Source organism: Raskinella chloraquaticus (SeqCode), from assembly GCF_021731865.1.
Lineage (GTDB): Bacteria > Pseudomonadota > Alphaproteobacteria > Rhizobiales > UBA4765 > Raskinella > Raskinella chloraquaticus.
In genome coordinates this window covers 112,267-169,937 of the sequence record NZ_JAKFWN010000006.1, presented here as the reverse complement: position 1 = coordinate 169,937, position 57,671 = coordinate 112,267, and the positions used below count along the sequence as shown (strand labels likewise).

The 57,671-nt window shown below is 59.9% G+C and carries 54 protein-coding genes, 1 tRNA gene and 2 pseudogenes (2 of these 57 only partly in view); 7 read left to right on the top strand and 50 right to left on the bottom strand.

Annotated features, from left to right (window positions below):
• Positions 1-979, top strand: the 3' portion of a protein-coding gene (gltA, locus tag ACINK1_RS03655) for a citrate synthase (RefSeq protein WP_376803760.1). Its footprint begins 314 nt before the window's first position; the window shows 979 of its 1,293 coding nt (coding positions 315-1,293); the start codon falls outside the window, past its left edge; its stop codon occupies positions 977-979.
• On the opposite strand, the gene lpxB is transcribed toward gltA, so the two are convergent.
• From lpxB to ACINK1_RS03460, 39 genes and pseudogenes are all read right to left on the bottom strand, one after another.
• Positions 952-2,166: a lipid-A-disaccharide synthase gene (gene lpxB / locus ACINK1_RS03650; protein ID WP_376803131.1), complete on the bottom strand. Its 1,215-nt coding sequence runs from the start codon at positions 2,164-2,166 to the stop codon at positions 952-954. The two genes, gltA and lpxB, sit on opposite strands and share 28 nt — an antisense overlap.
• Complete coding sequence (locus tag ACINK1_RS03645; protein WP_376802504.1) at positions 2,133-3,002, bottom strand: LpxI family protein; 870 nt, start codon at positions 3,000-3,002, stop codon at positions 2,133-2,135. The genes lpxB and ACINK1_RS03645 overlap by 34 nt, the downstream gene beginning before the upstream one ends.
• Entirely contained in the window at positions 2,995-3,810 is an 816-nt protein-coding gene (gene lpxA, locus ACINK1_RS03640) for an acyl-ACP--UDP-N-acetylglucosamine O-acyltransferase (RefSeq protein ID WP_395759971.1), read from the bottom strand. The genes ACINK1_RS03645 and lpxA overlap by 8 nt, the downstream gene beginning before the upstream one ends.
• The gene (gene fabZ / locus ACINK1_RS03635; protein ID WP_395759970.1) at positions 3,807-4,271 is read right to left on the bottom strand and encodes a 3-hydroxyacyl-ACP dehydratase FabZ; all 465 of its coding nucleotides are present in this window, start codon (positions 4,269-4,271) and stop codon (positions 3,807-3,809) included. Before fabZ ends, lpxA begins: the two co-directional genes overlap by 4 nt.
• Positions 4,261-5,328: a UDP-3-O-(3-hydroxymyristoyl)glucosamine N-acyltransferase gene (lpxD, locus tag ACINK1_RS03630; protein WP_376802501.1), complete on the bottom strand. Its 1,068-nt coding sequence runs from the start codon at positions 5,326-5,328 to the stop codon at positions 4,261-4,263. The genes fabZ and lpxD overlap by 11 nt, the downstream gene beginning before the upstream one ends.
• A gap of 74 nt (positions 5,329-5,402) precedes the next feature.
• Positions 5,403-7,826 (bottom strand): outer membrane protein assembly factor BamA, encoded by a 2,424-nt coding sequence (gene bamA / locus ACINK1_RS03625; RefSeq protein WP_376803813.1) that lies wholly within the window; start codon positions 7,824-7,826, stop codon positions 5,403-5,405.
• 148 nt (positions 7,827-7,974) lie between these two features.
• Positions 7,975-9,123 (bottom strand): RIP metalloprotease RseP, encoded by a 1,149-nt coding sequence (gene rseP, locus ACINK1_RS03620; RefSeq protein ID WP_376802499.1) that lies wholly within the window; start codon positions 9,121-9,123, stop codon positions 7,975-7,977.
• A 33-nt stretch (positions 9,124-9,156) separates the two neighbouring features.
• Positions 9,157-10,362: a 1-deoxy-D-xylulose-5-phosphate reductoisomerase gene (dxr, locus tag ACINK1_RS03615; RefSeq protein WP_376802498.1), complete on the bottom strand. Its 1,206-nt coding sequence runs from the start codon at positions 10,360-10,362 to the stop codon at positions 9,157-9,159.
• A gap of 14 nt (positions 10,363-10,376) precedes the next feature.
• Complete coding sequence (locus ACINK1_RS03610) at positions 10,377-11,240, bottom strand: phosphatidate cytidylyltransferase (RefSeq protein ID WP_376802497.1); 864 nt, start codon at positions 11,238-11,240, stop codon at positions 10,377-10,379.
• Between the two features lie 3 nt (positions 11,241-11,243).
• Positions 11,244-12,008, bottom strand: a complete 765-nt coding sequence (locus tag ACINK1_RS03605) for an isoprenyl transferase (protein ID WP_376802496.1) — start codon at positions 12,006-12,008, stop codon at positions 11,244-11,246.
• Positions 12,009-12,030: 22 nt separating this feature from the next.
• Positions 12,031-12,594 (bottom strand): ribosome recycling factor, encoded by a 564-nt coding sequence (gene frr / locus ACINK1_RS03600; protein ID WP_376802495.1) that lies wholly within the window; start codon positions 12,592-12,594, stop codon positions 12,031-12,033.
• A 93-nt stretch (positions 12,595-12,687) separates the two neighbouring features.
• Entirely contained in the window at positions 12,688-13,398 is a 711-nt protein-coding gene (gene pyrH / locus ACINK1_RS03595) for a UMP kinase (protein ID WP_376802494.1), read from the bottom strand.
• 66 nt (positions 13,399-13,464) lie between these two features.
• On the bottom strand, positions 13,465-14,391 hold the full coding sequence (gene tsf, locus ACINK1_RS03590; protein ID WP_376802493.1) for a translation elongation factor Ts: 927 nt from the start codon (positions 14,389-14,391) through the stop codon (positions 13,465-13,467).
• Positions 14,392-14,488: 97 nt separating this feature from the next.
• Positions 14,489-15,247: pseudogene (gene rpsB, locus ACINK1_RS03585) on the bottom strand (30S ribosomal protein S2); the annotation flags it as partial.
• A 171-nt stretch (positions 15,248-15,418) separates the two neighbouring features.
• Complete coding sequence (gene dnaE / locus ACINK1_RS03580) at positions 15,419-18,889, bottom strand: DNA polymerase III subunit alpha (protein WP_376802492.1); 3,471 nt, start codon at positions 18,887-18,889, stop codon at positions 15,419-15,421.
• A gap of 264 nt (positions 18,890-19,153) precedes the next feature.
• The gene (locus ACINK1_RS03575) at positions 19,154-19,837 is read right to left on the bottom strand and encodes an ABC transporter ATP-binding protein (protein ID WP_376802491.1); all 684 of its coding nucleotides are present in this window, start codon (positions 19,835-19,837) and stop codon (positions 19,154-19,156) included.
• Positions 19,834-21,144: a lipoprotein-releasing ABC transporter permease subunit gene (locus ACINK1_RS03570; protein WP_376802490.1), complete on the bottom strand. Its 1,311-nt coding sequence runs from the start codon at positions 21,142-21,144 to the stop codon at positions 19,834-19,836. The genes ACINK1_RS03575 and ACINK1_RS03570 overlap by 4 nt, the downstream gene beginning before the upstream one ends.
• On the bottom strand, positions 21,141-22,463 hold the full coding sequence (gene proS / locus ACINK1_RS03565) for a proline--tRNA ligase (protein WP_376802511.1): 1,323 nt from the start codon (positions 22,461-22,463) through the stop codon (positions 21,141-21,143). The genes ACINK1_RS03570 and proS overlap by 4 nt, the downstream gene beginning before the upstream one ends.
• 372 nt (positions 22,464-22,835) lie before the next feature.
• Positions 22,836-23,072, bottom strand: coding sequence for a DUF1467 family protein (locus ACINK1_RS03560; RefSeq protein ID WP_376802489.1), 237 nt, complete (start codon positions 23,070-23,072; stop codon positions 22,836-22,838).
• Between the two features lie 4 nt (positions 23,073-23,076).
• Positions 23,077-23,481 carry a methylmalonyl-CoA epimerase gene (gene mce, locus ACINK1_RS03555; protein WP_376802488.1) on the bottom strand — a complete coding sequence of 135 codons (405 nt, stop codon included), beginning with the start codon at positions 23,479-23,481 and terminating at the stop codon, positions 23,077-23,079.
• Positions 23,482-23,514: 33 nt separating this feature from the next.
• Positions 23,515-25,131, bottom strand: a complete 1,617-nt coding sequence (locus ACINK1_RS03550) for a ribonuclease J (RefSeq protein ID WP_376802510.1) — start codon at positions 25,129-25,131, stop codon at positions 23,515-23,517.
• Between the two features lie 82 nt (positions 25,132-25,213).
• A complete protein-coding gene (nuoN, locus tag ACINK1_RS03545) occupies positions 25,214-26,659 on the bottom strand; it encodes an NADH-quinone oxidoreductase subunit NuoN (RefSeq protein WP_376802487.1) in 1,446 nt (481 codons plus the stop codon).
• A gap of 16 nt (positions 26,660-26,675) precedes the next feature.
• On the bottom strand, positions 26,676-28,196 hold the full coding sequence (locus ACINK1_RS03540) for an NADH-quinone oxidoreductase subunit M (RefSeq protein WP_376802486.1): 1,521 nt from the start codon (positions 28,194-28,196) through the stop codon (positions 26,676-26,678).
• Positions 28,193-30,274 carry an NADH-quinone oxidoreductase subunit L gene (gene nuoL / locus ACINK1_RS03535; protein WP_376802485.1) on the bottom strand — a complete coding sequence of 694 codons (2,082 nt, stop codon included), beginning with the start codon at positions 30,272-30,274 and terminating at the stop codon, positions 28,193-28,195. Before nuoL ends, ACINK1_RS03540 begins: the two co-directional genes overlap by 4 nt.
• A 5-nt stretch (positions 30,275-30,279) precedes the next feature.
• Positions 30,280-30,588: an NADH-quinone oxidoreductase subunit NuoK gene (nuoK, locus tag ACINK1_RS03530; RefSeq protein ID WP_376802484.1), complete on the bottom strand. Its 309-nt coding sequence runs from the start codon at positions 30,586-30,588 to the stop codon at positions 30,280-30,282.
• A gap of 9 nt (positions 30,589-30,597) precedes the next feature.
• Positions 30,598-31,212, bottom strand: coding sequence for an NADH-quinone oxidoreductase subunit J (locus ACINK1_RS03525; protein WP_376802483.1), 615 nt, complete (start codon positions 31,210-31,212; stop codon positions 30,598-30,600).
• Between the two features lie 50 nt (positions 31,213-31,262).
• Entirely contained in the window at positions 31,263-31,751 is a 489-nt protein-coding gene (nuoI, locus tag ACINK1_RS03520; protein WP_376802482.1) for an NADH-quinone oxidoreductase subunit NuoI, read from the bottom strand.
• An 11-nt stretch (positions 31,752-31,762) separates the two neighbouring features.
• Entirely contained in the window at positions 31,763-32,797 is a 1,035-nt protein-coding gene (gene nuoH / locus ACINK1_RS03515; protein ID WP_376802481.1) for an NADH-quinone oxidoreductase subunit NuoH, read from the bottom strand.
• Positions 32,798-32,802: 5 nt separating this feature from the next.
• Positions 32,803-34,893 carry an NADH-quinone oxidoreductase subunit NuoG gene (gene nuoG, locus ACINK1_RS03510; RefSeq protein ID WP_376802480.1) on the bottom strand — a complete coding sequence of 697 codons (2,091 nt, stop codon included), beginning with the start codon at positions 34,891-34,893 and terminating at the stop codon, positions 32,803-32,805.
• On the bottom strand, positions 34,890-35,204 hold the full coding sequence (locus tag ACINK1_RS03505) for a pentapeptide repeat-containing protein (protein ID WP_376802479.1): 315 nt from the start codon (positions 35,202-35,204) through the stop codon (positions 34,890-34,892). Before ACINK1_RS03505 ends, nuoG begins: the two co-directional genes overlap by 4 nt.
• A gap of 7 nt (positions 35,205-35,211) precedes the next feature.
• Positions 35,212-35,685: a hypothetical protein gene (locus tag ACINK1_RS03500; RefSeq protein WP_376802478.1), complete on the bottom strand. Its 474-nt coding sequence runs from the start codon at positions 35,683-35,685 to the stop codon at positions 35,212-35,214.
• Between the two features lie 25 nt (positions 35,686-35,710).
• A complete protein-coding gene (gene nuoF, locus ACINK1_RS03495) occupies positions 35,711-37,012 on the bottom strand; it encodes an NADH-quinone oxidoreductase subunit NuoF (protein ID WP_376802477.1) in 1,302 nt (433 codons plus the stop codon).
• A 4-nt stretch (positions 37,013-37,016) separates the two neighbouring features.
• A complete protein-coding gene (locus tag ACINK1_RS03490; protein WP_395759969.1) occupies positions 37,017-37,547 on the bottom strand; it encodes a hypothetical protein in 531 nt (176 codons plus the stop codon).
• Between the two features lie 4 nt (positions 37,548-37,551).
• Positions 37,552-38,622 (bottom strand): NADH-quinone oxidoreductase subunit NuoE, encoded by a 1,071-nt coding sequence (nuoE, locus tag ACINK1_RS03485; protein WP_376802475.1) that lies wholly within the window; start codon positions 38,620-38,622, stop codon positions 37,552-37,554.
• Between the two features lie 148 nt (positions 38,623-38,770).
• On the bottom strand, positions 38,771-39,961 hold the full coding sequence (locus ACINK1_RS03480; RefSeq protein WP_376802474.1) for an NADH-quinone oxidoreductase subunit D: 1,191 nt from the start codon (positions 39,959-39,961) through the stop codon (positions 38,771-38,773).
• 72 nt (positions 39,962-40,033) lie between these two features.
• Positions 40,034-40,357, bottom strand: a complete 324-nt coding sequence (locus ACINK1_RS03475) for a four helix bundle protein (protein WP_376802473.1) — start codon at positions 40,355-40,357, stop codon at positions 40,034-40,036.
• Positions 40,358-40,436: 79 nt separating this feature from the next.
• Entirely contained in the window at positions 40,437-41,057 is a 621-nt protein-coding gene (locus tag ACINK1_RS03470) for an NADH-quinone oxidoreductase subunit C (RefSeq protein WP_376802472.1), read from the bottom strand.
• A 3-nt stretch (positions 41,058-41,060) separates the two neighbouring features.
• Positions 41,061-41,567 (bottom strand): annotated as a pseudogene (locus ACINK1_RS03465) (NuoB/complex I 20 kDa subunit family protein); the annotation flags it as partial.
• A 14-nt stretch (positions 41,568-41,581) separates the two neighbouring features.
• Complete coding sequence (locus ACINK1_RS03460) at positions 41,582-41,950, bottom strand: NADH-quinone oxidoreductase subunit A (RefSeq protein WP_376802471.1); 369 nt, start codon at positions 41,948-41,950, stop codon at positions 41,582-41,584.
• Positions 41,951-42,322: 372 nt separating this feature from the next.
• Here ACINK1_RS03460 and ACINK1_RS03455 point away from each other — a divergent pair.
• Positions 42,323-42,399: transfer RNA gene (locus tag ACINK1_RS03455), tRNA-Asp, on the top strand.
• A gap of 51 nt (positions 42,400-42,450) precedes the next feature.
• On the opposite strand, the gene ACINK1_RS03450 is transcribed toward ACINK1_RS03455, so the two are convergent.
• The gene (locus tag ACINK1_RS03450; protein WP_376802470.1) at positions 42,451-43,806 is read right to left on the bottom strand and encodes a methyl-accepting chemotaxis protein; all 1,356 of its coding nucleotides are present in this window, start codon (positions 43,804-43,806) and stop codon (positions 42,451-42,453) included.
• A 230-nt stretch (positions 43,807-44,036) separates the two neighbouring features.
• Here ACINK1_RS03450 and ACINK1_RS03445 point away from each other — a divergent pair, with 230 nt between their 5' ends.
• The 3 genes from ACINK1_RS03445 (at position 44,037) to ACINK1_RS03435 (ending at position 46,312) form a co-directional block, all read left to right on the top strand.
• The gene (locus ACINK1_RS03445; protein WP_376802469.1) at positions 44,037-45,233 is read left to right on the top strand and encodes a GNAT family N-acetyltransferase; all 1,197 of its coding nucleotides are present in this window, start codon (positions 44,037-44,039) and stop codon (positions 45,231-45,233) included.
• A 139-nt stretch (positions 45,234-45,372) separates the two neighbouring features.
• Positions 45,373-45,726 (top strand): hypothetical protein, encoded by a 354-nt coding sequence (locus ACINK1_RS03440; RefSeq protein WP_376803815.1) that lies wholly within the window; start codon positions 45,373-45,375, stop codon positions 45,724-45,726.
• A gap of 157 nt (positions 45,727-45,883) precedes the next feature.
• Entirely contained in the window at positions 45,884-46,312 is a 429-nt protein-coding gene (locus ACINK1_RS03435) for an HIT family protein (protein WP_376802509.1), read from the top strand.
• A gap of 4 nt (positions 46,313-46,316) precedes the next feature.
• On the opposite strand, the gene ACINK1_RS03430 is transcribed toward ACINK1_RS03435, so the two are convergent.
• From ACINK1_RS03430 to ACINK1_RS03410, 5 genes are all read right to left on the bottom strand, one after another.
• Positions 46,317-46,664: an AzlD domain-containing protein gene (locus tag ACINK1_RS03430; protein ID WP_376802467.1), complete on the bottom strand. Its 348-nt coding sequence runs from the start codon at positions 46,662-46,664 to the stop codon at positions 46,317-46,319.
• On the bottom strand, positions 46,661-47,407 hold the full coding sequence (locus ACINK1_RS03425; RefSeq protein WP_376802466.1) for an AzlC family ABC transporter permease: 747 nt from the start codon (positions 47,405-47,407) through the stop codon (positions 46,661-46,663). Before ACINK1_RS03425 ends, ACINK1_RS03430 begins: the two co-directional genes overlap by 4 nt.
• A 69-nt stretch (positions 47,408-47,476) precedes the next feature.
• Entirely contained in the window at positions 47,477-49,930 is a 2,454-nt protein-coding gene (clpA, locus tag ACINK1_RS03420; RefSeq protein ID WP_376802465.1) for an ATP-dependent Clp protease ATP-binding subunit ClpA, read from the bottom strand.
• Between the two features lie 39 nt (positions 49,931-49,969).
• Positions 49,970-50,293, bottom strand: a complete 324-nt coding sequence (gene clpS / locus ACINK1_RS03415; RefSeq protein WP_395759976.1) for an ATP-dependent Clp protease adapter ClpS — start codon at positions 50,291-50,293, stop codon at positions 49,970-49,972.
• 362 nt (positions 50,294-50,655) lie between these two features.
• The gene (locus ACINK1_RS03410; RefSeq protein ID WP_376802464.1) at positions 50,656-50,982 is read right to left on the bottom strand and encodes a phasin family protein; all 327 of its coding nucleotides are present in this window, start codon (positions 50,980-50,982) and stop codon (positions 50,656-50,658) included.
• Between the two features lie 237 nt (positions 50,983-51,219).
• Between ACINK1_RS03410 and ACINK1_RS03405 the strand changes: the two genes are divergently transcribed.
• Both ACINK1_RS03405 and ACINK1_RS03400 read left to right on the top strand, forming a co-directional pair.
• A complete protein-coding gene (locus ACINK1_RS03405; RefSeq protein ID WP_376802463.1) occupies positions 51,220-51,357 on the top strand; it encodes a hypothetical protein in 138 nt (45 codons plus the stop codon).
• An 11-nt stretch (positions 51,358-51,368) separates the two neighbouring features.
• Positions 51,369-52,880, top strand: a complete 1,512-nt coding sequence (locus ACINK1_RS03400) for a serine hydrolase (RefSeq protein ID WP_376802462.1) — start codon at positions 51,369-51,371, stop codon at positions 52,878-52,880.
• 3 nt (positions 52,881-52,883) lie between these two features.
• On the opposite strand, the gene ACINK1_RS03395 is transcribed toward ACINK1_RS03400, so the two are convergent.
• The 5 genes from ACINK1_RS03395 to ACINK1_RS03375 all read right to left on the bottom strand — a co-directional run.
• A complete protein-coding gene (locus ACINK1_RS03395; protein WP_376802461.1) occupies positions 52,884-53,594 on the bottom strand; it encodes a DnaJ domain-containing protein in 711 nt (236 codons plus the stop codon).
• Between the two features lie 216 nt (positions 53,595-53,810).
• Entirely contained in the window at positions 53,811-54,692 is an 882-nt protein-coding gene (locus tag ACINK1_RS03390) for a division plane positioning ATPase MipZ (protein WP_376802460.1), read from the bottom strand.
• A 194-nt stretch (positions 54,693-54,886) separates the two neighbouring features.
• Positions 54,887-55,324, bottom strand: coding sequence for a DUF1489 family protein (locus ACINK1_RS03385; protein ID WP_376802459.1), 438 nt, complete (start codon positions 55,322-55,324; stop codon positions 54,887-54,889).
• Positions 55,325-55,358: 34 nt separating this feature from the next.
• Positions 55,359-57,383: a biotin carboxylase N-terminal domain-containing protein gene (locus ACINK1_RS03380; protein WP_376802458.1), complete on the bottom strand. Its 2,025-nt coding sequence runs from the start codon at positions 57,381-57,383 to the stop codon at positions 55,359-55,361.
• Positions 57,384-57,465: 82 nt separating this feature from the next.
• Positions 57,466-57,671: the 3' portion of a carboxyl transferase domain-containing protein gene (locus tag ACINK1_RS03375; RefSeq protein ID WP_376802457.1), read on the bottom strand. Its footprint extends 1,402 nt past the window's final position; 206 of the gene's 1,608 nt are visible here — the last part of the coding sequence; its start codon lies off the right edge, out of view; it ends in the stop codon at positions 57,466-57,468.

Here is a 57,671-nt window from a genome sequence, read left to right as displayed (position 1 = left end):
CTACCGCATTACCCGCCACACCATGGTTCATGAGCAGATGAGCCGCTTCTTCCAGGGCTTCCGGCGTGACGCCCACCCGATGGCGGTCATGGTCGGCAGTGTCGGTGCCCTTTCAGCCTTCTATCACGACAGCCTCGACATATCGGACCCCTACCAGCGCATGGTGGCGTCCATCCGCATGATCGCCAAGATGCCGACACTGGCCGCCATGGCGTATAAATACACGATTGGCCAGCCCTTCATTTATCCGCGTAATGAGCTGGATTATACCTCGAACTTCCTGCACATGTGCTTTGCCGTGCCGTGCGAGGAATACAAGGTCAATCCGGTACTCTCGCGCGCGCTTGACCGCATCTTCATGCTTCACGCCGATCATGAGCAGAACGCCTCGACATCGACCGTTCGTCTTGCCGGCTCGTCGGGCGCCAACCCCTTTGCCTGTATCGCCGCCGGCATTGCCTGCCTGTGGGGACCAGCCCATGGAGGGGCGAACGAAGCAGCCCTCAAGATGCTGGAGGAGATCGGTTCGGTTGATCGCATTCCCCAATATGTGGCACGCGCCAAGGACAAGAATGACCCGTTCCGCCTCATGGGTTTTGGCCACCGCGTCTACAAAAATTACGACCCGCGGGCCAAGATCATGCAGCGCACCACGCATGAGGTCCTGAAAGAGCTTGGCATCAAGGACGACCCGCTGCTTGATGTCGCCATCGAACTCGAGCGCATCGCGCTTCATGATGACTATTTCATCGAAAAGAAACTCTATCCCAACATCGATTTCTATTCGGGCATCACGCTGAAGGCGCTGGGTTTCCCGACATCAATGTTCACCGTGCTGTTTGCCCTGGCAAGAACCGTCGGCTGGATCGCCCAATGGGCGGAAATGATCCAGGACCCGGCACAGAAGATCGGCCGTCCGCGCCAGCTCTATACCGGTGCGCCGGAACGCGATTACGTACCCGTTTCAACCCGGCGCTGATAGGCCTCGATCACCACACGGGCCGCCCGTTCCGATGGGCTGCCCGTGCCGATCCCCATGAGGTGATCAAGCCCGGTGAACGCTTCAATCTGCACATCGCGAGCCGGCCCGCCTGAAATCAGTTGCGATAAAGCTGCGGCCATCAGATCGGGCCGGGCACGCTCCTGCAGAAATTCCGGAACGGCGTTGCGCCCGATCACCAGATTGGCGAGCACCACGGTCGACGTTTTGATCAGACGACGCATGATAATGGCGGACCAGGGCTCAACCTTGTAGGCGATGACCATCGGCACGCGGGCAAGCGCCAGCTCCAGCGATACCGTACCGGACGCCGCGAGCGCTGCCCTTGCCCGGCGAAAGCCTTGCCACTTCTCGTCTTCACCACGCAGGATCGTCACTGGCACCGGCCACGCGGCGGCGCGGCGCGTGATGTCGGCTTCGAGATGGGGGACGGCTGGAATCAAGACCTCCAATGGCCCCAGCTTATCGCTGACCTGCTTTACGGTTTGAGCAAAAACCGCCATCAGATGGTCGATCTCGCTGCGCCGGCTGCCTGGCAGGACAAGCAAGACCGGGCGAGCACTGTCCGGCAAGGTATTGCCACCTTCAGGAGCGCGCATCAGCCCCACCTTCTCGATCATCGGATGACCGACATACGTCGTCTCCGGTCCGTTGAGGCGCGCATAAAATTCCGGCTCGAACGGCAGGAACGCCATGATGTGATCAAGATGGGCCCGCATGCGTGGAACCCGCCCGGCCCGCCACGCCCATGCTTGCGGCGCCACATATTTGATGATCATGATGTCAGGCCGTACCCGCCTAACCCGTCTGGCGATCCGCTGGGTGAATTCCGGGCAATCGATCAGCACCAGCACGTCGGGCGGATTATCGAGAATGAACCGCACGCTTTGCTTCAGGCGCCGCCACAGATGCGGCAACCGCGGCACGACGGCCGTTGGCCCGATAATCGCCAGCTCCGAGCTGGGAAACAGGGAGTGGAGCCCCTCGCTCTCCATCAAGGGCCCGCCAATACCGGTAAAGAGAACGTCACCGGTTGCCTGCTGTCGCAGATGACGCATCAGACCGGCACCAAGCCCATCGCCAGAGCTTTCGCCAGATGCAAGAAAAACCCGGAAAGGATCAGGAAGCGGCCTCAAGCGGATACCCAATTGCCAGATGGGTCGCATCCGACCAGAAAAATACCAGCCTCGTCGGCAAGGCGCGCCAGCTCGGCGCAATCAGCCAGAGCAACGCCGCCGGCCGCGACCGCAACACCTTCCAGACCCGCATCGCGCGCCGCCTCGATCGTAAGACTTCCAATCACCGGCATGTCGTTGCGCAATTCCTGCGATGCTTTCGGCATCTTGACCAGGATGCCGGACGGTGACTTCACCGGAAAGCGGTTATTCCGGCGCAGATCACCGATCCGCGCGATCATCGCATTAGTGCCTTCAGCGCCTTCAACCGCCAGCACGCGACGCCCGTGAACCACGGCCGCCTGTCCGACGTCGAAAGGCGACATGGCCTTGAGAAGGGAAAAACCGCGCGCAATGACCTCGGTTGCTTGGCGGGAGGGCGCATAACGGCCAATGAGACCCAAGGGCGCAGCAAGGCCTGGCGCGACGTCCCGCAGGCTCACAACCCTGAAGCCTGCGTCTTCAAACGTATCGGTCAGCAAGCGCATGGCGGCGTCATCACCGCTGTGACGCGCCTTGAACACCAGTGCCAGCCGCCTGATGCCGCCCCAATCGAGGCGCAAATCGCGCAGTCGCGGGCGCTTCACTTCTCCAACCATCACCACATCGCGGCAGCCATGCGCGCGCAGGATGGAAAACAGCTTGCCGAACTGCCCCCCGTAAATCGTCACGACCTCATGCGGGCCGGGGTCGCTGTCAAAGAAGCCTTGCAAGGCGATCATCAACGGCTTGCGCCCGTCTGCTGCCACGACATCAGCGAGCAGACGCGGCAGGCGCCCGCTGCCGGAAATGATGGCAAGGCGACCCGATGTCGCTGCGTCAACCATCACGAGTGCCGCGGCCGCTACCAGGAGTGAGAATTGCCCGTTCGCCACCTTCGCGAATGAACTGGATGACTTTTTGCACCAGCATGTCGTCAGGAAACAGCGCGGCGACATCATCGACGCGTTCGCGCAGGGTCCCTTCATCATTGGCAAACAGCAAGCGGTAGGCACGGCGAAGCGCGTGGATGCTCTCGCGTTCGAAACCGCGGCGCTTCAAGCCTACCAGATTGAGACCGTTGAGCATGCTGCGGTTGCCGATCGCCATGCCGAAAGGAATGAGATCATCGGTAAGACCGGTCATCGCCGCGACAAACGAATATTCGCCGATGCGGACAAATTGATGCAGCCCGCAATGGGCCGAAACAATCGCGAAATTACCGATAACGCAATGACCTGCCAGCGTCGAATAGGCAACGAGTGTCACCGAATTGCCAACCTTGCAGTCATGGCCGACATGCGCGCCCTGCATCAGCATGCAGTCATCGCCGATTTCAGTCTTGCCGTCACCCTTGTCGGAGCCGGTCGAAATCGTCACATATTCGCGTAATTCACAGCGCGCGCCGATGACCAGATCGCCCGGCGTCCCCCGATAGGAATGGATGAGGGCCGGCTGGCCGATGGAAGCCATGGGATAGATGATGGTTCCTTCACCGATATGCGTGCGCCCGGATATGACCGCATGCGACAGCAGCTTCACGCCATCAGCCAGCCGCACCTCGGGGCCGACGACGCAATAGGGACCGATTTCGACACCATCGCCAAGAACGGCACCATTTGCGACACGTGCCGAGGGATCAACAGAAACCGTCATTCTTCCCGCACCAATTTGGCGCTGACGATACCTTCAGCCACCAGCACACCATCGACCTTCGCCTCTCCCTGAAACCAGTGCATGTCACGCCGCGTCTTGATCCGCGTCATATGCAATTCCATGCGATCACCAGGCACGACCGGACGGCGGAATTTTGCCTCGTCGACCGTCATCAGAAACACCGATTTCGGCTTCGCTCCCTCACTCTTGTAAATAATCACGCACCCCGCCGTTTGCGCCATGGCTTCAACGATGAGGACGCCCGGAAAGACCGGCTGTCCGGGGAAGTGTCCTTGAAATTGCGGCTCATTGATGCTGACATTCTTGATGCCGATGCAGCTGTCGATACCGTTGATGGCGACGATACGATCGATCAGCAGAAACGGATAACGATGCGGCAGGCTTTTCAGGACTGCGTAGATATCGGCGCTTTCGAGTTTATCGGTCGAGTCAGTCGTCATTCTTTTCCCCTTCGCCGCCGCGAGCTTTACCTCCTTTGCCGTCCGCTGCAAGTTTGGAGAGTACGGCAACTTCCCGGAAAAACATTTTCATCGGCTTTGCCGGCGCACCGAGCCAGGTTTCACCCGCCGGCACGTCGTGCATGACCCCCGCAGCTGCACCAATCCGCGCCCCTGCCCCGATCGTCAAGTGATCCGCCAGGCCCGCGCCACCGCCAACCGCGACGAAATCGCCAAGCCGGCACGATCCCGAGATCCCCACCTTGGCAACAATGATACAGTGACGCCCAATCACCACATTATGGCCGATCTGGACCTGATTATCGATCTTGGTGCCCTCGCCGATGATGGTGTCGTCAAGCGCACCGCGATCAATGGTCGTCCCCGCTCCGATTTCCACCTTGTCTTGAATAATCACGCGACCGATTTGTGGAATTTTGGTATGCCCCTGACGGCCCATGACATAACCAAAACCATCCTGCCCGACATAACAACCGCCGTGAATAATGACGTGATTGCCAACCAATGCATGCTGAATGACGCTGTTCGGACCGATATAGCAATTGCGGCCAATCCGGACACCCGGCCCGATGAGCGCGCCCGGCGCGATGATGGAATCACCGCCGATCTGCGCACCGGGACCAATGATTGCCCCACGTTCAACAACAACGCCCGGTTCGAGCTGCGCTGAAGGGTCAACCTGGCCGCGGACGGCACCCTCTCCCGCGAGCCGGCCGGGCGAAAGAGCGTACGGATAAAACAGACCGGTAATCACCGCGCGCGCGCGTGCTGGCTCATCAACGACAAGAGCCGCCATGCCGGCGGGCACACTGTCCCGCTCGCCTGTCTTGACCAGACAGGCACCCGCCTTCGACTGGGCAAGTGTGGCGCGCCGCTTGCGATCTTCCAGGAAGATGATGTCCCCGGCCTGCGCGAACGCGATAGAGGCGATGCCGTAAATCAGACGTCCATCATCGCCTGAAAGCTGTGCGTTGACGGCTTCCGCCAGATAGATAAGCGAAAATGGACCAGAACGCCTGAAAAATTCCGGCTCATCCATCTTGCGCCCTGCTTATTGAACTGGACCGGCAGCAGTATCGGAACCTACTGCCGCGCCATCATCACCCGACCCGCTTAGAACGACGAACCACCCGAGAAGCGGAATGTCTGGATACGGTCATACGTCTCTCTCTTGAGCGGCAGCGCAAAGTCAAAGCGCAACGGACCAAGCGGCGACTGCCAGACGAGCGATGCGCCCACCGAGGCACGAACCGAATAGGCATCGTCAAAGTAATTACAACCAATAAACGATCTCGTCAGACAACGAACATAGCCATTGCCTGCGCCCAGATCACCCGTTCCGAACAGGGTTCCCGCATCAGCAAAGAAGGCGCCGCGCAGACCGAATTCGTCAGGGAGATAGGGAATGGGAAACTGAATTTCACCAGTAACGCCAAGAAAGGTGGTGCCACCAAGAGAATCCGCGCGGATATTCGAAATGTCACGAGGTCCAAGACCTGATGTCTGGAAGCCACGAACCAGATCGCCACCCTTGAAGAAGGTATCGATGACACGCAGGGGCTTGTTTCCCCATCCGCTGATATGGCCACCCTGCAGCTTCACATAGGCGACCAGATCCTCGTAGAAATTGTAATAACCGCGAACCTCACCGGTGAAACGGGCATAATTGACATCGCCACCGACGCCAGCCAGATCAAAACCAAGCTCACCATAAACGCCGTTACGCGGGTTTTTCTGTTGATCAAGCCGATTATAGGCAAGCGTGAAGCCAATCTGCGAGACAAACACCCGCCCGTTTGCCGAAATGATCGCGCGCGTCGCCTCGCCATCGTTGAGGCAGGATGCAACACCGTTTGCATCAATCGTATCGCCAGCCGACACGCGGCCGGGAACAATACAATTGCGGAACTGCAGCGGAATATCGATCAGCTGAGAGAAGCCGCGATAGCGCGCCTGGCCGCTCAGCTCTTCCGAGAACTGGACGCCGGCACGCAGACCACCGCCTAAAATCTGTTGATTAAACGCGTTGGTGTTTGAAATCAGATTCTCGCGATAGAAGAAATCAACACCAAACGAAAGGCGGCGATCAAGAAAATAGGGCTCGGTAAACGACAGATCGACGTTACGTGTCCGCTGCCCGGCCCCAACGGTCGCTTTCACAAACTGTCCACGGCCAAGGAAATTTCGCTCCGAGATCGACACGTCACCCAAAATACCATCATTGGTTGCATAACCGACACCAAACGACACTTCGCCAGTCGACTGTTCCTCAATGTTCACATTGAGCGCCACACGGTCAGGATCACTTCCCGGCTCGCGTGTGATCTTGACTGATTTGAAGTAACCCAGCTGGTTCAGCCGGCGCTCGGCCCTGTCCACCAGAACGCGATTGAGGGCGTCACCCTCGGCGAGATCGAACTCACGACGGATGACGGAATCAAGCGTGCGTGTATTGCCGCGGATATTGATGCGATCGACATAAAGACGCGGCGCGTCCTCGATCACATACGTCACACCCACCGTGCGCGTCTTGGCATCTCGGTCGCCGCGCGGGCGCACCTGCGCGAACGGGAAGCCGCGCTGCGAGATTTCCACCGACAAATCTTCAAGCGATTTGTCGATCAGGTCGGCATTGTACACCGCTCCTGGCTTGCTGCGCACAAAATCGCGCAATGTTGCCGCGTCCACCTGGGGAACATTTGATTCAATTTCAACGACGCCGAAATTGTAACGCTCGCCCTCGTCGAGCGTGAAGGTAATGAAGAAGGCATTGCGATCACGGTCAAAATCAGCGACCGCCGAGACGACGCGAAAATCCGCATAGCCGTTTTTCAGATAAAAACGCCGCAGCAATTCCTGATCGACATTCACGCGATCAGGATCGTACACATCCGACGTTTTCAGGAAAGACAGGAAATTCGACTCAGTCGTCGTGACGATGTCACGCAAGCGCCTTGTCGTGAAAGAATGATTGCCGATGAACGTAATACGCTCGACCTTCGTCTTGTCGCCTTCATTGACCTCGAAGACCAGGTCGACGCGGCCGCGCTCAAGCTCGATGACTTTAGGCTCGACGGTTGCATCAAAGCGACCCTGGCGGCGGTAGACATCGACGATGCGTTGGACATCCGCCTGCACACGGGCGCGCGTGAAAATGCCCCGTGGCTTGCTTTCAACTTCCTTCGTCAACGTTGCGGAATCAACCTTGCGATTGCCTTCGAAGGCGATGCGGTTGACGACCGGGTTCTCAACCACGGTGACAATGATCGTGCTCCCCTGGCTCGAAATATTGACGTCCTGGAACAGGCCCGTTGCAAACAACGCCTTGATCGCGTCGTTCTGGCGCGTTTCGTCGAAAGCCTGCCCTTGCGTCAGATTCAGATAGGATTTGACCGTGCTCTCTTCCACACGCTGGTTACCTCTGACGACAACCTGCTGCGCAAAAGCCACCGAGCTGCCGGCAAAGCACACCACAAGCGCCAACACAAAGGCGGCTGCCCGAACTTGTCGCGAGGAGAAAAGAGACATCAAAATCATATGTTCCCAAAATCCATCTTTATGTCGCGATTTCAATCTCATATGAACCACGACGCATGAGTCTCACGATGCTTCTACAGGGTAATTTCCGCGCTGCAAACCTTTTCCTGCCGCTGACAAGCATTTCTTTACCGCCGTGGCAAACCAGTCACGATGACCAAAGCCGCGCCAGGTCATTCCACGTCGCCATCACCATCAGCATCAAAACCAGCGCAAATCCGATGCGAAGTCCGATTTCCTGCGCCCGTTCCGAGAGCGGACGCCCCAGGATAGCCTCGATACCATAAAACACGAGGTGCCCTCCATCCAACATCGGAATGGGAAAAAGGTTAAGAAGTCCGATAGAAACCGACAAAACGGCGGTGAGCGAAATGAGGGCAGCGAACGAAACGGTCGCCGCGTCGCCGGACGCTTCGGCGATACGGATCGGCCCGCCAAGGTCTTGCGTCGAGGCATAGCCGGCAAACAGGTCGCCGATATAGGAGAACGTACGGTCGATGACAAACCACGTCTCGCGCGTGCCAAGCCACAAAGCCGTCAGTGGATCGCTGCGCTCGATCTGAACGTTTTCCGCAGCAGGCTGCGTGCGCAGGCCGAGGACAAAACTGCGATGCTTGCGACCCGAGCGATCGACATTTTCCTGTTCGCGGGCCGCCGCCCGCAACGATTGCGGCAGGCCGCCACGACGCACCATGATCTCAAGCTCGCGGCCATTGGAGGTTGCAATCAGGCGTTGCATTTCGCCAAACGTGGATACGTCGCGACCATCCACACTGATGACAACATCGCCGATCCTGAAACCGGCGGCTTCGGCCGGGCTGCCGGCAACGATGGCGTCAATACGCGCTTCGGATGTCGTCCGTCCGATTGTCGCAAACAAGGTGGCAAAAATCACAATCGACAGCATGAAATTGGCGAGCGGCCCCGCCGCCGCAATCAGGCTGCGCTGCCAGACCGACTTCGCCTGAAACGTCCTGGCGCGCATTTCGGCAGGAATACGCTCCAGCTCAGCCTGGCTCACACCGGCGCTGGCGACGTTATCATCGCCCAGAAACTTCACGTAGCCGCCGAGCGGGATCCAGGCGATTTTCCAACGCGTGCCATGACGGTCGGTCCAGCCAACGATTTCGCTGCCAAAGCCGATCGAAAAACTTTCGATCGCAACCCCACACCATCGTGCCACCAGAAAATGGCCAAGCTCATGAACAAATACAACGATGATGAGGACAAAAATGAACGGCAGAAAGTAGGTCGCAACGAAGCTGAAGGGCGAAAGCAGGGTGGACAAGATGTCCATTGAGCAACCTCGGCTGGTTCGAGATAAAGACGACTACCAGCTTCTCGCTGCAATATGCGGCAAGAGCTGGGCGGCAAGACGGCGCGCTTCGACGTCAAGCGTCAGAACCGCGTGAACATCGGCCGGTGGCGCAGTCATGCCCCGCCCGGTGCACAGATCCAGTGTTTCGGCGATGAGATCGGGAATGCCCATGAAACCAAGGCGCCCCTCGAGAAACGCTTCCACGGCGATTTCGTTAGCCGCGTTGAGCACACAGGGCGCCCCCCCGCCAGCGATCATGGCGTCCTGGGTCAGTTTAAGCCCGGCAAAACGCTGCAGATCGGGAGCCTCGAAGGTTAACGTCGCGACCTCGCTCAGATCAAGGCGCCGGGCGCCGCTGTCAATGCGCTGTGGCCAGGCCAGGCACGAGGCAATCGGCACCCGCATATCGGCTGGTCCGAGATGGGCCAGAACCGATCCATCGGCAAAGCGCACGAGCCCATGGATAATCGATTGGGGATGCACGAGAACGCTGAGTTTGTCAGGTGCCACGCCGAACAGATGATGGGCCTCGATCAGTTCCAGCCCTTTGTTGACCAGGGTGGCGGAATCAATCGTGATCTTGGCGCCCATGGTCCATGTCGGATGTTTGAGCGCATCCTGAGGTTTGACAAGGCGCATCTGCGCCGGCGAGGTAGCGCGAAACGGGCCGCCTGAGGCCGTCAGGATGATTTCCTCGGCGTGCCTGGCATCAAGCCCGTTCAAGATCTGGAAAATCGCGTTATGCTCGGAATCGGTCGGCAGCATGATACCGCCCGACGCGCGCACAGCCTGGTTGAGCAGTTCGCCCGAACAAACAAGCGATTCCTTGTTGGCCAGCGCCAACGCTTTCGCAGCCCCTGCGGCGGCAAATGTTGCTTTGAGGCCAGCCGAGCCGACGATGGCCGCAACGCAGATGTCAACAGGCCTGGCCGCCGCCTCGACGACCGCCTCATCGCCGGCCGCAGCCTCGATGCCCGACCCGCTCAGCGCTGCCTTAAGCGCGCCATAAGCCGTCGCATCGGCGACAACCGCGACCTTGGCCTTCAGTTTTCGTGCAATCGCCGCAAGCTCGTCGGCGCGACGGTGAGCGGTGACGGCTTCGACGCTGTAGGCGCCGGCATGGCGCAACAGCAGATCAACCGTGCTCGCGCCGATTGACCCGGTGGCGCCAAGCAACGACACGCTGCGTGCTTGTGCCAGCCCTGAGGGTGCAGCCATCGCGAACGGAGCGCTCACCATGACAACAGGCCGCCGGCACAATCATGGAGCCCGCCCCGCGCCACGCCAATCACCATGGCAAGCACGAACGCCGCAAGCAGCCCGTCCATGCGGTCCATGATCCCTCCATGTCCAGGAATGAGCTGGCCGGAATCCTTTTTGTCGAAATGACGCTTCACCCAGGATTCGTACAGATCGCCGCCATGCCCGGCAAGCGACAACGCGAAAGCCAGTAACGCCAGCGGCAGCGACCAGACCAGGCCGAGAATAAGGCTCATGACGCCACCCGCTATCACGCCGCCAGTCAATCCGGCGATAAACCCCGCCCACGTCTTCTTGGGGCTGATCGCTGGCCACAGCTTCGGGCCACCAATTCCCTTGCCGGCGAAATAGGCAAACACATCTGTCGTCCAGATCACGAAGCAGATGAAAACGGCTGCCTCAAACCCCCATCGCGCACTGTTGAGCAAGATGACGATCGATAATGGCAGCGACAGCGCATAGATGAGCCCACCGGTTGCCCAGGCGGCGTTCGACCCACGCAGCGCCAGAAATACCGTCAGACAGGCGACAGCGACCAGACCGAGCAACGCCACCCATTCCCATCTGGCGATCAGGGCGATGGCCGTAAAGGCAGCAACGGCAATCTCGAAGGCAAACCAGCCCCGCGCGCGCCCGTCGCTGGTGACATCGTTCCATTCGCTCAAGATCAGCATGGCCACGAACGTGGTGATCACAACCGCAAACCAGCCGCCGAAAAAAGCCACCGAGAAACCCAACGGAGCAAGCAAGAGAGCGGAGATCACCCGCTTCTTCAACTCGTCGGTCAGCGGCGGAAAGCGCGGTATTTTCTGCGCGGCCGGGCCGGTTTCAAACATTGGTCACATCCCCGCCTTTGACGACACGCCACCAAAGCGGCGCTCGCGACTGGCATATTCAGCCAGCGCCGTCTCAAACCATGTCTGATCGAAATCAGGCCACAAGACCGGCAGGAACACAAACTCAGAATAGGCGGATTGCCACAGCAGAAAATTGGAGAGGCGTTGTTCGCCTGAGGTGCGGATCACCATGTCCGGATCGCCGATATCATGGGTGTGCAGCCCCTCGGCGAGCATATCTGCCGTGATCGCTGCCGGATCAAGCGTGCCAGCCGCCACGCGACGCGCCAGAATGCGTGCGGCCTCGACCAATTCCTGCCGCCCGCCATAGTTGAAGGCAACCACCAGCTTGAGACGGGAATTGTTGCGGGTCAGCGTTTCCGCCTCATCGAGCAACGCGGCAATATCTGGATCAAGTGACAGGCGTTCGCCAATGATGCGGATCTGCACGCCACTGGCATGAAGCTCCTGCAAATCGCTGCGAATGAAGCGCTTCAGGAGCGACATCAGCTCTGATACTTCGTCGATTGGCCGCGACCAGTTTTCAGCTGAAAACGAGTAGATCGTCAGGATTTCCACCCCGAGCGCGCTCGCCGCCTTGACGGCGCGACGAACGGCCTCAACGCCGCGCTGATGACCGACCACACGCGGCAGATTGCGCTGGCGCGCCCACCGTCCATTGCCGTCCATGATGATGGCAACATGGCGCGGCAGGCATGCCTGTGCCGGTGCAGCGACATGTTGGCGGCGCGGCGCATCGACCGTCATGGGTGTGATCCACCAGCCCGTGTCATACCTGCATGACGTCCTTTTCCTTGGTGGCCAGCGATTTATCGATCTCGGCAATGGCCTCATCCGTTGCCTTTTGCACCTGGTCCGAGAGGCGCGCGATATCATCCTCGCTCTTGTGCCCGTCCTTCTCCAGCTTCTTCAGATGGTCCATGCCATCGCGCCGCACGTGGCGCACCGCCACCCGCGCTGCTTCCGCGTAGCGATTGGCAGCCTTCACCAGCTCCTGCCGGCGATCCTTGCTCAGTTCAGGGATAGGGATGCGCAGCACCGCCCCTTCCAGCATCGGATTAAGGCCGAGATTGGATTCGCGGATCGCCTTGTCGACCGCTGGCGCCAATCCCTTGTCCCAGACCTGCACCGACAGCATGCGTGATTCAGGGACGCTGACGGTTGCCACTTCCTTGAGCGCCATCTTTGACCCGTAGGCGTCGACCATGATCGGGTCGAGCAATCCCGGCGATGCCCTGCCCGTGCGAAGGCCGGCGAACTCGCCCTTGAGCACATTGAGCGAGTTCTGCATCTTGCGCTTGACCTCGGCGATGTTGAATTCCTGAACCGCCATATTTTCTCTCCCCGGTTCGGCATCCGCGACACGATACGCGGTGAACCCTGTTGCATTCTACAGCCGCTGCTTACCGCAGCGATCAATCAGTCCTCACGGCGTCACAAGAGTGAACCGCCCCTCCCCTTTGAGTGCAGCCGCAATCGCGCCCGGCTCATGGATGGAAAAGACGATAATAGGCAGACCGTTTTCACGCGCCAACGCAAACGCTGCCGTATCCATCACCTGCAAACGTCGATCAAGCGCCTCCTGCGCCGAAATAGTGTCAAAGCGTTTCGCTCCGGCAATTTTTTTCGGATCGGCATCATAGATGCCATCGACATTGGTTGCCTTGAGGATGACGCTACACGAGGCTTCGGCCGCGCGCAAAACCGCCGTCGTATCGGTTGTGAAGAACGGATTGCCAGTGCCGCCGGCAAGGATGGCGATACGGCCGTTTTCAAGATGATGAACCGCTTTTTGCCGGGCATAATCCTCGCACATCGTCGGCACCGAAATCGCCGACAACACGCGGCTCTCCACCCCGATCGCGGTCAGCGCGCCTTGCAGGGCCAGTGCGTTCATGACGGTTGCGAGCATCCCCATGTGATCACCGACGACACGATCAATGCCCTTTTCGGCGATCTTGACGCCGCGCACCAGATTACCACCGCCCACCACCACGCCGATCTCGACGCCCGTCGAATGCGCATCCGCCAGGTCGCGGGCGATACGCGCCATCGTCTCGGGGTGAAAACCGAATGCATCCGGCCCCATCAACGCTTCGCCGGAGACTTTGACCAATGCGCGTTTCCAGCCTGCCATGTTGTCTCCCAGCCCTTATGAAAAAGGCGGCCTTGCGGCCGCCTTGCAACGTTGCTGCATCCGCGCTCAGCGCGTGCCTGCCGCCGCGGCCACTTCAGCGGCAAAATCGTTTGACTGTTTCTCGATGCCCTCGCCGAGCGCGTAACGCCGGAAGGCGGTCAGCTTGACTGGCGCGCCAACCCGTCCTTCGCATTCCTTGAGCGCCTGTCCGACACTCTTGGAAGGGTCAACGACGAAAGGTTGATCGAGCAGACAAACTTCCTTGTAATAGCTCTTCAGCCCCGATTCGACGATCTTGTCGATCACATTTGCGGGTTTTCCCTGCGCGGTGGCTTTTTCAGCGAGGATTGCGCGCTCACGAGCAACCGTGTCAGCGTCAATGCCGGCGGGATCCACTGCCAGCGGATTGGCAGCGGCGATATGCATGGCAATCTGGCGACCAAGCGTCAGCAATTCATCGCTCTTGCCGCTTGACTGAAGCGCCACCACCACGCCGATCTTGCCCAGCCCGTCGGCAACCATGTTGTGTATATAGCTCGCCACCGCTCCCTCATCGACGCTCAGCACGCCGGCGCGGCGCAACGTGATGTTCTCGCCAATCGTCGCGATGGCACTGGCGATCGCATCGGAAATCGTCCCGCCAGCAGGTGCTGCGGCAGCAAGAATAGCTGCGACATCTTCCCCCACCTGCTCCGCAACGCCGGCAATCACCCGCACCAATTCCTGGAATTGCTGGTTGCGGGCAACGAAATCCGTTTCCGAATTCACTTCCACCACTGCCGCCCGCTTGCCGGCAACCTTCAGGCCGACAGCCCCTTCGGCGGCAATCCGGCCCGATTTCTTGGCAGCCTTCGACAGACCCTTCTTGCGCAGCCAGTCGACCGCCGCCTCGATATCGCCGGCATTTTCGACAAGTGCTGCCTTGCAATCCATCATCCCCGCGCCGGTCTTCTCGCGCAAATCCTTGACTGCCGCAGCCGTGATCTCAGCCATTGCTGTTCCCCGTTTCGTTCATGCCATGAGGGCGGGCACCTTGCCCGCCTGTCGGAAGTACACCACGCCCAGTATCGCCGTTGATGACGGCGTGTCAGGCGCCGGCTGCCATCGCCTCTTCGCCGGCTGGTTCAGCCATGGCGCCGATATCAACGCCTGAATCGCCCTGCCCGCGGCGAATGCCATCCACCACGGCGCGGCTGACGATGTCGCAATAATAGGCAAGCGCCCGCCCGGCATCGTCATTGCCTGGAACCGCGTACTGGATGCCGTCAGGATCGGAATTGGAATCGATGATCGCCACCACCGGAATGCCAAGACGCGTCGCCTCCTTGATGGCAATATCTTCCTTGTTGGTATCGATAACGAAAATGATTTCCGGCACGCCACCGAGGTTCTTGATGCCGCCCAGCGACGAATCAAGCTTTTCCATTTCGCGCTGCAGCGTCAGGCGCTCTTTCTTGGTGAAACCCTGGGCCTCGCCCGCGAGCATTTCTTCAAGCTTCTTCAGGCGCGAGATCGAATTCGACACCGTTTTCCAGTTGGTCAGCGTCCCGCCGAGCCAGCGGCGGTTGACGTAGAACTGACCACAGCGCTTGGCAGCTTCCGCCACCACGTCCTGCGCCTGGCGTTTCGTACCCACGAACAACACACGCCCGCCACCCGACACCACGTCCGAGATCGCCTGGAGCGCGCGATGCAGCATCGGCACCGTCTGCGACAGGTCGATGATGTGCACCCCGTTGCGCACCCCATAGAGAAAGGGCGACATCTTGGGATTCCAGCGATGCGATTGATGGCCGAAATGAACACCTGCTTCCAGCAGGTTACGCATAGAAATTTCCGGCAGAGCCATGGCTCATTCTCCTGTAATTCCGGTTGGACCGCCGCGACGCCAGCCGACATGATCGGCACCGGTGGAGTTGGTAACGGGTAACCCGTCACCATCCCCGTCGCGTGTGAGATGGCGCGCTCCTAGCCTGATTACCCGCAAAGCGCAAGGTCCGACATGACATTGCCTGCCCGATCACGCCTGCTCGACGCTGACCACGCCGGGAACCGCCTTGATGGCGCTCGCGATCTGCGGCGAGACGTCAAAGCCGCCGGGCAGCTTGATCTCGACCTCGCGCGCGCCATCAAGCAGCAGGACGAACGACACCTGCGCCCTGCCACGCCCCGCCAGCCGGCGCGCGACCCCGTCGAGAGGGCGCTCGTCGCGACAGAAAATACGCAGAGACTGACTGCTGGCTGCCTGGCTTGCGACATCATCAAGCCGCTCCACACTGCGCAGGCGCAACCTCACCTCATCGCCGCTTGCCTCCGCACCAACCATGAGTTGCAACCGGTTGCCGCTCTCGAACATATCGCGCGCACTGTTGAGAAGATCCTGAAAACACACCACTTCATAGCTGCCGGAGGCATCCGATAACGTCAGAATGGCGATTTTATTGCCAGTTTTGGTTCGCCGTTCCTGCTTTGCCAACACCACGCCCGCCAGCTTGCCAACGCTCGCCCCGGCCCGCGCCGCCTTCTGGAAATCCGCGATATTCTGCACCCGCAGCCGTTGCAATATCGGGCGATAATCATCGAGCGGATGGCCGGACAGAAAAAAGCCGATCGCGTCATATTCCTTCTGCAGACGCTCGCTGGGCAGCCATGGTTCGGCTGCAGGCAGACGCAGGCGTCGCCGCGCGCTGTCATCGCTGAACAGGCCGCCCTGCCCGCTCTGCCCGTCATCCTGCGACTGGATAAGGGTCAAAATGCGCTCCGCCCCGGCAAAGGCCGCAGCGCGATCAACATCAAAACAGTCAAATGCCCCGGCCGCCGCCAGCGTCTCCACCATCCGCTTGTTGACGGTACGCGGGGGGATGCGGCTGGTGAAATCATCCATGTCGCGAAACGGCCCGCCGCTGGCGCGGACTGCCATCACCTGCTCGACGGCCGCCTTGCCCACCCCCTTGAGCGCTGCCAGCGCATAAATGATCTCGCCTTGCGCCACGTCGAAAACCGCCCCCCCTTCATTGATATTTGGCGGGCGGATCCGAATTCCCAGCCGGCGCGCTTCTTCGCGAAATTCCGACAGCTTGTCCGTGTCGCTGCTTTCATGCGTCATGGACGCTGCAAGAAATTCAACCGGGAAATTGGCCTTGAGATAGGCTGTCTGGTAGCTGATCAACGCATAAGGCGCCGAATGGCCCTTGTTGAAGCCATATTCGGCAAATTTCGAGCAGGCATCGAAAATTGCCTCGGCATCGCCGCGCGGCACATTGCGCTCCACCGCGCCGCTGACAAAGCGCCCGCGCTGGGCGTTCATTTCCGCCTGGATCTTTTTACCCATGGCACGCCTGAGAAGATCGGCTTCTCCAAGGCTGTAGCCGGCCAGATCACGGGCAATCTGCTGCACCTGCTCCTGATAGGTGATGACGCCAAAGGTCTCGTTGAGGATCGGCGCCAGCACGGGGTGAATATATTCGATCGGCTCCTCGCCATGCTTGCGCATACAGTAGATAGGGATGTTCGCCATTGGTCCTGGACGGTAGAGGGCAACGAGCGCGATGAGGTCCTCGAAGCGATCAGGCCGCATGTCGAGCACGGCACGGCGCATGCCCGAACTTTCAAGCTGGAAGACGCCAACCGTATCGCCAGCCGACAGCATGGCAAATGTCGGGGCGTCATCAAGCGGTATGGCCGAAAGATCAATGGCCACACCACGCTTGCTCAGCAATTCAACCGCCGATTGCAAGACCGTCAGCGTTTTCAACCCCAGAAAATCGAATTTGACGAGCCCCGCCTGCTCCACCCATTTCATGTTGAACTGGGTCACCGGCATGCTGGATTTGGGGTCGCGGTAAAGCGGTACCAGCTGTTCGAGCGGCCGATCGGCAATCACCAGCCCGGCGGCATGGGTGGAGGCATGGCGATTGAGGCCCTCAAGCTTGCCGGCGATGTCGAGCATGCGCCGCACCACCGGATTGTCGGCAGCCTCCTGCGACAATTTAGGCTCGCCTGCAATCGCCTGCTGCAGGCGGACCGGGGCCGCCGGGTTCTGCGGCACCAGCTTGGTCAGCTTGTCGACCTGGCCATAGGGCATTTCGAGAACACGCCCCACATCGCGCATGACGCCGCGCGCCTGCAACGTACCGAAGGTGATGATCTGCGCCACCCGGTCGCGCCCATAGCGCTCCTGCACATAGCCAATCACCTCATCACGCCGCTCCTGGCAGAAATCGATGTCGAAATCCGGCATCGACACGCGCTCGGGGTTGAGGAAGCGCTCGAAGAAAAGCCCGAAGCGCAACGGGTCAAGATCAGTAATTGTCAGCGCATAGGCAACGAGCGATCCCGCGCCGGACCCACGCCCCGGGCCGACGGGAATGCCGCGCGCCTTCGCCCATTTGATGAAATCAGCGACGATCAGGAAATAGCCGGGATATTTCATCCGCTCGATCACTTCGAGTTCGAAATCAAGACGCCGGTGATAATCGGCCACGGCAAGACCAGACGCTGGTCCATGCCCGGCCAGCCGCCGCGCCAGTCCATCCTCCGCCTGCCGACGACATTCGCTGGCCTCACTCGCCAGCCCGTCGCCCTCCCCTGCGCTGGTGAAGCGCGGCAGGATCGGCGGGCGCACCAGCGGGCGCACATGACATCGCCGGGCGATCTCGACGCTGTTGGCGAGCGCCTCCGGCAAATCGCTGAACAGGGCCACCATCTCAGCCCGGCTCTTCAGATAATGCTCCGGCGTCAATTGCCGGCGATCCGTTTCGGCCAGATGCCGGCCTTCGGCAATGCACAACAGCGCATCATGCGCCTCGTAATCCTCGCGGCGGGCAAAATGGCAATCATTCGTCGCGACAAGCGGCAGGCCCGCGGCGTCAGCAAGCTCGACCAGTGGCCCCTCGACCCGCCGCTGGAGCGCCAGGCCATGGCGCTGGATTTCCACATAGAGCCGCCGTTCGAAAAGTGCCGCAAGACGCGCAAGCCGCGCGCGCGCCTCTTCATGGCGCCCCTCTTTCAACACCTCGTCAATCGGCCCGCCAGCCCCGCCAGTGAGGGCGATCAATCCGCTCGCATGGGCTTCAAGCACCGCCCAGCCAACGTGAATGTCGCCCCCGGCGGGCGAATCAAGATGGGCGCGGCTCGAAAGGACCATGAGATTGCGATACCCTACCTCGTCCTGAGCCAGCACAACGATATGTCCCAAACCCGGCAATCGCCCGTCGCGCGCAGGTTCACGATCAGCAAAATCAACGCATAGCCGCATGCCGATGATGGGCTGGACGCCGGAACCCGACGCCTTTTCGGAGAATTCAAGAGCACCGAAGAGGTTATTGCCGTCGGCAACGGCGATTGCCGGCTGATGATCCGCTTTGGCAAGGTCAACCAGCACACCGACCGGCAAGGCGCCTTCCAGAAGCGAATAGGCAGAACTCACCCGTAAATGAACAAAGCCCGGTCCTGATCTGGTCTTGCCTGCTGGCTGGGCCTGCCGTGCCAATCTGCGCTCCTCTTGCCGTGAGCAGCCAAACTGACGTCCTGATCGGCTAAAGGCAAGACATGCATCCGCAGCACGTCGTCATCATCCCCCGGCAAAGGTCGCCAGCCACAGCCAGGTCGAGGCGGTGAACAACCCGACACACACCAATGCTGCCGCTTCATCGAAAATCGCTTGCATCATTTTTCTCTCCCTTGGTAGATGACATCTTATTGTTCTTGTTTTGTTCTTTTGTCAAGTGACAGAGAAAAACAGTAGATAACGCCTTCATTCAGAACGTATTTTTCCATCCAGCAAGGAGACGCGGCGGTCCATTTGCGCGGCGATATCCATGTTATGGGTGGCAATCAGCGCCGCCAGAGAACTGTTGCGCACCACGTCACGCAGCGTGTGGAACACGTCCTGCGCAGTTTTCGGATCAAGATTGCCGGTCGGCTCATCGGCAAGCAGGATTGCCGGTCGGTTGGCGATGGCCCGCGCAATGGCGACGCGCTGCTGTTCGCCGCCTGAAAGCTCGCCGGGGCGATGGTGGAGGCGCTTGGCCAGCCCCAGCATCGCCAGCAATTCATCGGCCCGCAGCCGCGCCCGGCCAATCTCTTCGCCGGCAATCTGCTGGGCGAGAACCACATTTTCGCGCGCCGAGAATTCCGGCAGGAGATGATGGAACTGATAGACAAATCCAATGCGATTGCGCCTGAGCCGCGTCCGTTCGCCGTCGGCCAGTCGCGCGGTTGCGACGCCATCAATCAGAACATCCCCGCTATCGGGGCGCTCCAGCAATCCGGCCATATGCAGCAGCGTCGATTTACCCGCGCCTGATGGCGCCACCAGCGCCACGATCTCACCTGCCGCAAGGCGCAGGCTGGCGCCATCAAGAACGGTGAGCGCGCCAGACCCTTGCGCGTAGCGGCGCACCACATCGGTGATGATCAGGGGGGCGATCGCCGTCATTCGTAGCGCAGCGCGTCAATCGGATCGAGCGCTGCTGCCCGCCATGACGGGTAGAGCGTCGCCAGCAGAGACAGGGTGAGCGCCATGCAGATAACGGCAACCGTCTCACCGCGGTCGATATCGGCGGGAATCTGGGTCAGAAAGCGCACCGTCGGGTCCCACAGATTGGTGCCCGACGCCCAGGAGACCGCATCCTGGATGGACTGGATGTTGGCGCAGACGAGAAGGCCAAGCGCCAGACCGCCAAGCGTGCCGACCACACCAATCGAGGCGCCGACAATCAGGAACACGCGCAGGATCGTCCCGCGCGTTGCGCCCATGGTGCGCAGGATGGCGATGTCATGGGCCTTGTCCTTCACCAGCATGATGAGGCCGGAGATGATGTTGAGCGCTGCCACCAGAACGATCAGCGTGAGGATAAGGAACATCACGTTGCGCTCGACCTGCAGCGCATTGAACAGCGCCCCGTTGCGCTGGCGCCAGTCACCGACATAAATCGCGCGCTCGACCGCGTTGTTAAGCCCCTCGCGGACCTCGTTGAGCCGGTCGGGATTGCTGGTATAAACCTCGATCGCCGTCACCCGTTCCGGTTGATTGTAGAACGCCTGCGCTTCGCCAAGCGGCATGAAGACGAGCACCGTATCAAGGTCCGACATGCCGATTTCGAAGATCGCCTCGACGGGATAGGTTTTGCGCCGAGGTGTCGCACCAAACGCCGTGCGCGGGCCGTCAGGTCCAAGCAAGGTCACATTATCCCCGACCTGCACCCCCAGCGCATTGGCCAGCCGCCGGCCGATGACGATGCCGCCGCGCTCCTCGAAGCCTTCCAGCGTACCCGCCCGCACATTGCCGCTGATGCCGGGAAGCTGCCTGAGTTCAGCCTCGCCAACCCCGCGCACCAGCACGCCCGAGCCAAGCCCGGCAGCCTGCCCGCTGGCAAACCCCTGCCCTTCGACAAACGGCACGACCTGGGTCACGCCCTTGACCTTCCTGAACTGCTGAACAATCTCGTCGTAATCCGTAAAGGGCTTGTCGATGGGCTGCACCAGCAAATGGCCATTGACGCCAAGAATTTTCGACGTCAGCTCCTTGCGAAAACCATTCATCACCGCCAGCACGATGATGAGGGCCGCCACGCCCAGCAGGATACCGACAAAAGAAAATCCGGCGATCACCGAGAAGGCACCTTCCTTGCGCCGTGCCCGCAGGTAACGCCAGGCAAGCAACCACTCGAATGCCGCGAAAGGTGAGGTCTTGCGGCCATCCGCCTCGCGCGCCGGCACCATTGTGGCAGCGGCCATCGTCATTGCGTCAACCTGGCAAGCGCGCTCTCGACGCTCAGAGTGTGGCGCTGGCCGCTGCGCCGCTCCTTCAGTTCGACCTCGCCACTGGCAAGCCCCTTGGGGCCAACGATCACCTGCCAGGGAATGCCGATGAGATCAGCGGTCGCGAATTTTCCGCCCGGCCGCTCCGCGCTATCGTCGACGAGGCTCTGCTTGCCCGCTGCGCCGATCGCCTTTTCGACGGTGGCACAGGCTGTGTCGGTTGCCACATCACCCGCCTTCAGATTGAGGATCATGACATCAAAGGGCGCGACCGCATGCGGCCAGATGATGCCGTCCTTGTCATGATTGGCCTCGATGAGGGCGGCAACCAGACGCGTCGGCCCGATGCCATAAGACCCCATATGGAGCGGTGATTTGCTGCCATCTCCCGCCGTGACGCTCAGTCCCATCGGCGCGGAATATTTGGTGCCGAAGTAGAAAATATGGCCGACTTCGATGCCGCGCGCCGACACGCGGTCCACCACGCCGATCTGCTCGTAGGCTTCCTTGTCATGCATTTCCGACGTCGCCGCATAGGCGCTGGTGAAGCGCCCGACGATTGCCTGCAGGCCGGCAACGTCCTTGTAATCGACCGTGTCAGGCGGGGTGGCGAGATCGAGATAGCTGCGATGGCAGAATACCTCCGACTCACCCGTTTCCGCCAGAATGATGAATTCATGGCTGAGATCGCCGCCGATCGGTCCGGTATCAGCCCGCATCGGGATGGCGGTTAAGCCCATTCGCGCGAAAGTGCGCAGATACGACACGAACATGCGGTTGTAAGAATGGCGCGCGCCTGCCTCATCGACATCAAAGGAATAGGCGTCTTTCATCAGAAATTCGCGGCTGCGCATGACCCCGAAACGCGGGCGCACCTCGTCGCGGAACTTCCACTGGATGTGATAGAGAATTTTCGGCACATCGCGATAGGACTGGGCGGAGGCGCGGAAGATCGCCGTGATCATCTCCTCATTCGTCGGCCCATAAAGCATGTCCCGGCCATGACGATCAGCAATGCGCAGCATTTCCTGCCCGTAATCATCATAGCGCCCCGATTCCTTCCACAGCTCGGCCGATTGCAAGGTCGGCATTTTGAGCTCGATGGCGCCCGCGCGATCCTGTTCCTCGCGCACGATCTGCTCAACCCGCGCCAGAACCCGCAAACCGAGCGGCAGCCAGGTATAGCTGCCCGCCGCTTCCTGTCGGATCATGCCCGCACGCAGCATCAGCCGGTGCGAGACGATTTCGGCTTCCTTCGGTGTATCTCGCAGGATCGGGAGATAGAATTCGCTCAGGCGCATGCGCGGGATCTCTTTCATGAATCGATACAGCGTTTGTCGATCAAGCGCACCCGTGGGCGAAACGCAAGCCTGACCGGCTATTCTTTGCTCTTGACGTCATGCAATCGACATAGTGACAAGCGGTCAGGAATGCGCTAAGTTTCGGTCACTCGAAAGGGGGCAATGCCGCGCTCGTGAGCGCAGCGTCCCATCAAGTCGAGGGAGGAAACCGGGCCGACGCACGTCAGTGCATAAGAGCTTGGATAAAGGTTGGGCGTGAAAGAAGAGCGTAGAGTGCGTTAGCCCCTCGGGCATGGCGCGTAAAGCGACGAAATTGCGTAACTTTGCAAGGCCGAGAGGCCTTGTTTTGTTTTGTGGACACACGTTCGACCCTTAGCTGGCAAAAATCCGAAAATGGATCGCCAGCCACACGACAAAAAGAATAATCGCCGCCAGGACGCTGGTGATCATCGCCTTGCGCAGCAGAAGTGGCCTGATGGGCGCTGCAGCCTCGCTGCCGGGCACCACCGCCCCGTCCTCGGCCTGCGAGCGAACGCCGAAGGGCAGAACAGCAAACAGAATCGTCCACCAGATGACGAGATAAAGACCAAGAGCGATGCGCCAGCTCATCGTCTCATACCTGTTCAAGCTCGACGAGGGTTCCGCAGAAATCTTTTGGATGCAGAAACAGCACCGGCTTGCCATGAGCGCCGATTTTTGGCGTTCCATCCCCCAGCACCCGCGCGCCCTGCCCTTTCAGCTGATCGCGCGCCGCAAGAATGTCATCAACTTCATAGCACACGTGATGAATGCCGCCTTCGCCGTTGCGCTCCAGAAATTTCGCAATCGGGGAATTCTCGCCGAGCGGTTCAAGAAGCTCGATCTTGGTGTTCGGCAATTCGATGAAAACGACCGTCACCCCGTGTTCGGGCTGGGCAAGCGGCGCGCTCATCTTGGCGCCGAGTGTATGACCGTAAACAGCCATCGCCTCCGCCAGACGAGGAACCGCAATCGCCACATGATTAAGCCTGCCGATCATACCGCCTGACCTCACCTCTCCAGAAGATGCTGATTATACGATGACCACCAGCACGTGGCACACCGGCTTTTTGCCCCATTCCTCGTTGACCGCCGAGCGTACCGCACGCGCAATCGCGTCCTCGACTGCCGCTGCATCCTTACGACGACTTTTGGGCAGCCGCGTCACCGCCTCGACTGCGGCTTCCGCAACGACATCTTCCATGTCTTCATCCGAAAGACCGGCCTCCGGCACTCCGGTCAGCGCAATTTCCGGATCTCCCATCATCTCGCCCTTGGACGACATGGCAATGGCAATCGACACCACGCCGGAAAACGCCAGACGGCGACGCTCGGCAACCACCGGGCTGTCGCTTTCGGAAATGAGCAACTGGCCGTCTTTCAGCAGCCTGCCGCTTGGCACCTTGTCGATGATCGCCACGGGACCGGGCGCGAGGTTGAGCATCAGCCCGTTGCGGGCCCGATCAAAACTGTCATAGCCCCATTCGCGCGCGAGCCTTGCGTGCTCGCCCAGATGCAGCGCCTCGCCGTGAACCGGAACGACCGTTTTCGGCTTGATCGCCTCATAAAGCTCGCGCATTTCATCCGTGCGCGGATGACCCGACACATGCACCATATGGGTGCGGTCGGTGATGAGTTCGACCCCCTGGTTGACCAGCCCGTTCTGCAGCGCGCCAACGCCGCGCTCATTGCCGGGAATGGTACGCGAGGAAAAGATCACGCGGTCACCCTTCGACAGCGCGACATGCGGGTGCTCGCCGCGCGCCACGCGCGCCAGCGCCGAGCGCTCCTCGCCCTGACTGCCCGTCATCAGCGCCAGGCAGTTTTCGCGGGGCAGATAACCGAAGGCATCCATGCCTTGAAAGGGTGGCAGATCGGCAAGATAGCCAAGCCCGCGCGCAACGCGAATATTGCGCTCAAGCGCCCGGCCAATGACAACAATGCTGCGCCGCGCCGCAATACCCGCCCGGGCGATCTGGTCGATACGTCCGATATTCGAGGCAAACAAAGTGACCGCCACGCGCGCCGGCGCCTCGCGAACCAATGTTTCCAGCACCTTGCCGACATCAGCTTCCGATGGCGAGCGCCCCTGGCGCACCGCATTGGTTGAATCGCCAATAAGCACGTCGACGCCGTCGCGCGCCACGGCTTCAAAGCGCTCGATCTCGGTGCGCTCGCCCAGGGGCGGCGTCTGATCAATCTTCCAGTCGCCCGTATGGATGACATTGCCGGCCTTGGTGCGGATCGCCAGCGCGTGACTTTCGGGAATCGAATGGGCAACCGGCAGGAATTCAACATCGAACCCTGCGATTTTCACCCGCCCGCCAGCCGCAATCACCTTGAGCGGCAGATCAGGCGCGCCGCGCTCTTCCTCGGCCTTTGCCGTCAGCAGGCCGGCGGTGAACGGCGTGCAGTAGATATCACATCCCAGCCGCGGCCACAGATCGAGCAGCGCACCGATATGGTCTTCATGACCATGGGTCAGGACAATGGCGGTAAGCTGGCGTTTGCGCTCTTCGATGAAGCGCGTGTCGGCCATCAGAACGTCGATGCCTGGAAGGCCCGCCCCCTCGCCGAAGGTGACACCGCAATCTACCATCAGCCAAGAAGTCTTATTTCCCTCCTTCAGACCGTAAAGCGCCAGATTCATCCCGATTTCGCCGACACCGCCGAGCGGGACGAACAACAATTGCGCATTAGACAAAGACAGGAACTCCTGGCAAATCGATTATTTAAAAAAGGGATTTTGCGGCCGCCGATGCGGCGGAATAAAGGGGCCCGGGATAGAGGGCAAAGAGCACAACGAAGGCACCACTGACGCCCAACACCAGCTTGACCTCGGAGGGAACCGGGCCAAGCGACTGTTTTACCTCATCAAAATACATGATTTTGATAATGCGCAAATAGTAGTAGGCACCCACAGCGCTGGATAGAACGCCAATGATCGACAAAGCGTAAAGCTTCGCCTCGATGGCTGCAAGGAAAACCAGATACTTGCCAAAAAACCCGGCGAGTGGCGGCACGCCGATAAGCGAGAACATCATCATGGCCAGGATAAACGCCATCATCGGGTTGGTCTTCGACAAGCCAGCCAGATCCTCGACGTTTTCGATCATGCCCTGCGGGCCACGCATCGCCAGCACGCAGGCAAAGACCCCGAGCGTCATGAACAGATAGATGAGCATGTAGACGAGGACACCCTCGATCCCAGCCGACGTGGCGCTCGCCAGGCCAACGAGTGCAAAGCCCATATTGGCGATGGATGAATAGGCAAGCAGGCGCTTGATGTTGGATTGGCCGATTGCCGCAAAGGCGCCAAGCAACATGGAAGCGATGGCAATGAAGACCACCACCTGCTGCCAGGCGGCGATCGCCTGGGGGAAAGCGCCGATCATGACGCGGGTAAAGAGCGCCATGGCGGCAAACTTCGGTGCGGCCGAGAAGAATGCCGCAACCGGTGTCGGCGCGCCCTGATAAACATCCGGCGTCCACATGTGGAACGGCACAGCCGATACCTTGAAGGCAAAGCCGGCGATAAGGAAAACCAGTCCGAAAACCAGCCCGAGCGGTGGCCGCGCCCCTTGCGTGACGGCGGCGGCAATGCCTTCGAACGCCGTCGTGCCGGTGAACCCGTAAACGAGCGAGGCGCCATAAAGCAGAAGCCCGGACGAAAGCGCTCCCAGTACGAAATATTTGAGCCCCGCTTCGCTGGAGCGCGCATTGTCGCGATCAATGGCGGCGATGACGTAAAGCGACAGCGACATCAGTTCCAGCCCGACATAGACCGCCAGCAGGTCATTGGCCGAAATCATCATTCCCATGCCAACGGAAGCGAGCACGACGAGGATCGGATATTCGAAATGGACGACCTTGATCTCGCGAAAGTAGGTGCGGCCAAGAATGATCGCCACTGCACTGGCAATAAAGCTTGCCGATTTGACGAAGCGGGCAAAGCCATCGAAGACAAAACCGCCTGAAAAGATGATGATACGCTCATCGGGCAGGCTTTCGACGATCAGTGCCGCCAGGACCAGCAGCCCGACCGACAGCGCGGTGATCAGGTCGCCCGCGCGCTCGCCACGCACCGCCCCCAGCATCAGCAGCAGCAAGGCCCCCAGGGCCAAAACACCTTCCGGCAGAGCCGGCCACAGGCTGGAAAATTCACCCAGGCTTTGCATGGTTCACGGCACTCCGTCAGTAGGCCGCAAGAAGCGGCAGGCCGGTTTTGACGGCAAGATGGGTGTTGAGCAACAGCGCCTTCACCGACGCAGCGGTGATATCAAACACCGCGCTTGGATAAATGCCAAAGCCGATCACCAGAACAACCAGCGGCGCCAGCACCAGGATTTCCCGCGCTGTCACGTCGTTCAACGCGGCAAGGGACGGCTTTTCGAGCGGTCCGAAGATCACGCGCCGATAAAGCCACAGCGCGTAGCAGGCCGAGAGAATAACCCCGGTGGTCGCAAACACGGCGACCCAGCTATTGGCAATGAAAGCACCCGTCAGCGACAACACCTCGCCAACAAAGCCTGACGTGCCCGGCAGGCCGACATTGGCAAGGGTGAACACCATGAAGAAGACGGCATAGACCGGCATGCGATGGACAAGCCCGCCATAGGCGTTGATCTCGCGGGTGTGCATGCGGTCATAGACAATGCCAACGCACAGGAAAAGCGCGCCCGATACCAGCCCGTGCGACAGCATCTGGAAGAGGGCGCCCTGCAAACCCTGTTCAGTGAAGGTGAAAATGCCGATCGTCACGAAGCCCATATGAGCGACGGAGGAATAGGCAATCAGCTTCTTGATGTCATCCTGCATCATTGCCACCAGCGAGGTGTAGATGATGGCAACGCAGGACAGCGCAAACACCAGCGGCGCGAAATTGGCGGATGCATCCGGCAGCATCGACAGCGAGAAGCGGATGAAGCCATAGCCTCCAAGCTTCAGCAAGATACCCGCCAGGATGACCGAACCCGCGGTCGGCGCCTCGACATGCGCATCGGGCAGCCAGGTATGGACCGGCCACATCGGCATCTTGACGGCAAAGGAGGCGAAAAACGCCAGCCACAACCAGGTTTGCAGATTGAGCGGGAAATCATATTTCAGCAGCTCGACAATGTTCGTTGTCTGCGCCGTCCAGTACATCGCCATGATCGCAAGCAGCACCAGGACGGAGCCTAGAAACGTGAAGAGGAAGAATTTGAAGCTCGCATAGACGCGCCGCGCGCCCCCCCACACACCGATGATGATGAACATCGGGATGAGCGTTCCCTCGAAGAAGAGGTAGAAGAGGACAAGATCGAGAGCGACGAAAACGCCGATCATCATCGTCTCGAGCACGAGGAAGGCCACCATGTATTCAGCCACGCGCTTGTCGACCGATTGCCAGCTCGCCAGAATACAAAACGGCATGAGAAACGTTGTCAGCACCACAAACAGCATCGAAATGCCGTCAACACCGACGCGATACGACATCAGCCCGCCAAACCACGGCTTCGTCTCAAGAAACTGGAAGCCGGCTGATTTGGTATCAAACCCGGTCCACAGGGTGAGCGAGACAAGGAAGGTGATGAGCGTCGTCCACAAGGCGATGTAGCGCGCATCGCGTCCCAGCGCCGCCTGGTCATTGCCGCCGCGCAGCAGCCAGCTCGCCACGATCAGTGCGCTCCCGATCAGAGGCAGCACAAGCAGAAGGGTAATGACCGGCCAGTTCATCGTGCGCCCCCGGCGAACATGTACCAGGTGAGCAGAGCGGTGATGCCCATCAACATGGCAAATGCATAATGATAGAGAAATCCTGACTGCAGGCGCACCACGCCCCGTGTCACATCCATGACGCGCGCTGCCACGCCATCGGGGCCAAAACCGTCAATGAGCCAGCCATCCCCCTTCTTCCACAGGAAGCGGCCAAGCCAGCGTGCCGGCTGCACCAGCAGGAAGTTGTAGATCTCGTCGAAATACCATTTGTTGAGGATGAAACGGTAGGCAACCGGCTGGGCTGCCGCGAGTTTTGCCGGCAGATCAGTCCGCGACATGTAAAACAGCCAGGCAAGCCCGAAGCCGGCTATCATCATGACCGTCGGCGCCAGCTCCACCCACAGCGGCGCGCCATGAATGTCGTGCAGCGTGTGGTTATGATCGGACAGGAACAGGCTCTTGCGGAAGAAATCAGCCACGCCGTGATCATCGCCGAACTGGCGCATGAACACCATGCCGGCAACAACCGCGCCCACCGCCAGCACCATCAGCGGCACTGTCATCGTCAGCGGGCTTTCATGGACATGACTTTCGACATCAGCCGTCATGCGCGACTTGCCGTGGAAGACCAGGAAAACCAGTCGCCACGAATAGAATGACGTCATGAAGGCGGCGATGACCAGGAGCGCGAACGCATAGCCTGCCGCAGGCCCATGTCCGACGAATGTGGCGCCGATGATCGCATCCTTCGAGATGAAGCCGGCAAAGCCGATGCCCGATAATGGCAGGCCGAAGCCGGTGAGCGCCAGCGTGCCAATCGTCATCATCCAGTAGGTCAGAGGGATGCGCTTGGCGAGACCGCCCATATGGCGGATGTCCTGCTCGCCCGACACGGCGTGAATGACACTGCCTGATCCAAGGAAGAGCAATGCCTTGAAGAAGGCATGCGTAAACAAATGGAAGATCGCCAGCGAATAGGCACCAACGCCTGCGGCCGCAAACATGTAGCCAAGCTGCGAACAGGTCGAATAGGCGATCACCCGCTTGATGTCGTTTTGCACCAGGCCGACGGTCGCGGCGAAAAACGCCGTCGACGCGCCCACAATCGTGATGATCGACAGGGCGGCCGGCGCCTGCTCCATCAGCGGCGACAGGCGGGCCACCATGAAAACACCGGCCGTCACCATGGTTGCGGCATGGATGAGGGCTGACACCGGGGTTGGCCCTTCCATGGCATCAGGCAGCCAGGTGTGGAGGAAAAGCTGGGCTGATTTGCCCATGGCGCCGACGAAGAGCAGGAGGCAACAGCAAGTGAGCGCATCGACGTGCAGCCCGATGAAGACGAAGGGCTTGCCGGCAAGCGCCGGCGCATTGGCAAACACCGTATCGAAGGCGACCGAGCCAAAGAGGACGAAGACGGCGAAAATACCAAGAGCGAAGCCGAAATCGCCAACGCGGTTGACGATGAAAGCCTTCATCGAGGCGTCATTGGCGCTTCTCTTGTTGAACCAGAACCCGATCAGCAGATAGCTCGCCAGCCCCACCCCTTCCCAGCCAAAGAAAAGCTGGATGAAATTGTCGGACGTCACCAGCATCAGCATGGCGAAGGTGAAGAGCGACAGATAGGCAAAGAAGCGCGGCCGGTGCTCGTCATGCGCCATGTAGCCGATGGAATAAAGGTGGACGAGTGCCGAGACGGTGTTGACCACCACCAGCATCACGGCAGTCATCGTATCAACCCACAACGCCCAGTCGGCAACGAAATTGCCGACATGAATGAAGCGCAGCAGGCGCACGTGATAACCCTGCCCGCCAAAGCCTACCTGAAAGAAAACAATCCACGACAGCAGGGCTGACACCATCAGAAAACCGGTGGTCACCAGTTCGGCAAAGCGCGCGCCCGGCGCCGCCGCATGATGAGCGTCATGGCCGTGATCATTGGCAGCACTCATCGGCGCTGCACCATGGTCGTCGTGATCAGACCCGTGACCTCCATGGCCGGCCCCGGCGGGAATGCTCATGCGCCGCCCGATCAGCGTCACCGCGCCGGCAATGATGAAACCCAGCAATGGCAGGAAGACGATGGCCGAAATCATCAGGCTCAACCCTTCATCTGGCTGACATCCTCAACCGCGATCGAGCCGCGGTTGCGGAAGAAGGTGACGAGAATGGCAAGGCCGATGGCCGCTTCCGCGGCTGCGACCGTCAACACCAGCAGCGCGAAAACCTGGCCGACCAGATCGCCAAGAAATGCCGAAAACGCGACAAAATTGATATTGACCGCAAGCAGCATCAGCTCGACCGACATGAGAATGATGATGATGTTCTTGCGGTTGAGGAAAATGCCGAAGACGCCGAGCGTGAACAGCACAGCGGCAACCGACAGAAAATGACTCAGTCCGATCTCCATGTCCGCCCCTCAGATCCCTGCCCGGCTTGGCACTTTGCGCACCTCGATGGCGGTTGCCGGATCGCGCGCGATCTGTGCCGCGACGTCCTGGCGCTTGACGCCTTCCTTGTGGCGCAACGTCAGCACGATGGCGCCAACCATCGCCACCAGCAGCACAAGGCCGGCTGCCTGAAAGTAGTAGATGTACGTCGTGTAAAGGATACGCCCGAGTGCGGCCGTGTTATCGGCAATCGCCAGCGTCGGCGTTGGTGTCGTGCGCAGCGCCGCGACTTCCGGCGCAACCACCCATGAGCCGACAACCAGCAGGATTTCAACCAGCAGAACAAGACCGATCAGAGCCCCAATCGGCAGATACTGCAAAATGCCCTGCCTGAGTTCGGTAAAATCGACGTCAAGCATCATCACGACGAAGAGGAACAGCACCGCCACCGCACCGACATAGACGACGATCAGGATCATCGCCAGAAACTCGGCCCCGAGCAGCACAAAAAGCCCCGCCGCATTGACGAAGGCGAGGATCAGAAACAGCACCGAATGCACCGGGTTACGCGATGATATCACCATCATCGCCGATGCAACCAGCACCGCGGACAGCAGGTAGAAAAAGAAAATTGCCAGCGTCATTTATCGCTGCCCCTGCTCATGTGTCGCGCCCCTCATCAATTCCTGCCCACTTACCGGTAAGGCGCATCGAGCGCGATGTTCTGCGCGATCTCACGCTCCCAGCGGTCACCATTCGCCAGCAGGCGCTCCTTGTTGTAATAGAGTTCTTCGCGGGTTTCGGTCGCAAATTCGTAATTCGGCCCCTCGACAATCGCATCGACCGGGCATGCTTCCTGGCAAAAGCCGCAATAAATGCATTTGACCATGTCAATGTCATAGCGCGTCGTGCGCCGCGTCCCGTCATTGCGCCGCGGTCCCGCTTCGATGGTGATCGCCTGCGCCGGGCAGATCGCCTCGCACAGCTTGCAGGCAATGCAGCGCTCCTCGCCATTGGGATAGCGGCGCAGCGCATGTTCACCGCGAAAGCGCGGCGACAGATGCCCCTTCTGGAAAGGATAGTCGATGGTGAATTTGGGCCGGAAATAATAACGCATCGCCAGTCCGAAGGCCTGCACGAACTCCCACAGGAAGAGCGAACGCGCGGCGCGATCAAGGGTCATCCTCGCCTCCTTCAGCCTTTGGCCGCCAGATTGGTCGCCTGCAGGAACGCGGCGCTGGCAACAAGAAACAACAGGGACGCCGGCAGAAACACTTTCCAGCCAAGGCGCATCAACTGGTCGTAGCGGTAGCGCGGAACGATCGCCTTGACCATGGCGAACATGAAGAACACGAACCAAATCTTGAGAACGAACCAGACGACACCGGGAATCCACGTAAACGGCGCAAAGGGAAGCGGCGACAGCCAGCCGCCGAGAAACAGGATCGCGGTCATGGCGCACATCAGGGTGATGGCGACATATTCGCCCAGCATGAACAGAAGATAGGGCGTGGAGGAATATTCAACCATGAACCCGGCAACGAGTTCGGATTCGGCCTCGGGCAGATCGAAGGGCGGTCGATTGGTCTCAGCCAACGCTGAAATGAAGAAGATGACAAACATCGGAAACAGAAGCGGATTGGCGAAATGCCAGCCGAGAAGCCCGTAGGCACTGCGCTGCGATTCGACGATCTGGCTGAGATTGAGCGAGCCAACCCACAGCAGGACAGTCACGATGACAAAGCCGATGGAGACTTCGTAGGACACCATCTGTGCCGCCGAGCGCAAGGCGCCGAGAAAGGGATATTTCGAGTTCGACGCCCACCCCCCCATGATGATGCCGTAAACGCCCAATGACGAGATGGCGAAGATATAGAGGATACCGACATTGATGTCGGCGATCACCCAGCCCGGCCCGATCGGCACCACCGCCCAGGCTGCAAGTGCCAGGATGACGGTGACCAGCGGTGCCAGCAGAAACACCGGGCGGTCGGCTCCAGCCGGGATGATCGGTTCTTTCAGCACGAATTTCAGCAGGTCGGCAAAGGATTGCAGCAGACCGAACGCGCCGACCACATTAGGCCCTTTGCGCATTTGCACGGCTGCCCACACCTTGCGGTCAAACAGCAGCAGGAAGGCAATCATCACCAGCAGCGCCACCAGCAATACAACGCTCTGCAGAGCAATCAGCCCGCCCTGCAACAACGCTTTCCACACGACTTCGCTCATCGCCTTTACTCCGCCGCTGTCGTCATGCGCATGGTCGATAAGCGCGCACATTCCGCCATCACCGCCGAGGCGCGGGCGATCGGATTGGTCAAATAGAAATCATCGATCGCCTCATTGAATGGCGCCTTATCGGCAGACATTCCCATGTCGGCGATTTTGGAAAGCGTCGCCGGATCGGCAATCAGCCGGCTGCCGGTTTTCGCCAGATCAGGGAAGGTGGAAAAAAGCGCCTGCCGCAACTGCGCCAGAGAATCGAACGGGAGTTTTGCTTCAAGCGTCTGCGACAGGGCACGCAGGATCGCCCAGTCCTCACGCGCATTGCCAGGCGGGAAGACAGCACGTTCGGTTTGCTGCACCCGCCCTTCGGTATTGACGTAGATACCGCTCTTTTCCGTGTAGGCAGCGCCTGGGAGAACGACATCGGCGGCCTGCGCGCCATCATCACCATGCGAGCCGATATAGACGGCAAACGTCCCGGGCGACAGCGCCACCTCGTCCGCTCCCAGGAGGAACAGCACGTCAAGCGCACCCTGACGGATCATCGCGCGCCCATCGAGCCCGTCCTTGCCGGGAACAAAACCGATCTCAAGCCCGCCCACGCGTGAGGCTGCGGTGTGCAGAACGGCAAAGCCGTTCCAGCCCGCATCATCGCTGCGCCCGATGACGCCGAGCGCCAGCGCCGCTTTGGCCGCAAGCGAGAGAACTGCAGCGCCATCCACCCGCGACAACGCCCCCTGCCCGATGATGATCATCGGATGCTTGGCTGCTTTCATCGTCTGGACGAACGGATGATTGCCGGCAACCATCTCACCAAGCGTCTCCGGGCCAGCACCCAGATAAGCATAGTCCCAGGCGGTATCAGCTTTCGTCCCGATGAAACCGATCGGGAAGCCGCCTGCCCGCCAACGTTTGCGGATACGCGCATTGAGAACCGCCGCCTCGCGGCGCGGATTGGAACCGATGACGAGCAGCGCATCGGCCTTGTCGATGCCCGCAATGCCGGAACCGAACAAGTAGGAAGCCCGCCCGCCACTGGGATGCAGCTTCGTGCCATCCGGTCGACAATCGATGTTGGGGCTGTTGAGCGCGTTCATCAGTTCTTTCAGCGCGTACATCTCCTCAACGCTTGCCAGATCGCCCGCAATCGCCCCGATGCGCTTGCCCTGGGTGGCCTTGATCTTGCTCGCGATGAGCGTGAAGGCTTCCGCGAAGCTTGCCGGGCGCAGCCGGCCATTATCGCGGATATAAGGCCGATCAAGACGCTGCGATTTGAGCCCGTCCCAGATGAAGCGGGTCTTGTCGGAAATCCATTCCTCGTTCACCGCATCATTGGTGCGCGGCATGATGCGCATCACCTCATTGCCGCGCGCATCCACGCGAATGGCAGACCCCACCGCATCCATGACGTCGATGGTCTCGGTCTTGGTGAGTTCCCAGGGTCGCGCCTGGAAGGCGAATGGCTTCGAGGTCAGCGCACCGACCGGACACAGATCGATGATGTTGCCCTGCAGCTCCGACCCCATCGCCGCTTCGAGATAGGTCGTGATCTCCATATCCTCGCCGCGACCGATGGCGCCAAGATCGCCGACGCCGGCCACTTCCGCCGTGAACCGGACGCAGCGCGTGCAATGGATGCAGCGCGTCATCACCGTCTTCACCAGCGGCCCGATATTCTTGTCCTCAACCGCCCGCTTGTTCTCGTGATAGCGCGTCTTCGACACACCATAGGCCATCGCCTGATCCTGGAGGTCGCATTCGCCGCCCTGGTCGCAGATCGGGCAGTCGAGCGGATGATTGATCAACAGGAATTCCATCACCCCCTCGCGCGCTTTTTTCACCATCGGTGTGCGCGTGTTGACGACGGGCGGGGCGTTGTCTTTGCCGGGTCGCAAATCGCGCACCGAGCGGGCGCAGGAGGCAACGGGCTTGGGTTCGCCGACCACTTCCACCAGACACATGCGGCAATTGCCGGCAATCGACAGCCGCTCATGGAAGCAGAAGCGCGGAATTTCCGCCCCCGCCGCCTCGCATGCCTGCAGCAGCGTCGCGCCCGCCGGAACATCCACTTCCCTGCCGTCGACGATCAGTTTCGTCATGTCGTGCCCTTCGCCGATGAAGCCGCCGCATGGGCCGCCAGAAGTTCGCTTACCGCGATCCCGTTTATGGTGAAGCCGTCGAGCCGGCAATCGCTGATCGCCGCCCCGGCAAGATTAGCGTTGGAAATGCGCGCGCCGGACACATTGGCGTTGTTGACCCTCAGTCCTGACAGATTGACGTCGTTCAGCGACCAGCCCGACAGATTGGCATTGTGGACATGGGTGCCTGACAGATTGACGTCGTCAAAGAGCGAACCCGAGAGGTCGCTCACCGTTACATCGAGCCTGTCCTTGACCTTGTCGAGCTTCATCACATCCTCACTGCAACGCCGCGTGAGCGCTGATACGCCGCTGGATTTCCTCCGCAGTCGCCTTGATACGATTGAGCGCATTACGCGATTGGGCTGCATCCTCCGGCGACAGGCGCAGATAACAGGTCTGGGCACCGTCGACGATATAACGATCCTCGCTGAGGAGCGTCCCGCCACCCGCCGGCACCGTTGTCAGGACGACACGCGTCTTGCGCCCGGGGCGATGCGGCCCGCATGTCTCTTCGACCTCGACGCGCGTCTCCGCAAGCGGAGCTTCGAGAATAAGTCCATCACCAACAAGTGTGATCGCCGTGCCGCGACGGCGTGCACTGTCAGTGATGACGTCTCGTACAATCCGCACCGGTGCGTTTACCACCGTTCCCGGCGTCGCCACCTGCAGGCGCTGACCAAACTGCGGACGACTGGCACAGCCAGCGACCATCAACACGCTCAACACCAGCACCATCGTCGTCGGCCTCATGAGATGATCCTTCTCCGACATCCCGTCATTCCGCCGCAACCGCAATCGGCTCGCCGTGCGGGTTGGCCGCATACTGGTCGATCCGCTTTTCGATCTCGCCACGGAAATGGCGGATCAGCCCCTGCACCGGCCACGCCGCCGCGTCGCCCAGGGCACAAATCGTATGACCTTCAACCTGAGTCGTCACTTCCAGCAGCATATCGATCTCGCGCCGGCTGGACCGCCCCTCCGCCATGCGCTCCAGAACCCGCCACATCCACCCCGTGCCCTCACGGCAGGGTGTGCATTGGCCGCATGATTCATGCTTGTAGAAATAGGAGATGCGGGCAATGGCGCGAACCACATCAGTGGATTTATCCATGACGATGACGGCAGCCGTGCCGAGCCCTGATTTCAGATCGCGCAGCGCATCGAAATCCATCGGCGTGTCCATGATCTGCGCTGCCGGCACCATCGGCACCGACGAACCGCCGGGGATGACGGCCAGCAGATTGTCCCAGCCGCCGCGCACACCCCCGCAATGCTTGTCGATAAGCTCGCGGAAGGGCACCGACATCGCTTCTTCGAACGTCGCCGGCTTGTTCACATGGCCAGAGACGCAGAAGAGCTTGGTGCCGACATTGTTCGGGCGCCCGAAACTCGAAAACCATGAGGCACCGCGGCGCAAAATGGTCGGCGCGACCGCGATCGATTCGACATTGTTGACCGTCGTCGGGCAGCCATAAAGCCCGACATTGGCGGGAAAGGGAGGTTTGAGGCGCGGCTGGCCCTTCTTGCCCTCAAGGCTTTCGAGCAGCGCCGTTTCTTCGCCGCAGATATAGGCGCCGGCGCCATGGTGGACATAGAGATCGAAATCCCAGCCATGGATATTGCCCTTGCCGATGAGTTTCGCCTCATAGGCTTCATCAATTGCGCGCTGCAACGCCTCGCGCTCACGGATGAATTCGCCGCGCACATAGATGTAAGCGGCATGCGCACCCATGGCGAAGCTCGCAATCAGGCAGCCCTCGACCAGATGATGCGGGTCATGGCGCAGGATTTCACGGTCCTTGCAGGTACCAGGCTCGGACTCGTCCGCATTCACTACCAGATAGCTCGGTCGCCCGTCCGATTGCTTGGGCATGAACGACCATTTGAGCCCGGTGGGGAAGCCTGCCCCGCCGCGCCCGCGCAGGCCAGACGCCTTCATTTCATTCACGATCCAGTCGCGGCCCAGATCGATCAGCACCTTGGTGCCGTCCCACGAGCCCCGCTTGCGCGCGCCAGCGAGCGAACGGTCGTGGAAACCGTAGATATTGGTGAAGATACGGTCCTTGTCCTGTAGCATGCACCTAGATCCGGTTGGGGTTGGAGAGGATCGCCTTCGACACCTCCCCCGGTTTGGTTTCGATCTCGGCAAGGAGCGACGACTGGTCGCGCCACGCCTCTCCCTCATAGCTGATACGCAGCGCCACATGCCATTTGCCAGCCGGCAATTCCTCAAAATAAAAGCGCCCGTTCATATTGCACTGTGTCTGGCGCGCGCCTTTGGCAAACGCTTCGCGCCCCGCCGGATCGTTCTCGACATAGACGCCCGATTTGCGGATGCGCAGGAACTCGCGAAAATAGGTCGTATCCGGCAGCAGATAGACGATACCGCCCGAGCAACGGGCAAGAAAAGCGTTGGGGCGGCGTAAAAACCCTTCGCCATCAATGCGCGCCGTGCCCTTGGCCTGCCATGGCGCGTGCTCGGCTGCGTCAAAAGCAACCGTCACCGCTTCCTTGCGCACCAGACAGCCGCCAAGCGTCAGCAGGGCCAGCGCCAGCCCTGCCGCTTTGGCGGCAACCGGAACAGCAAAGACGGGTGACGCAGCAGCCATCATCACCTCATGATGCCGGCTTGTCGCCGACAGGATTGGCAGGCCGCCACCCCGAGGCAAGCTTCTTTGACTGGCCAATCCAGTCATCGCGCACCGCCCGGCCATGGAAGCCCTGGAGATTGTCGTCCACCCATTGCAAATTTTTGTCTGACCACACCGCAATCTGGTCGAAATGGAACACGCCCATCTCGTTCAGCATCGTTTCAAGCTTCGGCCCAACACCCCAGATGAGCTTCAGATCATCCGGGCCGCCCGCGCGTGCTGCACTTAGCATCACCGGCTTATCTTCGGGCTTCGATGTCATCGCCGGTATTACGGACGCAGGGGCTGCTGATGGCGCAGGCGCCGCAGGTACCGGTGCGGCGGCAGGAGGTGCTGGTGGAGGGGCAGCAACAGCCTTTGCAGCGGCAGCTGCCTGACGCTCACCGAATGATTTTCTCCAGCTGCCAACCGCGCTGCCATCATAGAGCGCCGGCTCCAGCAGCGTCGTCTGGCCGCCTTCCTGTTCCGACATCCGCCGCTTGCCGCTCTGCACACCGGGCATGACGGATTTACCGGCAACAAAATTGTCGAGAAGCGCGTTGAAGGTTTGAGGCGTCAGGTCTTCATAAGTGTCGGAGAACACCTGGATCATCGGCGCATTCACGCAGGCGCCCGCGCATTCAACCTCTTCCCATGACAGCTTGCCATCACCCGAGAGACGGAACTGGTCGTGATGGATGCGATGCTGGCAGATATCGATCAGCTCACCAGCGCCACGCAGGCGGCAGGGCGTCGTGCCGCACACCTGCACATGGGCAGCGCTGCCAACCGGCTGCAGCTGGAACATGGTGTAGAAGGTTGCAACCTCAAGCACGCGGATCTTGGCAAGGCCAACCATCTCGGCCACCACTTCGATGGCCTTCTCGCTCACCCAGCCTTCCTGCTCCTGCGCCCGCCACAGAATGGGAATGACAGCGGACGCCTTGCGGCCTGCCGGATATTTGGCGAATTGCGCTTGCGCCCATGCCTGATTTTCGCTCGAGAAGGCGAAGGATTTTGGCTGAACGTCGGCTGGGGCAAGACGACGGACGGACATCAGTTGACACTCCCGCTACGGTCCAAAAGGCAATGACGAGGGAGAAGAGGGAACGAGCGATATCCGGTCGCCCTCCACCACCCGGACGTTGCGCGCCCGACCTCCCCCTTGCCGGGGGAGGTTGAAGTGCGAATGTCGCGTTGCTGGTTCACCGATCGACCTCGCCAAACACGATATCAAGCGAGCCAAGGATGGCCGAGACGTCGGCCAGCATATGGCCGCGGCACATGAAATCCATCGCTTGCAAATGGGCAAAGCCCGGCGCGCGGATGCGACAGCGATAGGGCTTGTTGGAACCATCAGAGACGAGATAGACGCCAAACTCCCCCTTCGGCGCTTCAACCGCTGCATATACCTCGCCTGCAGGCACATGATAGCCTTCAGTATAGAGCTTGAAATGGTGGATGAGCGCTTCCATCGAGCGCTTCATGTCGCCGCGCTTCGGCGGCACGATCTTGCCCTGCAGCGAGGACACCTGCCCGCCGCGCTCGCTCCCCATCAGCATCTCGACGCATTGCTTCATGATCTTGGTCGACTGGCGCATCTCCTCCATGCGCAGGAGGTAGCGGTCATAGCAATCGCCATTCTTGCCAATCGGAATGTCGAAATCGAGTTCTTCATAGCATTCATAGGGCTGGCTCTTGCGCAGATCCCAGGGCGCGCCGGAACCGCGCACCATGACGCCGGAAAAGCCCCAGGCAAGCCCGGTTTCCAGCGACACCACGCCGATATCGACATTGCGCTGCTTGAAGATGCGGTTTTCGGTGAGCAGCGTCTCAAGGTCATCGCACACTTTAAGGAACGGATCGCACCAATTGCCGATATCTTCGACGAGCTTCTCGGTGAGATCCTGATGCACCCCACCCGGGCGCACGAAGGCGGCATGCATGCGGCTGCCCGAGGCCCGCTCATAGAAGATCATCAGCTTCTCGCGCTCTTCAAAGCCCCACAGCGGCGGGGTGAGCGCACCGACATCCATCGCCTGCGTGGTGACGTTGAGGATATGCGAGAGGATACGCCCGATCTCGGAATAGAGCACGCGGATAAGCTGGCCGCGCTTGGGCACCTGGACCTTCAGCAATTTCTCGACTGCCAGAGCATAGGCATGCTCCTGGTTCATCGGCGCCACATAGTCGAGTCGGTCGAAATAGGGGACGGCCTGCAGATAGGTCTTGGCCTCGATCAGCTTTTCCGTGCCGCGATGGAGAAGCCCGATATGCGGATCGACGCGCGTCACCACCTCGCCGTCAAGCTCCAGCACAAGGCGCAGCACGCCGTGGGCAGCTGGATGCTGCGGCCCGAAATTGATCGAGAAATTGCGGATCGATTGTTCGGTCATGATTTATTACCCGCTGATAGCGAATAGCACATAGCGAATAGCGAGTAGTCAGATGCAAACAGCGCGCGCTGCTCAGCCATCGGCACGGTCCTTTTGCAGTGAGCGGATCAGCGCGCGAAGCATCATCCCGATCACGCTCGCTTGCTCAAGTATCTGTTCGATATTTGCGGCCAACCTGACACGCCCGGCCAAAATCACATGCGTTTCCAGCTCTTTAAGCGATCCTTGGGCGATACGCAAAAACTGGACAAATGACGCTGTGCTTTCGCGACCATGCCCCTCGGCAATATTCGCCGCCACAGACGCCGCCGCACGACGTATCTGCGCTGTCACTCCGTACGCCTCATCGCGCGGAAATGTCTTGGTCAGATCGTAACAGGCGACAGCCAATTCCATTGCTCCTTGCCACACTTTCAGGTCACGACAGGAGTTGATTGTCACATCATTCAACTCGCTATTCGCCACTCGCTATTTGCTACTTCGCCTTCTCATCTCCCGGCAGCACATACTCCGTGCCCTCCCATGGCGAGAGGAAATCGAAATTGCGGAATTCCTGCGCCAGCCGCACCTTTTCGTAGACGACGCGCTTCTGCTCATCGTCATAGCGCACTTCGACAAAGCCGGTGAGCGGGAAATCCTTGCGTAAGGGGTGCCCCTCGAAGCCGTAATCGGTCAGAATGCGCCGCAGATCAGGATGCTCGGAAAAATAGATGCCGTAGAGGTCATAGGCCTCGCGCTCGAACCAGTTGGCGGCCGGGAACACCGCAATGACGGACGGCACCGCATTCATCTCGTCGGTCTCGACCGTTACCCGCACACGGTGGTTCAATTTCAGCGACAGCAGATGATAGACGACATCGAAGCGCTTCTCGCGCGCGGGATAATCAGCACCCGCCAGATCGATGAAACAGTGAAAGAGGCAGGCCGCATCATCGCGCAGCCTCATCAACACGCCAACGATGTCGGTGGCCTTTACCCTGAGATTAAGCTCGCCATAGGCAATGTCCGCGCTCTCAAGCGAGGTGCCCAGCAGACTGGTGACATGGCCTTTCAGCGCTTCCACACCGGCGATCTCGGCAGCTGACTGCATAAGCATCCCCTAGCGTTCGATGGTGCCGGTACGGCGGATTTTCTTCTGCAGCAGCAGAATGCCGTAAAGCAGCGCTTCAGCGGTCGGAGGACAGCCGGGCACGTAGATATCAACCGGAACGATGCGGTCGCAGCCGCGCACCACGCTGTAGCTGTAGTGATAATAGCCGCCGCCATTGGCACACGAGCCCATGGAAATCACATAGCGCGGCTCGGGCATCTGGTCATAGACCTTGCGCAGTGCAGGCGCCATCTTGTTGGTGAGCGTGCCGGCAACGATCATCACATCCGACTGGCGTGGGCTGGCGCGCGGGGCAAAGCCGAACCGCTCGACGTCATAACGCGGCATGGAAAGCTGCATCATTTCAACCGCACAGCACGCCAACCCAAACGTCATCCACATGAGCGAGCCGGTGCGGGCCCAGTTGATGAGGTCATCCGTCGAGGTGACAAGAAAACCCTTGTCGGCAAGCTCGGCGTTGACGTCGCTGAAAAAGGCGTCGCGCGGGGTTGCCGGCGTCTGCTCCATGGTCAATCCCATTCGAGCGCTCCCTTGTTCCACTCATAGATGAAGCCGATGGTGAGCACACCGAGGAAGACCATCATCGACCAGAAGCCAAGCCAGCCAAGTTCCCCGAAGGTGACAGCCCAGGGAAACAGAAACGCCACCTCAAGATCGAAAATGATGAACAGGATCGACACCAGATAAAAGCGCACATCGAATTTCATCCGCGCATCATCGAAGGCGTTGAAACCGCACTCATAGGCCGAGAGCTTTTCACTGTCAGGCTTCGAATAGGCGACCACGAAGGGCGCAACCATCAGCGCCAGCCCAATGACGGATGAAATGGCGATGAAGATGATGATCGGCAGGTAATCCGACAGCAATTCTGTTGCCACGATCTGCTCCCTCCGCTGGCGCTGCCAGGGTCGTGAAAGTGTGCAGGGCGCACCTGCGAACTGCAAGATGGTACAAACACAATAATTCTCGACCGGCATCCGGCTGCAAGCCAGGCGCCAATAACCATGCGCCCTGCCGATCAAAAAGCCAATGCGCGTACCCGTTTGCCCCTGTCGCGGCTTAGCCGAGCCAACGGGCGATGGCAAGACGTTCACCGCAGATTAAACGCCTGTCAGCGCAGGCATGCCCTGACATGCCAGGATGAGGCGATATTTAGCGCCGGGCCGGCTTGACAGCGCAGCGTCGCTTGCCCTAACTGCGGCCTCCTCGAAATGGTGTCCGCGTCAGACGCTGACGGCCAGATCGTTCGCGCGGGCGTAGCTCAGTCGGTTAGAGTGCCGGCCTGTCACGCCGGAGGTCGCGGGTTCGAGCCCCGTCGCCCGCGCCATTATTGGCTCATGCACCACCAGGTGGACGAGTTCGGATCGAGCCGGCGACGTCAGCCTGTTGTGACCGCCTTGATGAATTGCTGCACATGATTGGACAGCGTTTCCGAGCGTTGATTGAGATTCTGGGCAGCGCCTGTCACCGCACCCGCCGCTGTTCCCGTCTGCTGTACGGCTTGCGTGACCTTGCTGATGCTGGCCATCGCCTGCCCCGAACTTTCTGACGCCTTTTGCGCATCAGCCGCAATCGAGCTTGTCGTACCGCTCTGGCGATTGCACGCAGAGGCAATTGCTTTTGCTGATTCCGTGATGGCAGCAACGGCACCCGTCACCGTACTGATCTGATTGGCGCATGCCCGGGTCGCGGCCTGAATATCGCCAATCTGCTTCGAGATGTCATCGATGGCATTGGCCGTCTGACTTGCCAGCTGCTTGACCTCGGTTGCGACCACAGCGAATCCTTTTCCCGATTCGCCTGCCCGCGCCGCTTCGATGGTGGCGTTGAGCGCCAGCAGATTGGTCTGATTGGCGATGCTGGCAATCAACGACACGATGCCACCGATCTTCTGCGTCGTCTCGACGAGACTCTGGATCGAGTGATGCATGGTATCGGTATCCCCGGTCGCCTTGTTGGCAATCTCGAGGCTTCGTTCCGATTGCACGGCGATTTCACTGACCGCTGCAGCAAGTTCATCGGCGGCCGCCGATGTGTTGTCCGTACTCTCCCGCACGTCATGCGAGGCACGCTCCACCTGCCGCATGTCGCTTTCGACCTGCTCCACCGCGCTCGTGACATTATCGGCGGCGCCGGCAAGTTGCCCGGCTTCGTTTTTCAACGACGCGCACATATCGGCCATGGCGTTGCTGAATTGGCCGGTCGCCTCGCTCATCGATTTCTGCCGTTCGGCCGCCGTGCGCTTTGCTTCGCGCTGATCAATCGCAATCGCGCTCACGATATCAAACAGAAAGAGATCGACAACATGCGCACATTGCGCCACCGCCCGTTTGGCCGACATGCGGTTGGTTCTGGCGATTTCTGCGAAAAGCGGCGCGATGAGGCGGTGCGCGACCGACAGCCTGACGCGCGCGCCTAGATTGGCGGTGATTTCGGCCTCGCTCGCCTGACGGCTGGAGTGAACGAACTGGTCGCCGAATTCCGCCTTGAACAATTGCGTAAAATGAGCACCTTCCGCTCGTGCCAGCGGTTCGGCGTTTCCCTCGAACTGCTCTTTAAATGCCGGATAGCGTTGGGCCGCACTGAGACAGTATTCTCGTGTGATGGACGCGGTACGCTCTGCAACGATTGATTGAAGCGTACGAACAAATGCTTTGGCATTTTCATCAATATTATAAATAGCAAGACGATTACGCACTTCTTCAACGCTGGACACTTCCAGTGGCTTCGACATGACGCTTCCTCATCTGCTATGCCGATTAACGTAGGAAGAAAAAATTACCAATAAATTAACTATAATTGACCGCGCGCGAAAATTTACTCCCAAATACAAGTATGTGTGATGATGTAATTATTTTTTGGCGATTTTTGTTCAAATATTGGGCATATTTCCACCATCTGGCGGAAGCGTCAGCATGCAAGTGAGATGATAGTCATCGCGCCATTCTTTGTCTAAAACGCCGTATGAGCGAAGCGCCGGCCAGCCTGACCATCCGCACCTATGCCAGCTTGACGGATATTCCAGCCACGGCCTGGAATGCCTGTGCACGACCTGCGGCCGCCTCACCGTCATGTGAGGATAACCCCAGCCTCAGCCACCAATTCCTCGCCGCTCTGGAACAATCGGGAACGGTGTCGCCCGGCACAGGTTGGGCGCCCCACCATCTTGCGGTCGAACAAGACAAGCAGGTGATCGCCGTGGCGCCTGCCTACATCAAGTCGCACTCCATGGGCGAATATGTATTCGACCACAGCTGGGCCGATGCCTATGAGCGCGCCGGCGGCCGATATTACCCAAAGCTTCAATTGGCGGTACCATTCACGCCCATACCCGGCGGGCGATTTCTGGCAAAAGAAGGCCCCCATTCTGCCGCCGCTCAAGATGTGCTGATGGCATCCATTGCCGCACTCGTCGAGCGAAGCAATCTGTCGTCCGCTCACGCGACATTCCTGTCACAGGCTGAATGTCAGCGTGCCAGCCAGCATGGATTTCTGCAGCGCCAGGACCAGCAATTTCATTGGCACAATCATGAATATCTGACCTTCGACGATTTCCTGGAAGCGCTCGCGTCGCGCAAACGCAAGGCCATCCGTCGTGAGCGCCGCGAAGCGCTGGAACCTGCCATCACCATCGAGCGCCTGACGGGCAGCGACATCACTGAAGCACATTGGGATGCGTTTTTTTCCTTCTACATGGACACAAGTGCCCGCAAATGGGGACGCCCTTATCTCAATCGGCTGTTTTTCTCGCTGATCGGCGAGCGGATGAGCGACCAGATACTTTTGGTGATGGCGCGGCGCGATGGCCGCTACATCGCCGGCGCGCTCAATCTCATCGGCAGTCATGCGCTTTACGGGCGCAATTGGGGGGCGCTGGAACATCACCCCTTCCTCCATTTCGAGTTATGTTATTATCAGGCCATCGACTTTGCCATTGAGCGCGGGCTTGCCCGCGTCGAGGCTGGCGCCCAGGGCGAGCACAAGCTCGCGCGCGGCTATCTGCCCTCGCCCACCTATTCCGCCCATTATATTGCCAATGTCGGGTTCCGCCGCGCAGTCGCCGCCTATCTGGAGCGCGAGCGCAGCGCCGTGGACGACATGATCGAGACGCTGACCGAACTTGGCCCCTTTCGGCGCGGCGCCGCCGAAATCGATAGCTGAGCGCTGCCCGGCATGGACCGGGAAGGACGATCTGACCATGCGACAGGTAGCGCCGCCTTATACTCGTCGCAATGAACCGTCAGCATTCGATGCGCAGGCCGTTATTCACATTTTCTGCACGCAGTGGAGAACATGACAGATGGACAAGACAATTGCAGACCGCCGCCGTTTTCTGACCCTGTTTGCCGGGGCTGTCGCTGCCGGAGTGACCGGCCTTGGCCTGACAGCCGACAAGGCGGAAGCCCTGCCTGTTCCAGCGGTGCCCCACACCCCACCATCGACCGCCACGGATGCAATGGCGCCTGAAGAAGGCATCGATTTGTCGAAGGTCGAGAAGGTGCAATACTATTATGTTCGCCCGCGGCGCCGCTTCTATCGGCGCCCTCGTTATGTCTACGTCCGCCCGCGTCGTCGGTTTTATCGTCGCCCGCGCCGTGTCATCGTCTATCGCCGCCGGCCCGTGCGCTACTATCGCTATTATCGCTACTATTGATGCTGTACGCCCCTAGACGCCATCATGTGATGTTTCCGCCCATGGCCCGGATGACGGCGGACGGCATCGCGACGCCCTATCACGCCGGACGCGGCTCTTGCGCCCGGCATCGCCTTGCGTGATGCTGGCTGACCATTTTCACATGCGGAATGCAGCGATGACGCCCTATGACCCGAGTAATATCTTCGCCAGGATCCTGCGTGGCGAAATTCCCTGTTTCAAAGTTTATGAGGATGCGCGCGTCTTCGCCTTTCTCGACATCATGCCGCGCGCGCCCGGTCATACATTGGTCATTCCAAAAGCACCGGCCAGAAACCTTCTCGACATCGCCCCCGACGATCTCGCGGAGGTGATCGGGATCGTCCAGAAAATCGCCCTTGCAGCCAGATCAGCCATGCACGCCGATGGCATCACGCTCAACCAGTACAGCGAAGCAGCCGGTGGTCAGGAAGTCTTTCATCTGCATTTCCATGTGATACCGCGCCTTGCAGGCGTCATGATGAAGCCGCCGGCATCAATCCGCGAGACGCCTGAAACGCTGAAACATCATGCTGATCTGTTGGTTTCGCAGCTTGCCCGATCATGAGTATTTAGCCGGCAAAAAGAACTTGACCGGCCAGAAGTACGGCGACGCCAGCGCCGACACCGATGAGCACGTGTCCTCGGAAAGCTGTAAACGCCATCAGCCCGCCGGCAAGGGCTGCAATGCGTAACGCAATCGGCGTTTTGGCCAGCACGCCGGTTGGAAAAAAGATCGCGTGGGCAACAAAGGCGGCAATGATGCCGGTCGCCGCAGCGCGGACGAACAACAGGATTTCGCTGCGCGGATTGATCCGCCAACCGATCGCCAGCCCCAGCCAGCGCCAGATTTCGGTCGGCAGCGCCGCTGCAACGATAATCAGGGCTGCAGCCTGCCAGCCTTCGCCAATCGGGCTCACAGTGTCCGCTCTCGCCGCCAACGCTCGGCCAGATATCCGGCAATTCCCGCCGCACCGCCGCCGATCAGCAAGTCAAACTCGCTGGTGAAGCTGTGCGCGATCGGGCCAAAAATAAGGCCCGCAGCAAGCGCGAATTTCTCCGACAGCGTGGTCGCTGCCTTCAACATCGAGAGCAAAAAATAAAGCGGCGATAAAATAACCAGCCCGGGGCCGATACTGACTGGCAAATAGCCCGAGATTAAGTATCCAACCGCCCCAAACCCGGTCGCGATCACCATCAGCCCCGTGCCCATGCCGATGAAATAAGCCAGACGGTGCTCTTCCGGCACTTTGGGCAATTTGAGAAAGCCTTCAACATAAGCCGTCACTGCCACATAATGAACGGCGATCACGAGCCAGACGCGGCGGATGCGATCGGTGGTTCCAAACAGCGGCATGACGGCAATCGTCATCGGTAGCAGGCGCACGGCGGAGAGCGCGACCGCAATGCCTGCTGCCACCACGCTGGCGCCGCCCGCCAGAGCCGCGACAAAAACGAGCGCGCTTGGCAACGCCCATATCGACACCGACATGAACACTACCTGCCACAATGGAAAACCCGCATCGCGCGCAAATGCGCCGAAGCCGACAAACGACAACGACAACACGACAAGGCCAAGCGACAGGCTGCCAGCCGCCCCTTTCACGAACCAGACCGGAGAAATATCAACCCGATCGGCCGGCATGCCGCGTCGATCCGTCATGGCATCGCACCTGACAAACGATGCTGTCCACGGACACAAGCGCACCCGTGCCCGGCAGAAGCCATCAATTTATCCTTTCAACGGCACCTTGGGGATCAGGCTGGCGATTCCCCCCTCGCCGCTGCCCTTGCGCGACGAGGCCACTTTCGCCTTGGCCGGCTTGTAACCGGCGCGCGGTTTGCGTTTTTTCTTCAACAGCATCGGCTCGGGGCGTGGCGTGATGGGACCGGTGGGATAATCGAAGGTGAGCTTCGCGTCATCACCCTTGCCCTCCAGCATCACTTTGACCGTACCGCCATTCTTGAGCTTGCCAAAGAGCACCTGCTCGGCCAGCGGCTTCTTGATGTGTTCCTGGATGACACGCGACAGCGGCCGTGCGCCCATCCGCTCATCATACCCCTTGACGGCCAGCCAGTCGGCAGCCTCTTCCGACAGTTCGATGACCACGCCGCGATCAGCAAGCTGGGCCTCGAGCTGGAAGATAAATTTCTGGACGACCTGGCGCACCACCTCCGGCGGCAGTCCGGCGAAAGAAATGATGGCGTCAAGACGATTGCGGAATTCCGGCGCAAACAGCTTGTTGATCGCTTCCTCGTCATCACCCTGCCGCTTGCTGCGCCCAAAGCCGATCGCCTCTTTGGCCATATCAGCCGCACCCGCATTGGTTGTCATGATGATGATGGTGTTGCGGAAATCGACCTGCTTTCCATTGTGATCGGTGAGCTTGCCGTGATCCATGACCTGCAGCAGGATATTGAACAGATCAGGATGGGCTTTTTCAATCTCATCCAGCAGCAGCACGCTGTGAGGGTTCTGATCGACGCCATCGGTGAGCAACCCGCCCTGGTCGAAACCGACATAGCCGGGAGGTGCGCCGATGAGACGAGACACCGTGTGGCGCTCCATATATTCCGACATGTCAAAGCGCAGCAGATTGACGCCGAGCAGTTCCGACAGACGCTTGGCGACTTCCGTTTTACCAACCCCCGTCGGCCCGGAGAAGAGATAGGAACCAATCGGCTTTTCAGGCTCCCTGAGGCCGGCCCGGGCAAGCTTGATCGAGGCGGCAAGGGCGATGATCGCCGTGTCCTGCCCGAAGACCAGACGCTTCAGATTCGTCTCCAGATGTTGCAGCACTTCAGCATCATCCGCCGACACCGTTTTTGGCGGAATACGTGCGATGGACGCAACAACGGCCTCGATCTCTTTTACCCCGATCACCTTGCGCCGTTTTGACGGCGGCACCAGCATCTGCGCCGCGCCGCTTTCGTCGATCACGTCGATCGCTTTGTCGGGCAGCTTGCGATCATGGATGTAGCGGCTGGCAAGCTCGACGGCCTGCGTGATCGCCTCATCCGTATAGCGGACCTTGTGATGCTCCTCGAAATGCGGTTTCAACCCTTTCAGGATCTCGATGGCATCAGGCACGGACGGCTCGTTGATATCGATTTTCTGGAAGCGGCGCACCAGCGCCCGGTCCTTCTCGAAATACTGTCGGTATTCCTTGTAGGTCGTCGAGCCGATGCAGCGAAGCTGACCTGACTGGAGCGCCGGCTTCAAAAGATTTGATGCATCCATCGACCCGCCCGATGTGGCTCCTGCGCCGATCACGGTATGGATTTCGTCGATGAACATGATGGCGCCGGGTGTCGCCTCAACCTCTTTCACCACCTGCTTCAGCCGCTCTTCGAAGTCGCCACGATAGCGCGTGCCCGCCAGCAGCGCGCCCATATCGAGCGCAAAGATGGTGGCATCCGCCAGCACTTCGGGAACTTCGTCACGGATGATGCGCAGCGCCAACCCTTCGGCGATCGCCGTCTTGCCGACCCCTGGATCACCAACCAGCAGCGGGTTGTTCTTCTGACGCCGGCACAGGATCTGGATGGTGCGCTGGATCTCGCTGTGGCGCCCGATCAGCGGATCGATCTTGCCCTCACGCGCTTTCTTGTTGAGGTTGACGCAATAGGTCTCGATGGCCTCCGGCTTTTTCTTGGACGTGGCGGTTTCCTCGCTTGCGTTGTTGCTTGTGCTTTCCTCGCGCCCCTCTTCACTGCCGCGGGGTGCTTTCGGACGGTTCAATTCGGCCCGCTTGGCAACGCCATGGCTGATGTAATTGACCGCATCATAGCGCGTCATGTCCTGCTCCTGCAGGAAATAGGCGGCATGGCTTTCGCGCTCGGCAAAAATGGCGACAAGCACATTGGCGCCCGTCACTTCCTCACGCCCCGACGACTGGACATGGATGACGGCACGCTGAATGACGCGCTGGAAGCCGGCGGTAGGCTTTGAATCATCGGATGAACGCACGACGAGATTATCCAGCTCATTGTCGATATATTCAGCCAGATTGCGCCGCAACTCCTCGAGGTCGACATTGCAGGCGCGCATGACGCTGCTGGCATCGGCATCGTCGATCAGCGCCAGCAGCAGATGCTCGAGCGTGGCGTATTCATGGTGCCGCTCATTGGCGAAGGCCAGCGCACGATGCAGAGCCTGTTCGAGGCTACGGGAGAATGAGGGCAATGTCGCTGTTCCTTTCGCTCGAATGTTGAAGAGCCCGACTCACTTTTTTTCCATGATGCATTGTAGAGGATGCTGGTGCTTGCGGGCGAAATCCATCACCTGCGTCACTTTTGTCTCGGCCACCTCGTAAGTGAAGACGCCACATTCTCCAACGCCGTTATTGTGCACATGCAGCATGATGCGGGTCGCCGCATCACGGTCCTTGTTAAAAAAGCGCTCGAGCACGTGAATGACAAACTCCATCGGCGTGTAATCGTCATTCAGCAGCAGGACGCGATAAAGATCGGGACGCTTTACCTTGGTGTCGGTCTTGGTCACGACGGCGGTGCCAGAACCGCGACGCGTTTCCCCTCCCGCAGCCATCCGCGGCGCGGTCTGGTATGTCGGCTGGCCGCCGACAATCTGGGGCAATAAACAATGCACGGTTTACACCTTGAGGAAATGACCTCCGCCATCATGCGACGCAACGACGGACATGACAACACAACGCTCAACCACATCATAGGGAGCGATTTGCCAGATGCTCAAGGCCTGACATCGCTCCTCATGATATTTAGGATGATTTGTCACGATTGCCAGAATTGCGGCAGCGACGATGAGAATTTTCTATCCGCGTGCGACCATAACGCAAAAAAGCCCGGTCATTCCGGGCCTTTTCAGGCAAACAGGGCTTGTGCCGAATTGCTCACGCGTCAAACGCGATCATCAGAAGCGGAATATCCCCTTCACGAGGCCCGCGAAATGGCCGCTTCGATGGGCTTGTAAGCGTCTTTTGCCGCATCGGTCGCGATGGTCCCCACCTTCGTCAGATGATGAACCAGGCTCTCATAGGCGGTCTTGGCGAATTCGCTGTGGATTTCCAATGCCGTATCGAGGCTTTTGGCGCCCGATAGTTTCTGGAAAACCGCCGCATTGGCTTCCAGCGCCTTCTTTGAATAATCGGCTATTTCAGCGATGACGCTTTGCGCGCCCTTCTGCAGTTCGCCGAATGATTCAACCTGCTTGTCAAAGGTATCCTTGGTGAATTTCTGGATGTCCTCGAAACTGCTCATCTGTGTCTCCGCTGCGGGGACCATGGCCACGATGACGACCCCGCTCTGTATGAGTGAAAGTCACGCAACACCAATTTATTTGCACTGCACAAATTTAACAAGAAATTTTTGCAACGCACAAATGCGTATCGTCGGCAAATTTTACCGGGTGGTAACCCCAAACGCTTAACTTCGAACAATCGTGTTTACCGTTGCCCAGTAGGGCAGCGCTGTTGTGTACCCAGTAAGGTTGCGTCCATGTCGTTGAGTTTGCTGTCGCACGCCGCTCAGATTTTCGGGCCGGGCGTTCCCGTCTCCCCCTTCATCAATGCGCTTCTCATGACGCTTGTCGGCCTCGTGGCAACAGCCTCGTGGGCCAGCGACATTCATCAGTGACGGGGCGCATCATGCACATTCGCACAAAGAACGCCGTTGGCTCCGCGCTTTCCGTGCCGCTATGGCTGGCGGCCGCAACCTTGCTGGCGATCACCGCCATCCAGCCATCAGCAGCTGCCGAAGGCAGGCTGGCGTCGATCGTCATTGACGCCAATTCCGGCGATGTCCTGCAGCAGAACAATGCCGACAAGCAGCGCTATCCCGCTTCCTTGACCAAGATGATGACCCTCTATCTGCTCTTCGAACAGATCGAGGCCGGCAATTACGATCTAAATTCCCGACTGTCCGTTTCCGCCAATGCCGCTCGCCAGCCGCCGACACGCCTTGGCGTCAAGCCCGGTGGTACGATCACCGTCGAAGCGGCGATCATGTCGCTCATCACCCGCTCGGCCAATGATGTGTCTGTCGTCATTGCTGAAAACATCGACGGCGACGTGGACAGCTTTGCCCGTCGCATGACCACAAAAGCCCATCAGATCGGCATGAGCCGCACCGTGTTTCGCAATCCCAACGGCCTGCCCAACAGCCAACAGGTCACGACTGCCCGCGACATGGCAACGCTTGGTCGCTCGCTCTTCGAGCGATTCCCCAAATTCACGCCCTATTTTGCCCGTCAGTCCTTCACCTATCAGGGACGGGTGATCCGCAACCATAACAAGCTGCTGGGGCGCGTCGATGGTGTCGACGGCATCAAGACCGGCTACACGCGGGCATCGGGTTTCAATCTGGTAACCTCGATGCGCAGGAACGGGCGCCATCTTGTCGCCGCTGTCCTCGGCGCCCCGTCAGGCCCGACGCGCGATAACCACATGCGCCACCTCGTTAAAGCACACGCGACGCAGCTTGCGGCGAAAAAGACCAGCTTCTCTCTGGCCATGCGCTCAAAAGCCCCTGCTGCGCCAGAAAAAATCCAGGTTGCGGCCGCTTCATCGCCGCCCCCGGCGAAGAAACCCGTGAACGACGATGCCGATGCCGCCCCGGAAAAAAGCCTGGCAGCGCTGGCACAGGCTGCGCTCGCCAAGGTTCCAGATTCCGCCCCTGCTATCGCGGCCCCACAGCAGACAGCCGCACCGCCGCCCGTGCGCGCATCCGCTGTAGCTCCCCCGCCCTGGCAGGTTGCCGGCACGCAGGTCGAACAGGTGCAGGATATCCGTCCGCGCATCAGCTCGGTTCTGCAGTGGCGCAGCGGTGCCGCTCCCGCCCGCGATACCTCATCCACCGAGCGCCAGGCTGACAAGGAACCAACCGGTTCAAGCCTGCCTCGCGCCGCCACTCTCACCGGCTGGGTCGTTCAGATCGCCGCCACCAACAGTGAAAACGAGGCGCTCCAACTGCTGAAGGACGCACGCGACGCTGCCCGCAAGCCGCTGTCCTCTGCAAAGGCGGTGACCGAGCGCGTCGCCAAGGGACCGGCCACGCTCTATCGCGCCAGATTTGCCGGCTTTGCCGACAAGCAGAGCGCCGAGCGCGCCTGTGCTGCCCTGAAACGCGAAGATTACTCGTGCCTGACGCTCAAACTGTGAGGATTACCCGTGGCGCGCCAGAAGAATATCCTTGGCAGCATTGATCTTGGCGGCAAGCCAGGTCGAGCCGCCGGTATCAGGGTGAAAGCGTTTCATGAGCGTGCGATGAGCAGCGCGAATGGCCTCGACAGAGGCGCCTGGGTGAAGACCAAGGACCTGATAGGCTTCCTGCTGGGTCATCACCTGCGCACCAGCCGCGCCGCCCTGCCGCGCACCCGCACGCTCATTGATGTGTTCACGCCAGCCGGGCAGCCGGCGGTCGAGATAAGCTTCGATTAGTTCAAGGCTCCCCGGATCGTTGCGCACTTCATCGCGAAGGCGCAGCAGCGCCACCCGATCCATGCCCGCAAGGTCGCGCCCCGCATAAGATCCGGCGACAACCTTGGCTGACATGGCGCCGTTGGATTGATTGACGGCAAACTCGAAATAAGCGGTCGATATCCGCGACTGCCTGCCGGCACGCCAGCTGAAGGCGCCGAGATTGGCAGGATTGATCTGCAACATCCCAAAGCCGATCGGCGTGAGCACAATCGCCGGCATCCAGTTGCCGCGCACGGCAGAAAACGCCGAAAATGCCAGCAGCGCGGCGCCGCCCGCCTGCATGCCGTATTGTTTCGCCAGCGCAATCAGGCGTTTCGGATCGCCCTGCGAATATTTGCCGGCAAACCACAGCACACCGATCACAGCGAGTAAGACGAGTGCGAGAATGCCCATCACACGCCGCCGGACCGGATCATGGAGGCTGCATCGAAATTATCTCGAAACGACATGTCAGATGTCCGTGACGTCAAAGCTTTTACCGTCGCCCAATAAAGTCCATGAAATTGTCCGCCACACATGCGCTGCAAAAGACCGGCGCGCCGGTATTCGGCACAGCACGGAATGCCCTGTCAATCGCCCGGCGGCCAACAAGCCTGCCGATCGTGACCATCAGCTTGTCACGAGCTGCGATAATTCCATCATCGACAGGGGCTGGCGATTGACCTTGGCAAAGATGTCCCGCGCTTCAAGACGTTGGCGCGCCTGTTCACGGCCGGGAATACGCAGCAGGGACACAAGATGTCGCACCTCGAGCCGGGCCGCGAGATGGCTCATCGAGGGCCGCATACCCTCCCCGAGCGTCTCCAGTGGATCGAGCGCTGTCAGCCCGAGCGGAAACAATTCGCGAAAGATCACACGATCCGCGACCTGGCCGGCGATACGAAAGCCGAATTCCTGTGACAACCCGCTGATCGCATCCATCAGCCAGCGCTGATTGCGCGTCTCACGAACCGCCACGCGGTTGCGCACAACCACCCAGTCGGTCATCGCAGCGTCGATCGCCCGGCGCTCACGCTGGGCATCCAGCACCATATTCGTGTAATGGCTCGATGAGACGACCCGGCGGGTGCCGGCCTTCACGTCCGCCAGAACTTCAAGATCGATGAAGCTGTCATTGATCGGCGTAATCAACGTGTCGGCCGCGCTGTGCGCTGCTCTTGTCAACGTGCTGTCATGCCCTGGCGTATCGATGACGATGCAGTCATGACTGCGCTCCACCTCGCCGATGACCTTGGCGAACGCCTCGTAATCAGCCCAGATGCTGGCGCGCCGCGATTCCTGCTCCGAACGTGTCACAGAGCGGTGGGTTGGCACCCAGAATTTCTCAGCGCGCGTGTCGGCAAACGCCTGGCGATGCGCGATGAAACGCGAAAGCGAACGCTGGCGACTGTCCAGATCGATGGTCGCGACGCGGAAACCGTCATGCATGAGGGCGACAGCGACATTGATAGCCGTCGTTGTTTTGCCCGACCCGCCCTTTTCGTTTCCCACCACAATAATGTGACAGGATCTCGGCGTTGTCCCATGCATTCGCGCTTACTCCGACCCGTGATAACTAAAGCGCAATCACAACGATCAGGTCAAAGACAATCAAACGTTTACCTTGATAAAAATGGTTGACGCGCATTGATGTTGCTCTTCATGCAACACTGCCTGAATTTACGTCTCTTTTTGTATTTTCTGATCTATAATACACCAAGCGCCCGTAATTCACGGCGCAACGTCTCGGGAAACTCAGGCGCATCGCCGCCACTGGCGCCAAGATCGGCCGGCGCGTCTTCGGTTTTGAAATAGCGCCACCCCTGGAACGGTCCACGCGGACGCGGATCAACCCGGATCGTCGCGCTGTCGAGGCAGATGTCGCAGCGCTCGATCCCCTCATCGTCAACCCGCGCGCGCAGATCAACCACGCGCTGGCGGCACGCAATCTCTCCCTTGATCACCCAGTAGAGTGACCCGCCATCGAGAATGTCGTCGCGCCGGCGCGGCATCTGCCTCGTGGTATGACGCAGCATGACTTCAACGCCCCGCCGCTTCATGTCAGCCAGGCGCTGCTTCTGCCATGACAGAAGATCATCGACGCTGTCAGCACCGACACAGAGTTTGATGAGGTGGAGGGCCATAGGTATCAAGCGAAACCCGAAAGCTGGACCAAGATCAACCGGTTTTTGCTGAGGCGTCCGACTTCTGCACTGTAAGCAGCCCTGTCCCCTGCCCGACCTGCTCACCAAGCGCTGCGTGGATGGTGCCAATCGTGCCGTCAAAAGAAGCAATCAGCGCATGCTCCATCTTCATCGCTTCGACCACCATCAGCTTGTCGCCCTTGGCGACCGGCTGACCTGCGGCAACAAAGATTGCGGTGACCTTGCCATGCATCGGCGCCTTGATGAGCCCGTCTGCTCCCTCGCCGGCATCGGCAAGCGCGGCAGAAAAATCAGGCAGCCGTACCAGGCATTGCCGCCCACCTTGCAGCACGTAGACGCCATCGGCGCTTTCGACCGTCATCAGCGGCAAGCGAGGGGCGCCAATCTGCGCGCCGTTGACTCGTACATGACGCCCTGACCTGTCGGTGATCACCTCGACGCGCTGGTCTGCGCCGTCAACCTGGACGCTGATTAGCACCTCACGCCGGCCGCCAAGCTGGAAGCCATCCCCGATATCAAACGGCGACACCCAGTCGCCAATCGCCGATGCCCGCTCGCGCCAGCGATCGTCGACCGCCTCGCAACCAGCCTCGACAAGACAGGAAATGCCGGCAGCGATGGCTTCGTGCGAGGGCGCACGCGACACCGCGCCCAGCGCTTCGGCATGGCGCTCGATAAAACCCGTATCAAAGCGCCCGGCGCGGAATTCGCCATGGTCCGCCAGCGCCCGCAGGAACGCCGCATTGGTCTTCGGCCCCGCCACATAGGTTTCCTGCAAAGCCGATGACAGCCGATCAAGCGCCTCGTCACGCGTCGCCCCATGGGCGATGATCTTGGCAATCATCGGATCGTAATAGGGGCTCACCTCGTCGCCTGCCCTCACCCCCGTATCGACCCGCAAACCGCGATGGGCGATTTCTCCCTCGGCTGAAGGCGGAAAGGCGAGATGCCACAAATGGCCGGTCGATGGCAGGAAGCCGTTTTCGGGGTCTTCTGCATAAAGCCGCGCCTCGACCGCGTGGCCGGTAATCGACAACTCGTCCTGCAGCCTCGGCAGGCGCACGCCCGCCGCGACCATAAGCTGCCATTCGACTAGATCATGGCCGATGATCGCTTCCGTCACCGGATGCTCGACCTGCAGGCGCGTATTCATTTCCATGAAATAGAAGCCGTCAGGCTTGAGGCCGCCGCTGCCATCGACGATGAATTCAACCGTGCCAGCGCCGACATAGCCGACCGCCAGGGCCGCTGCCCGCGCCGCCTCCCCCATGCGCGCGCGCACCGCTTCACTCATGCCCGGCGCCGGCGCTTCCTCGATCACCTTCTGGTGGCGCCGTTGCAGCGAACAATCGCGCTCAAACAGTGACACCGCATTGCCATGGCTGTCGGCAAACACCTGAATTTCGATATGGCGTGGGTTCTGGATGAATTTTTCAACCAGCACCCGCCCATCGCCAAACGAACTCGTCGCCTCGCGCACCGCGCTCTCGAGCGCTGCCTCAAATTCCAGCGCCTTGTCGACGCGGCGCATGCCCTTGCCACCGCCCCCCGCCACCGCCTTGATGAGCACCGGATAGCCGATCTCATAGGCCTTCTCGCGCAGGAAATCCGGCTCCTGGCGTACCCCGTGATAGCCCGGTGAAATCGGCACGCCGGCCTTTTCTATCAAGGCTTTGGCCTCGCCTTTGAGACCCATCGAGCGGATGGCGCCAGGCGGCGGGCCGACGAAGATGATACCGGCATGAGCGCACGCCTCGGCAAATTCGGCGCGCTCCGACAAAAACCCGTAACCGGGATGGATGGCCGCCGCGCCACTGGCTTTGGCGGCAGCTAACACCTTTTCTATCGACAGGTAGCTATCGCGCGCCTCCGCCGGGCCAATCGCATGCGCCTCATCGGCGAGCGCCACATGGCGGGCGTTGCGGTCAGCCTCCGAATAGACCGCGATCGTGCGCATGCCGAGCCGCTTCGCCGTTTTCATGATACGGCAGGCAATCTCGCCACGATTGGCAATGAGGAGGCTTGGAAAAGGCGGCATGGAATGATCCACTCTCAAAGCAGGACAGTAAGACTATGCGTTCGCCTTCTTCGGCCCGCAAGCAAAGCCCACGGGATGCAACTCACATCCTGAACACACCGAACTTCGTCTCCGGGATCGGCGCGTTGAGGCTTGCCGCAAGCGCCAGCCCGAGCACCCGGCGGGTTTCAGATGGCATGATGATGCCGTCATCCCACAGCCGCGCGGTGGCGTAATAGGGATGGCCCTCGGCGTCAAAACTGGCGCGGATCGGCGCCTTGAAGGCGGCTTCCTCCTCTGCCGGCCATT

Coding starts and splice junctions, on each gene's coding strand:
- lpxB (WP_376803131.1), bottom strand. CDS start 2,166: ATGCGACCCATCTGGCAATTGGGTATCCGCTTGAGGCCGCTTCCTGAT.
- ACINK1_RS03645 (WP_376802504.1), bottom strand. CDS start 3,002: ATGGTTGACGCAGCGACATCGGGTCGCCTTGCCATCATTTCCGGCAGC.
- lpxA (WP_395759971.1), bottom strand. CDS start 3,810: ATGACGGTTTCTGTTGATCCCTCGGCACGTGTCGCAAATGGTGCCGTT.
- fabZ (WP_395759970.1), bottom strand. CDS start 4,271: ATGACGACTGACTCGACCGATAAACTCGAAAGCGCCGATATCTACGCA.
- lpxD (WP_376802501.1), bottom strand. CDS start 5,328: ATGGATGAGCCGGAATTTTTCAGGCGTTCTGGTCCATTTTCGCTTATC.
- bamA (WP_376803813.1), bottom strand. CDS start 7,826: ATGATTTTGATGTCTCTTTTCTCCTCGCGACAAGTTCGGGCAGCCGCC.
- rseP (WP_376802499.1), bottom strand. CDS start 9,123: ATGGACATCTTGTCCACCCTGCTTTCGCCCTTCAGCTTCGTTGCGACC.
- dxr (WP_376802498.1), bottom strand. CDS start 10,362: ATGGCTGCACCCTCAGGGCTGGCACAAGCACGCAGCGTGTCGTTGCTT.
- ACINK1_RS03610 (WP_376802497.1), bottom strand. CDS start 11,240: ATGTTTGAAACCGGCCCGGCCGCGCAGAAAATACCGCGCTTTCCGCCG.
- ACINK1_RS03605 (WP_376802496.1), bottom strand. CDS start 12,008: ATGACGGTCGATGCGCCGCGCCGCCAACATGTCGCTGCACCGGCACAG.
- frr (WP_376802495.1), bottom strand. CDS start 12,594: ATGGCGGTTCAGGAATTCAACATCGCCGAGGTCAAGCGCAAGATGCAG.
- pyrH (WP_376802494.1), bottom strand. CDS start 13,398: ATGGCAGGCTGGAAACGCGCATTGGTCAAAGTCTCCGGCGAAGCGTTG.
- tsf (WP_376802493.1), bottom strand. CDS start 14,391: ATGGCTGAGATCACGGCTGCGGCAGTCAAGGATTTGCGCGAGAAGACC.
- ACINK1_RS03575 (WP_376802491.1), bottom strand. CDS start 19,837: ATGACGGCGATCGCCCCCCTGATCATCACCGATGTGGTGCGCCGCTAC.
- ACINK1_RS03570 (WP_376802490.1), bottom strand. CDS start 21,144: ATGACGATGGCCGCTGCCACAATGGTGCCGGCGCGCGAGGCGGATGGC.
- proS (WP_376802511.1), bottom strand. CDS start 22,463: ATGCGCCTGAGCGAATTCTATCTCCCGATCCTGCGAGATACACCGAAG.
- ACINK1_RS03560 (WP_376802489.1), bottom strand. CDS start 23,072: ATGAGCTGGCGCATCGCTCTTGGTCTTTATCTCGTCATCTGGTGGACG.
- mce (WP_376802488.1), bottom strand. CDS start 23,481: ATGATCGGCAGGCTTAATCATGTGGCGATTGCGGTTCCTCGTCTGGCG.
- ACINK1_RS03550 (WP_376802510.1), bottom strand. CDS start 25,131: ATGAATCTGGCGCTTTACGGTCTGAAGGAGGGAAATAAGACTTCTTGG.
- nuoN (WP_376802487.1), bottom strand. CDS start 26,659: ATGCAAAGCCTGGGTGAATTTTCCAGCCTGTGGCCGGCTCTGCCGGAA.
- ACINK1_RS03540 (WP_376802486.1), bottom strand. CDS start 28,196: ATGAACTGGCCGGTCATTACCCTTCTGCTTGTGCTGCCTCTGATCGGG.
- nuoL (WP_376802485.1), bottom strand. CDS start 30,274: ATGATTTCGGCCATCGTCTTCCTGCCATTGCTGGGTTTCATCATTGCC.
- nuoK (WP_376802484.1), bottom strand. CDS start 30,588: ATGGAGATCGGACTGAGTCATTTTCTGTCGGTTGCCGCTGTGCTGTTC.
- ACINK1_RS03525 (WP_376802483.1), bottom strand. CDS start 31,212: ATGACGCTGGCAATTTTCTTTTTCTACCTGCTGTCCGCGGTGCTGGTT.
- nuoI (WP_376802482.1), bottom strand. CDS start 31,751: ATGACCCTTGATCGCGCCGCGCGTTCGCTCTTCCTGTGGGAGTTCGTG.
- nuoH (WP_376802481.1), bottom strand. CDS start 32,797: ATGAGCGAAGTCGTGTGGAAAGCGTTGTTGCAGGGCGGGCTGATTGCT.
- nuoG (WP_376802480.1), bottom strand. CDS start 34,893: ATGACGAAACTGATCGTCGACGGCAGGGAAGTGGATGTTCCGGCGGGC.
- ACINK1_RS03505 (WP_376802479.1), bottom strand. CDS start 35,204: ATGAAGCTCGACAAGGTCAAGGACAGGCTCGATGTAACGGTGAGCGAC.
- ACINK1_RS03500 (WP_376802478.1), bottom strand. CDS start 35,685: ATGAGGCCGACGACGATGGTGCTGGTGTTGAGCGTGTTGATGGTCGCT.
- nuoF (WP_376802477.1), bottom strand. CDS start 37,012: ATGCTACAGGACAAGGACCGTATCTTCACCAATATCTACGGTTTCCAC.
- ACINK1_RS03490 (WP_395759969.1), bottom strand. CDS start 37,547: ATGATGGCTGCTGCGTCACCCGTCTTTGCTGTTCCGGTTGCCGCCAAA.
- nuoE (WP_376802475.1), bottom strand. CDS start 38,622: ATGTCCGTCCGTCGTCTTGCCCCAGCCGACGTTCAGCCAAAATCCTTC.
- ACINK1_RS03480 (WP_376802474.1), bottom strand. CDS start 39,961: ATGACCGAACAATCGATCCGCAATTTCTCGATCAATTTCGGGCCGCAG.
- ACINK1_RS03475 (WP_376802473.1), bottom strand. CDS start 40,357: ATGGAATTGGCTGTCGCCTGTTACGATCTGACCAAGACATTTCCGCGC.
- ACINK1_RS03470 (WP_376802472.1), bottom strand. CDS start 41,057: ATGCTTATGCAGTCAGCTGCCGAGATCGCCGGTGTGGAAGCGCTGAAA.
- ACINK1_RS03450 (WP_376802470.1), bottom strand. CDS start 43,806: ATGTCGAAGCCACTGGAAGTGTCCAGCGTTGAAGAAGTGCGTAATCGT.
- ACINK1_RS03445 (WP_376802469.1), top strand. CDS start 44,037: ATGAGCGAAGCGCCGGCCAGCCTGACCATCCGCACCTATGCCAGCTTG.
- ACINK1_RS03440 (WP_376803815.1), top strand. CDS start 45,373: ATGGACAAGACAATTGCAGACCGCCGCCGTTTTCTGACCCTGTTTGCC.
- ACINK1_RS03435 (WP_376802509.1), top strand. CDS start 45,884: ATGACGCCCTATGACCCGAGTAATATCTTCGCCAGGATCCTGCGTGGC.
- ACINK1_RS03425 (WP_376802466.1), bottom strand. CDS start 47,407: ATGACGGATCGACGCGGCATGCCGGCCGATCGGGTTGATATTTCTCCG.
- clpS (WP_395759976.1), bottom strand. CDS start 50,293: ATGGCTGCGGGAGGGGAAACGCGTCGCGGTTCTGGCACCGCCGTCGTG.
- ACINK1_RS03410 (WP_376802464.1), bottom strand. CDS start 50,982: ATGAGCAGTTTCGAGGACATCCAGAAATTCACCAAGGATACCTTTGAC.
- ACINK1_RS03405 (WP_376802463.1), top strand. CDS start 51,220: ATGTCGTTGAGTTTGCTGTCGCACGCCGCTCAGATTTTCGGGCCGGGC.
- ACINK1_RS03400 (WP_376802462.1), top strand. CDS start 51,369: ATGCACATTCGCACAAAGAACGCCGTTGGCTCCGCGCTTTCCGTGCCG.
- ACINK1_RS03395 (WP_376802461.1), bottom strand. CDS start 53,594: ATGGGCATTCTCGCACTCGTCTTACTCGCTGTGATCGGTGTGCTGTGG.
- ACINK1_RS03385 (WP_376802459.1), bottom strand. CDS start 55,324: ATGGCCCTCCACCTCATCAAACTCTGTGTCGGTGCTGACAGCGTCGAT.
- ACINK1_RS03380 (WP_376802458.1), bottom strand. CDS start 57,383: ATGCCGCCTTTTCCAAGCCTCCTCATTGCCAATCGTGGCGAGATTGCC.